The organism is Microbacterium sp. BH-3-3-3, from assembly GCF_001792815.1.
In the GTDB taxonomy this organism is placed as follows: domain Bacteria; phylum Actinomycetota; class Actinomycetes; order Actinomycetales; family Microbacteriaceae; genus Microbacterium.
Genome location: NZ_CP017674.1, coordinates 57672 through 113713, shown reverse-complemented (window position 1 = coordinate 113713; position 56042 = coordinate 57672). Strand labels below are relative to the sequence as shown.

Annotated in this window: 56 protein-coding genes and 4 tRNA genes (1 of these 60 only partly in view); 25 read left to right on the top strand and 35 right to left on the bottom strand. The window is 70.7% G+C overall.

Translation table 11 applies throughout. The features are described from left to right. Positions 1-713: 713 nt before the first annotated feature. The 5 genes from BJP65_RS00600 to BJP65_RS00580 form a co-directional block, all read right to left on the bottom strand. Positions 714-2357 carry an ABC transporter ATP-binding protein gene (locus BJP65_RS00600; RefSeq protein ID WP_258027508.1) on the bottom strand — a complete coding sequence of 548 codons (1644 nt, stop codon included), beginning with the start codon at positions 2355-2357 and terminating at the stop codon, positions 714-716. Between the two features lie 20 nt (positions 2358-2377). Continuing rightward, entirely contained in the window at positions 2378-3172 is a 795-nt protein-coding gene (locus BJP65_RS00595; protein WP_258027507.1) for an ABC transporter permease, read from the bottom strand. A gap of 11 nt (positions 3173-3183) precedes the next feature. After that, on the bottom strand, positions 3184-4161 hold the full coding sequence (locus BJP65_RS00590) for an ABC transporter permease (protein ID WP_070407902.1): 978 nt from the start codon (positions 4159-4161) through the stop codon (positions 3184-3186). A gap of 14 nt (positions 4162-4175) precedes the next feature. Next, positions 4176-5804, bottom strand: a complete 1629-nt coding sequence (locus tag BJP65_RS00585; RefSeq protein ID WP_070407901.1) for an ABC transporter substrate-binding protein — start codon at positions 5802-5804, stop codon at positions 4176-4178. A 372-nt stretch (positions 5805-6176) separates the two neighbouring features. After that, entirely contained in the window at positions 6177-7016 is an 840-nt protein-coding gene (locus tag BJP65_RS00580) for a type IV toxin-antitoxin system AbiEi family antitoxin domain-containing protein (protein ID WP_070409784.1), read from the bottom strand. 416 nt (positions 7017-7432) lie between these two features. Between BJP65_RS00580 and valS the strand changes: the two genes are divergently transcribed. Then, complete coding sequence (gene valS / locus BJP65_RS00575; protein ID WP_070407900.1) at positions 7433-10000, top strand: valine--tRNA ligase; 2568 nt, start codon at positions 7433-7435, stop codon at positions 9998-10000. Further along, entirely contained in the window at positions 10000-10248 is a 249-nt protein-coding gene (locus BJP65_RS00570) for a hypothetical protein (protein WP_055836886.1), read from the top strand. Before valS ends, BJP65_RS00570 begins: the two co-directional genes overlap by 1 nt. 1 nt (position 10249) lies before the next feature. Here the strand turns inward: BJP65_RS00570 and BJP65_RS00565 are convergent, their stop codons facing one another. Together BJP65_RS00565 and BJP65_RS00560 are read right to left on the bottom strand one after the other, a co-directional pair. Continuing rightward, positions 10250-10462 (bottom strand): hypothetical protein, encoded by a 213-nt coding sequence (locus tag BJP65_RS00565; RefSeq protein ID WP_070407899.1) that lies wholly within the window; start codon positions 10460-10462, stop codon positions 10250-10252. After that, positions 10459-11052 carry a helix-turn-helix domain-containing protein gene (locus tag BJP65_RS00560; RefSeq protein ID WP_070407898.1) on the bottom strand — a complete coding sequence of 198 codons (594 nt, stop codon included), beginning with the start codon at positions 11050-11052 and terminating at the stop codon, positions 10459-10461. The genes BJP65_RS00565 and BJP65_RS00560 overlap by 4 nt, the downstream gene beginning before the upstream one ends. A gap of 81 nt (positions 11053-11133) precedes the next feature. Here BJP65_RS00560 and BJP65_RS00555 point away from each other — a divergent pair, with 81 nt between their 5' ends. Beyond that, the gene (locus BJP65_RS00555) at positions 11134-13185 is read left to right on the top strand and encodes a M3 family metallopeptidase (protein ID WP_070407897.1); all 2052 of its coding nucleotides are present in this window, start codon (positions 11134-11136) and stop codon (positions 13183-13185) included. Between the two features lie 69 nt (positions 13186-13254). Here BJP65_RS00555 and BJP65_RS00550 read toward each other — a convergent pair whose 3' ends face one another. From BJP65_RS00550 to BJP65_RS00520, 7 genes are all read right to left on the bottom strand, one after another. Next, complete coding sequence (locus BJP65_RS00550; RefSeq protein WP_070407896.1) at positions 13255-14376, bottom strand: epoxide hydrolase family protein; 1122 nt, start codon at positions 14374-14376, stop codon at positions 13255-13257. Between the two features lie 160 nt (positions 14377-14536). Continuing rightward, positions 14537-15805: an ATP-dependent Clp protease ATP-binding subunit ClpX gene (clpX, locus tag BJP65_RS00545; RefSeq protein ID WP_055836872.1), complete on the bottom strand. Its 1269-nt coding sequence runs from the start codon at positions 15803-15805 to the stop codon at positions 14537-14539. Between the two features lie 269 nt (positions 15806-16074). Next, positions 16075-16737: an ATP-dependent Clp protease proteolytic subunit gene (locus tag BJP65_RS00540; RefSeq protein WP_055836869.1), complete on the bottom strand. Its 663-nt coding sequence runs from the start codon at positions 16735-16737 to the stop codon at positions 16075-16077. A 23-nt stretch (positions 16738-16760) separates the two neighbouring features. Then, positions 16761-17345 (bottom strand): ATP-dependent Clp protease proteolytic subunit, encoded by a 585-nt coding sequence (locus BJP65_RS00535; protein ID WP_055836866.1) that lies wholly within the window; start codon positions 17343-17345, stop codon positions 16761-16763. A gap of 78 nt (positions 17346-17423) precedes the next feature. After that, positions 17424-17912, bottom strand: a complete 489-nt coding sequence (locus BJP65_RS00530; protein ID WP_070407895.1) for a tetratricopeptide repeat protein — start codon at positions 17910-17912, stop codon at positions 17424-17426. A gap of 407 nt (positions 17913-18319) precedes the next feature. After that, positions 18320-19789: a trigger factor gene (tig, locus tag BJP65_RS00525; protein WP_070407894.1), complete on the bottom strand. Its 1470-nt coding sequence runs from the start codon at positions 19787-19789 to the stop codon at positions 18320-18322. Between the two features lie 73 nt (positions 19790-19862). Next, positions 19863-19936: transfer RNA gene (locus BJP65_RS00520), tRNA-Pro, on the bottom strand. 255 nt (positions 19937-20191) lie between these two features. On the opposite strand from BJP65_RS00520, the gene BJP65_RS00515 reads away from it, so the two are divergent. Continuing rightward, positions 20192-20265, top strand: a tRNA-Gly gene (locus tag BJP65_RS00515). Between the two features lie 12 nt (positions 20266-20277). Here the strand turns inward: BJP65_RS00515 and BJP65_RS00510 are convergent. Further along, complete coding sequence (locus BJP65_RS00510) at positions 20278-20664, bottom strand: hypothetical protein (protein ID WP_070407893.1); 387 nt, start codon at positions 20662-20664, stop codon at positions 20278-20280. A gap of 338 nt (positions 20665-21002) precedes the next feature. Next, positions 21003-21575: a gamma carbonic anhydrase family protein gene (locus BJP65_RS00505; RefSeq protein ID WP_070407892.1), complete on the bottom strand. Its 573-nt coding sequence runs from the start codon at positions 21573-21575 to the stop codon at positions 21003-21005. Between the two features lie 161 nt (positions 21576-21736). Between BJP65_RS00505 and BJP65_RS16160 the strand changes: the two genes are divergently transcribed. The 5 genes from BJP65_RS16160 (at position 21737) to BJP65_RS00480 (ending at position 25172) form a co-directional block, all read left to right on the top strand. Next, positions 21737-22333, top strand: coding sequence for an alternate-type signal peptide domain-containing protein (locus tag BJP65_RS16160; RefSeq protein ID WP_181015955.1), 597 nt, complete (start codon positions 21737-21739; stop codon positions 22331-22333). A 13-nt stretch (positions 22334-22346) separates the two neighbouring features. After that, positions 22347-22862: a hypothetical protein gene (locus BJP65_RS00495; protein ID WP_070407891.1), complete on the top strand. Its 516-nt coding sequence runs from the start codon at positions 22347-22349 to the stop codon at positions 22860-22862. Further along, complete coding sequence (locus tag BJP65_RS16730) at positions 22859-23359, top strand: hypothetical protein (RefSeq protein WP_070407890.1); 501 nt, start codon at positions 22859-22861, stop codon at positions 23357-23359. The genes BJP65_RS00495 and BJP65_RS16730 overlap by 4 nt, the downstream gene beginning before the upstream one ends. Before the next feature lie 53 nt (positions 23360-23412). Further along, positions 23413-24576: a signal peptidase I gene (locus BJP65_RS00485; protein ID WP_070407889.1), complete on the top strand. Its 1164-nt coding sequence runs from the start codon at positions 23413-23415 to the stop codon at positions 24574-24576. 110 nt (positions 24577-24686) lie between these two features. After that, positions 24687-25172 carry a Dps family protein gene (locus BJP65_RS00480; protein ID WP_070407888.1) on the top strand — a complete coding sequence of 162 codons (486 nt, stop codon included), beginning with the start codon at positions 24687-24689 and terminating at the stop codon, positions 25170-25172. 109 nt (positions 25173-25281) lie between these two features. Here the strand turns inward: BJP65_RS00480 and BJP65_RS00475 are convergent, their stop codons facing one another. From BJP65_RS00475 to BJP65_RS00455, 5 genes are all read right to left on the bottom strand, one after another. Further along, complete coding sequence (locus tag BJP65_RS00475; RefSeq protein ID WP_070407887.1) at positions 25282-26775, bottom strand: amidohydrolase; 1494 nt, start codon at positions 26773-26775, stop codon at positions 25282-25284. Continuing rightward, entirely contained in the window at positions 26772-27395 is a 624-nt protein-coding gene (locus tag BJP65_RS00470) for an FMN-binding negative transcriptional regulator (protein ID WP_181015954.1), read from the bottom strand. The genes BJP65_RS00475 and BJP65_RS00470 overlap by 4 nt, the downstream gene beginning before the upstream one ends. A 108-nt stretch (positions 27396-27503) precedes the next feature. Next, positions 27504-28496, bottom strand: a complete 993-nt coding sequence (locus BJP65_RS00465; protein ID WP_070407886.1) for an Fpg/Nei family DNA glycosylase — start codon at positions 28494-28496, stop codon at positions 27504-27506. After that, positions 28496-29038, bottom strand: coding sequence for a ribose-5-phosphate isomerase (locus BJP65_RS00460; protein ID WP_055836828.1), 543 nt, complete (start codon positions 29036-29038; stop codon positions 28496-28498). Before BJP65_RS00460 ends, BJP65_RS00465 begins: the two co-directional genes overlap by 1 nt. A 93-nt stretch (positions 29039-29131) precedes the next feature. Then, positions 29132-30319: a ferrochelatase gene (locus tag BJP65_RS00455; RefSeq protein WP_055836825.1), complete on the bottom strand. Its 1188-nt coding sequence runs from the start codon at positions 30317-30319 to the stop codon at positions 29132-29134. A 150-nt stretch (positions 30320-30469) separates the two neighbouring features. Between BJP65_RS00455 and pepN the strand changes: the two genes are divergently transcribed. The 5 genes from pepN (at position 30470) to BJP65_RS00430 (ending at position 36651) form a co-directional block, all read left to right on the top strand. Further along, positions 30470-33019 carry an aminopeptidase N gene (gene pepN / locus BJP65_RS00450; RefSeq protein WP_070407885.1) on the top strand — a complete coding sequence of 850 codons (2550 nt, stop codon included), beginning with the start codon at positions 30470-30472 and terminating at the stop codon, positions 33017-33019. 129 nt (positions 33020-33148) lie between these two features. After that, positions 33149-34060, top strand: a complete 912-nt coding sequence (locus BJP65_RS00445) for an ABC transporter ATP-binding protein (RefSeq protein ID WP_055939891.1) — start codon at positions 33149-33151, stop codon at positions 34058-34060. Beyond that, positions 34057-34866 (top strand): ABC transporter permease, encoded by an 810-nt coding sequence (locus tag BJP65_RS00440; protein WP_055836818.1) that lies wholly within the window; start codon positions 34057-34059, stop codon positions 34864-34866. The genes BJP65_RS00445 and BJP65_RS00440 overlap by 4 nt, the downstream gene beginning before the upstream one ends. A 70-nt stretch (positions 34867-34936) precedes the next feature. Then, entirely contained in the window at positions 34937-36205 is a 1269-nt protein-coding gene (locus BJP65_RS00435) for a mechanosensitive ion channel family protein (protein ID WP_070407884.1), read from the top strand. Next, positions 36202-36651, top strand: a complete 450-nt coding sequence (locus BJP65_RS00430; protein ID WP_083285637.1) for a globin — start codon at positions 36202-36204, stop codon at positions 36649-36651. Before BJP65_RS00435 ends, BJP65_RS00430 begins: the two co-directional genes overlap by 4 nt. Positions 36652-36851: 200 nt before the next feature. Here the strand turns inward: BJP65_RS00430 and BJP65_RS00425 are convergent, their stop codons facing one another. Together BJP65_RS00425 and BJP65_RS00420 are read right to left on the bottom strand one after the other, a co-directional pair. Then, complete coding sequence (locus BJP65_RS00425) at positions 36852-37724, bottom strand: cation-transporting ATPase (protein ID WP_070407883.1); 873 nt, start codon at positions 37722-37724, stop codon at positions 36852-36854. Between the two features lie 170 nt (positions 37725-37894). Beyond that, the gene (locus BJP65_RS00420; RefSeq protein WP_055836809.1) at positions 37895-38563 is read right to left on the bottom strand and encodes a hypothetical protein; all 669 of its coding nucleotides are present in this window, start codon (positions 38561-38563) and stop codon (positions 37895-37897) included. A 53-nt stretch (positions 38564-38616) separates the two neighbouring features. Here BJP65_RS00420 and BJP65_RS00415 point away from each other — a divergent pair, with 53 nt between their 5' ends. After that, positions 38617-39486 (top strand): acyl-CoA thioesterase II, encoded by an 870-nt coding sequence (locus BJP65_RS00415; protein ID WP_055836806.1) that lies wholly within the window; start codon positions 38617-38619, stop codon positions 39484-39486. 13 nt (positions 39487-39499) lie between these two features. Here the strand turns inward: BJP65_RS00415 and BJP65_RS00410 are convergent, their stop codons facing one another. From BJP65_RS00410 to BJP65_RS00395, 4 genes are all read right to left on the bottom strand, one after another. Next, the gene (locus tag BJP65_RS00410; RefSeq protein ID WP_055837884.1) at positions 39500-39982 is read right to left on the bottom strand and encodes a thioesterase family protein; all 483 of its coding nucleotides are present in this window, start codon (positions 39980-39982) and stop codon (positions 39500-39502) included. A gap of 67 nt (positions 39983-40049) precedes the next feature. Further along, positions 40050-41729 (bottom strand): energy-dependent translational throttle protein EttA, encoded by a 1680-nt coding sequence (gene ettA / locus BJP65_RS00405; RefSeq protein ID WP_055836803.1) that lies wholly within the window; start codon positions 41727-41729, stop codon positions 40050-40052. Positions 41730-41899: 170 nt separating this feature from the next. Beyond that, positions 41900-42412, bottom strand: a complete 513-nt coding sequence (locus BJP65_RS16725; protein ID WP_070407882.1) for a hypothetical protein — start codon at positions 42410-42412, stop codon at positions 41900-41902. A 67-nt stretch (positions 42413-42479) separates the two neighbouring features. Continuing rightward, on the bottom strand, positions 42480-43034 hold the full coding sequence (locus tag BJP65_RS00395; protein WP_070407881.1) for a single-stranded DNA-binding protein: 555 nt from the start codon (positions 43032-43034) through the stop codon (positions 42480-42482). A 205-nt stretch (positions 43035-43239) separates the two neighbouring features. Between BJP65_RS00395 and BJP65_RS00390 the strand changes: the two genes are divergently transcribed. Further along, positions 43240-43440 (top strand): hypothetical protein, encoded by a 201-nt coding sequence (locus tag BJP65_RS00390; protein WP_070407880.1) that lies wholly within the window; start codon positions 43240-43242, stop codon positions 43438-43440. 176 nt (positions 43441-43616) lie between these two features. Here the strand turns inward: BJP65_RS00390 and BJP65_RS00385 are convergent, their stop codons facing one another. Then, positions 43617-45035 (bottom strand): PLP-dependent aminotransferase family protein, encoded by a 1419-nt coding sequence (locus BJP65_RS00385; RefSeq protein WP_070407879.1) that lies wholly within the window; start codon positions 45033-45035, stop codon positions 43617-43619. 61 nt (positions 45036-45096) lie between these two features. Between BJP65_RS00385 and BJP65_RS00380 the strand changes: the two genes are divergently transcribed. After that, on the top strand, positions 45097-45705 hold the full coding sequence (locus BJP65_RS00380; RefSeq protein ID WP_070407878.1) for a YitT family protein: 609 nt from the start codon (positions 45097-45099) through the stop codon (positions 45703-45705). Positions 45706-45715: 10 nt separating this feature from the next. Here the strand turns inward: BJP65_RS00380 and BJP65_RS00375 are convergent, their stop codons facing one another. Continuing rightward, positions 45716-45928: a hypothetical protein gene (locus tag BJP65_RS00375; RefSeq protein WP_055836783.1), complete on the bottom strand. Its 213-nt coding sequence runs from the start codon at positions 45926-45928 to the stop codon at positions 45716-45718. A 101-nt stretch (positions 45929-46029) separates the two neighbouring features. On the opposite strand from BJP65_RS00375, the gene BJP65_RS00370 reads away from it, so the two are divergent. The 6 genes from BJP65_RS00370 (at position 46030) to BJP65_RS00345 (ending at position 48178) form a co-directional block, all read left to right on the top strand. Continuing rightward, positions 46030-46105, top strand: a tRNA-Arg gene (locus BJP65_RS00370). 35 nt (positions 46106-46140) lie between these two features. Continuing rightward, positions 46141-46767, top strand: a complete 627-nt coding sequence (orn, locus tag BJP65_RS00365; RefSeq protein ID WP_055836780.1) for an oligoribonuclease — start codon at positions 46141-46143, stop codon at positions 46765-46767. Positions 46768-46803: 36 nt separating this feature from the next. After that, positions 46804-46879, top strand: a tRNA-His gene (locus BJP65_RS00360). A gap of 239 nt (positions 46880-47118) precedes the next feature. After that, a complete protein-coding gene (locus BJP65_RS00355) occupies positions 47119-47400 on the top strand; it encodes a metallopeptidase family protein (protein WP_374754289.1) in 282 nt (93 codons plus the stop codon). Beyond that, positions 47391-47699: an ATP-dependent Clp protease adapter ClpS gene (gene clpS / locus BJP65_RS00350; RefSeq protein ID WP_055939876.1), complete on the top strand. Its 309-nt coding sequence runs from the start codon at positions 47391-47393 to the stop codon at positions 47697-47699. The genes BJP65_RS00355 and clpS overlap by 10 nt, the downstream gene beginning before the upstream one ends. Beyond that, positions 47696-48178, top strand: a complete 483-nt coding sequence (locus BJP65_RS00345) for a DUF2017 domain-containing protein (protein WP_258027506.1) — start codon at positions 47696-47698, stop codon at positions 48176-48178. The genes clpS and BJP65_RS00345 overlap by 4 nt, the downstream gene beginning before the upstream one ends. Positions 48179-48272: 94 nt before the next feature. On the opposite strand, the gene BJP65_RS00340 is transcribed toward BJP65_RS00345, so the two are convergent. The 6 genes from BJP65_RS00340 to gatC all read right to left on the bottom strand — a co-directional run bounded on the left by BJP65_RS00340 (position 48273) and on the right by gatC (position 53938). Then, positions 48273-48794, bottom strand: coding sequence for a hypothetical protein (locus tag BJP65_RS00340; protein WP_070407877.1), 522 nt, complete (start codon positions 48792-48794; stop codon positions 48273-48275). A gap of 46 nt (positions 48795-48840) precedes the next feature. After that, the gene (locus BJP65_RS00335) at positions 48841-49161 is read right to left on the bottom strand and encodes a hypothetical protein (RefSeq protein ID WP_055836765.1); all 321 of its coding nucleotides are present in this window, start codon (positions 49159-49161) and stop codon (positions 48841-48843) included. A gap of 63 nt (positions 49162-49224) precedes the next feature. Further along, entirely contained in the window at positions 49225-50481 is a 1257-nt protein-coding gene (locus BJP65_RS00330) for a DNA polymerase IV (protein ID WP_055836763.1), read from the bottom strand. A 123-nt stretch (positions 50482-50604) separates the two neighbouring features. Further along, positions 50605-52122, bottom strand: a complete 1518-nt coding sequence (gene gatB / locus BJP65_RS00325) for an Asp-tRNA(Asn)/Glu-tRNA(Gln) amidotransferase subunit GatB (RefSeq protein WP_055836760.1) — start codon at positions 52120-52122, stop codon at positions 50605-50607. After that, positions 52122-53642 (bottom strand): Asp-tRNA(Asn)/Glu-tRNA(Gln) amidotransferase subunit GatA, encoded by a 1521-nt coding sequence (gene gatA, locus BJP65_RS00320; RefSeq protein ID WP_070407876.1) that lies wholly within the window; start codon positions 53640-53642, stop codon positions 52122-52124. Before gatA ends, gatB begins: the two co-directional genes overlap by 1 nt. After that, positions 53639-53938 (bottom strand): Asp-tRNA(Asn)/Glu-tRNA(Gln) amidotransferase subunit GatC, encoded by a 300-nt coding sequence (gatC, locus tag BJP65_RS00315; RefSeq protein ID WP_055836752.1) that lies wholly within the window; start codon positions 53936-53938, stop codon positions 53639-53641. The genes gatA and gatC overlap by 4 nt, the downstream gene beginning before the upstream one ends. Positions 53939-54083: 145 nt before the next feature. Here gatC and BJP65_RS00310 point away from each other — a divergent pair, with 145 nt between their 5' ends. Both BJP65_RS00310 and BJP65_RS00305 read left to right on the top strand, forming a co-directional pair. Beyond that, complete coding sequence (locus tag BJP65_RS00310; protein WP_070407875.1) at positions 54084-55763, top strand: long-chain-fatty-acid--CoA ligase; 1680 nt, start codon at positions 54084-54086, stop codon at positions 55761-55763. Positions 55764-55883: 120 nt separating this feature from the next. Then, positions 55884-56042, top strand: partial view of a hypothetical protein gene (locus BJP65_RS00305; protein ID WP_070407874.1) — the 5' end (the start) only. Its footprint extends 255 nt past the window's final position; only the first 159 of its 414 coding nucleotides appear in the window; it begins with the start codon at positions 55884-55886; its stop codon lies off the right edge, out of view.

The window sequence follows — 56042 nt, the reverse complement described above, 5'->3', positions numbered from 1 at the left end:
GCTGATGCGCCCAGTCTACGCGCTCGGGCTGTCGTGCGGTGCGGCGGGGTGCGGCGGGGCTTGGGGTTGCGTCGCGGGGGGGGTGGTGCGGGCGTGGGGCGGCGAAGGCGTTGAGTGTCCAGGACACGCCGCGTCGCGCGGTGCGGGTGCGGCGTGTCCTGGACACTCAACGGGGCTGCGCCCGCGCGGTCGGCACCCGGTGCCGCGGGACGGGCGGGCGCGGGCCGGGCGGGCGCGCGACCGAGTCGGCAGAGGCGTTGAGTGTCCAAGACACGCCGCGTGTGGCGGTGCAGTTGCGGCGTGTCCTGGACACTCAACGGGGTTGCGTCGCGCGCGGGCTGACGGCCCGTGCCGCTGCCTGCAGTCGCGCGCGGGGTCCCGGCGACCGCACGCGGGGGCCGACAGAGGCGTTGAGTGTCCAAGACACGCCGCATGGAGCGGTGCGGGCACGGCGTGTCCTGGACACTCAACGGGGCTGCGCCCGCGCGGTCGGGCGCCCGATGCCGCGGGCCGGACGGTGGCGCGCGCGGGCCGGACGGTGGCGCGCGCGGGCCGGGCAGGCGCGTGCGGGCCGACAGAGGCGTTGAGTGTCCAGGACACGCCGCGTGAGGCTATGCAGGCACGGCGTGTCCTGGACACTCAACGAGGCTGCGCCCGCGCGCTCGACAGCCCGCTGCGGAGGGCCGGCCGTCGCGCGGGCGGGCGCGCGCAGCTCACCCGGCGGTGGACGGGCCGGGACCCACGCCCGCCGCGGCGAGCAACTCCCTCGTGAACGGATGCCGAGGATCGGCGAACACGCACGAGACGGTGCCCGAGTCCACAACGCGGCCGTCCTTCATCACGATGACGTCGTCGGCGATCGAGGCCACGACGTCGAGGTCGTGCGTGATGAACACCATCGCGAGGTCGCGCTCGCGCTGGAGGGCGAGCAACCGTTCGAGGATCCGCTCGCGCACCGTCGCGTCGAGCGCCGACACCGGCTCGTCGAGCACGAGCAGGTCGGGGTCGGCGGCGAGGGCGCGAGCGATCGCGACGCGCTGGCGCTGACCGCCCGACAGCTGGGCCGGAAGCCGTCGGCCGAACGCCGAGCCGAGCCCCACCTCGTCGAGCAGGTCGCCGACCGCGGCCCGACGGCCGGCCCGCGGCACACCCGCGGCGGCGACCGCCTCGCCGAGCGTGCGTCCGACGCTCCAGCGCGGGTCGAGGGCGCCCCAGGGGTTCTGCTGCACGAGCTGCACGCGACGGCGGGCGGCGCCCCTCGCCGCGCGGGGCGACCACGGGCGGCCGTCGAAGGTCAGGTTCCCGGCATCCGGTTCGGTGACGCCGACGATCATGCGCGCGAGCGTCGTCTTGCCGGAGCCCGACTCCCCGACGACGGCGAGCGTGCGGCCGCGCCGCACGGCGAACGAGACGTCGTCGACCGCCGCGCGGTCGCCGAACCGCTTCGTCAGAGAGGTGCCCGAGGCCAGCGGAGCGTCGGTGCGGGGTGCGCGATGCAACGGCGGGTGCCGGGTGGCATCGACCAGCGCCCGGGTGTGGGGGTCTCGGGGGGCGGCCATCACCTCGGCCGTGGTCCCCGTCTCGATCGCGCGTCCGTCGTGCAGCACGATGACCCGGTCGGCCACACGGCGGACGGCAGCGAGGTCGTGGCTGATGAACACCACGGCCACGCCGCTGTCGGCGATCGCGCGCACCTGATCGAGCACGCGCGCCTGCACGGTGGCATCCAGTGCCGTCGTGGGCTCGTCGGCGACCAGGATGCCGGGACCCGCCGCCAGCGCCGAGGCGAGCAGCGCGCGTTGGCGCAGGCCGCCCGACAGCTCGTGCGGGTACTGCCGCACGCGACGCTCGGGCTCGGGCAGGGCCACGCGTTCCAGCACCGCGCGCACCCGATCGCGCAGGGCGTCGCCGCGCACGGCGGGTTCGTGGATGCGCAGGGGCTCGGCAACCTCGGCGCCGATCCGGCGCAAGGGGTCGAGCGAGACCAGGGCGTCCTGCGACACGAGGGCGATGCGTCGCCCCCGGAGCCTGCGCCAGGCCCGCTCGCCGAGGGCGCGCGCGTCGACGCCGTCGATGCGCAGGGCGTCGGCGCTCCACGACAGCGTGCGCGGCAACAGTCCGAGCAGTGCGCGGGCGCTCAGCGACTTGCCCGTGCCCGATTCCCCCACGATCGCGACGCACTCCCCCGGCGCGACGTCGAGGTCGAGTCCGCGGACGAGCTCAGTGTCACCGTCGGCGATGCGGAGCCCGCGCACGTGCACGCCGCCCGCGGCGCCCCCGCCCGCGCTGCCCACGCTCGCCCCGCTCCCGCCGCCCGCGCCGCTCCCGCCCGCGCCGCCCCCGCCCGCCGCCCTCACGCCCCGCCCCTCTCGCCCGCTCATACGCCGCGCTCCTCGGCCCGCGCCCGCAGGATACGACCGACGACGCTCACGCTGACCACCGTCGCGGTGATCGCGAGGCCCGGGAACACGGCGACCCAGGGCGCCTGCAGCAGCAGGTTGCGCCCGGCCGAGAGCATGAGCCCCCACTCCGGTGTCGGTTCGGTCGGTCCGAGGCCCAGGAAGCTCAAGCCGGCGGCGGCGAGGATGCTCGTGCCGATGCCGATGGTGCCCAGCACGCTCACCGCGCCCAGCACTCCCGGCAGCACGTGCCGCACGTGCACGGTGACCGCCGGAACCCCCACGATGCGCGCCGCTTCGACGTGCTCGGCGGCGGCCGAGGTGCGCGTCTGCGCACGCGCCAGGCGCACGTACACGGGGACGGCGGCGATCGTGACGGCCACCGCGACGTTGACCGGGCCGGGACCGAGAACGGCGACGACCAGCAGCGCCACGAGGAACTCGGGGAACGCCAGCAGCACATCGACGACGCGCATCGCCGCGGCGTCGACCAGGCGTGGAGCCACCGCCGACAGCGACCCGACGATCACGCCCACGACCAGCGCGAGCCCCGTCGCGAGCAGTCCGATGCCCACCGAGCGGCCCGCGCCGAAGACCACGCGCGAGTAGACGTCGCGTCCGCTCTGGTCGGTGCCGAACCAGTGGGCGCTGCTCGGCGGCTGGAGCGCCGCCCGCACGTCGGTCAGCAGCGGGTCGTGAGTGGCCAGCAGCCCCGGCGCGAAGGCGGCGACGGCGACGACGGCGAGAACGGCGCCCGCCGTGCTCAGCGCCACGACGCGGCCCCTCACCCCGGAACCCCCACCCGGGCGCGCAGGGCGGCGTCGGCCCGCCGCATCCTCGGGTCGAGCACGGGCACGACGAGGTCGACCACCGTGTTCACGACGACGAAGACGAGGGCGCTCAGCAGGATGACTCCCGTGATGACGGGCAGGTCGCGATCGGTGATCGCGGTGAGGGTCACGCGGCCGATTCCGGGACGCGCGAACACCGTCTCGACCAGCACCGCACCCCCCAGCAGCGAGCCGACGAGGTAGGCCGCGAGCGTCACGCCGCCGACGCTCGCGTGGCGCAGGGTGTGGTGCACGCTCTCGCGCAGCGGCGTCGCCCCGCGGGCACGGACGGTCGTGAGGAACGGTTCCCGTTCGGCCGACTCCACGCCGTCACGCAGCACCTGCGACAGCAGCGCGGCGACCGGCAGCGCGAGGGTCACCGCGGGCAGCACGAGGGCCGCGGCATCCCTCGCCCCCGACACCGGGAACCACCCCAGCTGGAAGGAGAACACCGACAGCAGCACGAGTCCCGTCCAGAACACCGGCGAGGAGAGCACGACGAGTTCGATCCCGGATGCCAGTGCGCGGCCCGTCCGCCCGCGCACGAGCAGGGCGCTGGCCAGGGCCAGCAGCACCGCGATCACGAGTGCGAGGGCCGAGAGCTGCAGCGTGGGTCCGAGCTGACGCCCGATCACCTCGGTCACGGGCTGGCGCAACTGGTACGACTCCCCCAGGTCGCCGCGCAGCAGCCGGCCGAGGAAGGCGCCGTACTGCTCGAAGACCGGGCGGTCGAGGCCCAGCTCGCTGCGGATCCCGTCCTTCACCGCGTCGCTCACCTGCGCCTGCGGGCCGAGCATGACGTCGACCGGATCGCCGGGGATGATGCGGAACGCCACGAACGCCAGCGTCGCGGCCCCCCACAGCACCACGACGACGGATGCCACGATCCCGCCGATGCGCCTCACCAGGGCGCGCGAGCGAGATCGTGGCATTCCGGGTCCGAGTCTCAGCCGACGGCGGCCGTGGCGAACAGCGGCCGACCGTAGAGGTCGAACGTCAGGCCGGTCACGTCGGGACGGACGGCGCTGATGAGCGCGGGGCTGTACAGGGGCACGATCGCGGCGTGCTGGGCGTTCCACTGCTGCACCTGGGCGTAGATCTCGGCGCGCGCGGTGGGGTCGGTGGTCGACGCGCCCTCGGCGAGCAGCGCGTCGACGGTGGGGTCGCTCACCTGCGAGGCGTTCTGGAAGCCGTCGGTGGCGAGATGGCTGCGCAGCAGATCGGCGTCGACGCCCGAGAAGCCCCAGTCGGTGACGTCGTAGGTCTTCGGGCCGTACTGCTCGTTGTACGCACCGGGCTCCAGCACCTCGCGCTGCAGGTCGAATCCGACCGCCTTGAGGTCGCTCTGCACGGCGTTGGCGAGTGCGGCGCGGTCGTCGGGCACGGGGGTCCAGGCGATCCAGCGGGCCGTGAGGCGCTGGCCGTCCTTGGTGCGGATGCCGTCGGCATCCCGTCCGGTCCATCCGGCCTCGTCGAGCAGGGCGCCCGCGGCTGCCGCGTCGAAGGGCCACGAGTTCTCGAGGCTCGCGTCGTAGCCGGGGGTCGTGGAGCCGAGGATGCTCCAGGCGCGCGGGTACTGGCCGAAGAAGATCTCCTGCACGGCGGTGTCGACGTCGATGGCCCGCGTGAAGGCCTGGCGCACCTTCTCGTCGGCGAAGACGCCGTACTTCTCGTTGAGGAACAGCGAGTAGGGCAGGCCGGGGTACTCGATCGACTCCACGGTGTCGTCGGCCGGGACCTGGCTGACGAGGTTCGGGGGCAGGTTGGTCACGACGTCGGCCTGGCCGCTCGACAGCGCGCCGACGCGCACCGAGGCCTCGGGCAGGATGTCGACGCGCAGGGTCTCGAACGCGGCCTTGCCGCCCCCGTCGGGGCCCCACGTGTAGTCGTCGTTGCGGGTGTACACGATGTCCTGATCGGGCGTGTACTCGGTGAGCTCGAAGGGGCCGGTGCCGACCGTGACGCCGGGGCCGCCGGCCTTGAGCTGGTCGGCCTTCGTCTCGAGCACGGCCGGGGAGTAGAACCCGAGCAGCGCCGTGCTCGCGGCCTGCAGGAACGGGGCGTAGGGCTGCGAGAAACGCACGCGCACCGTGTGCTCGTCGACCACGTCGGTGCCGGCGTACAGGTCGCCGCCGAGCATGGATGCCGCCTGCGCCGACGCCGTGTCGGGATCGACGATGCGGTCGAAGTTCGCCTTCACGGCCGCCGCGTCGAAGGGCGTGCCGTCGTGGAAGGTGACGTCGGTGCGGAGGCGGAAGAGGTAGCTCGCGCCGCCATCTTCGACGTCCCACGACTCGGCGAGCCACGGCGAGAACGAACCGTCGGCCTCCTGGAACACGAGCGAATCGAGCACCGCGCGCTGCACCATGGCCGACACGTCGAGCTGGCTCGTCTGCGGGTCCATGTGCCCGGCCGAGAGGTTCGCGCCCTCGATCGCCCAGACGATCTCGCCGTCGCCCGAGGCGCCCGGGTCGGAGCCGGAGCACGCCGACAGGGAAAGGGCGGCGACCGCGGCGACGGCGACCGCCGACAGCACGCGACGGGAGAGCGGCCCGCGGGACGGCAGAGAAGACATGGAAGGACCTCGGAAGTTTCGTAGGAAGCCCCCAGCTTACCCGGCTTCCTGGACCGGGTTCGAAAACCCCGGCCGTCGCTCGCGCCATCACGAACGCGTGCCCGCGTGGGGCATCGATCGGCGCACAGGCGCATGCTCAGTGATCTGCGTATCGTCAGCGGCGCACGCCCGAGCGCGCTGACGTTGCGCAGATCGCTGACGTTGCGCAGCTCGCACCTGGACGCCAGCGGCATCCTCCGTGACCTACGCATCCTCAGCGGCATCCGCTCGAGCGCGCTGACCTCGGGTAGATCGCCGACCTTGCGCAGGTGCCGACGCCGCGGCGGCACCCGGCCGCGGGGACGAGCGACCTCGCCGACCGATGTCGGCGGATCACGCCCTGTGCAGCCCCTGCGCAACCGCCCGCATGATCTGTTCCTGCACCTCTTCCCAGCGGTGCATGACCTGGGCGTACCCGACCCGGATGACGTGATACCCCATCAACATGAGCTCAGCGTCGTGGCTGATGTCTGATGTCCGCTGAGGGCCGACATGGTGCGCGCCGTCGATCTGCACGACCAGCCGCTCGCCGATGAGCACGTCGACCCGATGGCCGGCGATCCATATCTGCGCGCGGATCGGCAGGTCCAGCCAACGAAGGCGCACGACGAAGATCGTCTCGAGCCCGGAGTCGGCCCATGGTGTCGCCTCCGCGGCGAAGCGCCGAGCAGCTCCCGTCCAGGGAAGGCGCCGCAGAGTCTGCGCATCGACGAGACGATTGTTCAGCGCCGAATCCCATACGGCTCGAGCGACTTCGTAGGGCTGGCACGCGGCGACCGTCATCAGCACGTTCTCGGTACCGTCTTCCAGCACGTCCGGATGCCGTGGCACCACCGGCCGCTGCCAGTGCACGACGGCCGTGGGCCCATGTACCCGACCCGATCCCGGGTAGGCCACGTGCGGAGTCCCGGGTCGCTCGGCGACCCACAGCTTCGCGCGTTCAGCCGCCGTGATGCACGACAGGACGACTCCTGTCCTGGCCGCTGCGACGAGGTGGGGATCGGCTCCGGGCAACGCCAACCAGTTTCGCCGCACCCGAACGAGCGCCCCTTCCTCGACCGCCCGAGCCAGCCGGTGTTTGCTGTACCCCTGTTCGAGAAGGCTCGTTGCGCGGACCACGCCGCCGAGTTGTGACGCACGATCGGTGATGGGCAGGGTGGGCGGAGGGCGCATCCCGCCGATGATGCCCGACCCCGGCGGCACCGGGGCGCGTGCCGAGCGACATGTGGAGGGGATGACGCTTGGGGAGGACAGGCAGCCCGACGGCAACGACCGCCACAGGCTCAACGATCGGCGCTACCTCAGCGGCATCCACCCGATCTGACGGACGTTGCGCCGGTCCCCGACAATGCGCACGAGCATCACACCGCACCCCGGCGCCGAAGACCACATCGCGCGCAACCTCAGCAATCTGCGCAACCTCAGCGGCATCCGCAGCACCGGCCTGAGGATGCGCGGATCGCTGACCTTGCGCCCCCGACATGCCCGCACGCCCCGCCACGCGCCCACCCCCGACCCCGGTATCCTGGAGGCCACCCCCTTCAGGCACGCTCACACAGTGCCGCCCATATCGCTCGAGGAGTACTCCCATGGCCACGATTCCCGACAAGCCCGCCCTGGAAGGCCTCGAGCAGAAGTGGGACGCCGCGTGGAAAGAACGCGGCACATACGTCTTCGACCGCCTGCGCGCCGCCGAGAGCGGCCGGCAGGGCGTCTACTCGGTCGACACCCCGCCGCCGACGGCATCCGGGAGCCTGCACATCGGCCACGTGTTCTCGTTCACGCACACCGACGTGAAGGTGCGCTTCGAGCGCATGCGCGGCAAGACCGTGTTCTACCCGATGGGCTGGGACGACAACGGCCTGCCCACCGAGCGCCGTGTGCAGAACTACTACGGCGTGCGCTGCGACCCCTCGCTCCCCTACGACGCCGACTTCACCCCGCCGTTCGCCGGCGGCGACAACAAGAGCAGCAAGGCCGCCGACCAGGTGCCGATCAGCCGCCGCAACTTCATCCAACTCTGCGAGCAGCTCACGATCGAGGATGAGAAGCAGTTCGAAGAGCTCTTCCGCGAGCTGGGACTCAGCGTCGACTGGACGCAGACCTACCGCACCATCTCCGACGACTCGATCCGCACGAGCCAGCTGGCGTTCCTGCGCAACATCGAGCGCGGCGAGGCGTATCAGTCGATGGCGCCGACCCTGTGGGACGTCGATTTCCGCTCGGCCATCGCCCAGGCCGAGCTCGAAGACCGCGACCAGCCCGCCGCCTACCACCGCGTGGGCTTCGCGAAGACCGACGGCTCCGGCGACGTGTTCATCGAGACCACCCGCCCCGAGCTGCTCGCCGCGTGCGTCGCTCTCGTGGCCAACCCCGACGACGAGCGCTACCAGCCCCTCTTCGGCACGACCGTGCGCACCCCGCTCTTCCACGTCGAGGTGCCGGTGCTCGCGCACCCGCTCGCGCAGAAGGACAAGGGCTCGGGCATCGCCATGATCTGCACCTTCGGCGACGTGACCGACATCATCTGGTGGCGAGAGCTCGACCTGCCGAACCGCACGATCATCGGTAAGGACGGACGCATCGTCGCCGACGCCCCCGACGTGATCGTGACGGATGCCGCGAAGGCGGCGTACGGCGAACTCGCCGGCAAGACGGTCTTCAGCGCCAAGAAGCGCATCGTCGAGCTGCTGCAGGAGGCAGGCGCCATGGAGGGCGCCCCGAAGCCCTTCACCCACCCCGTCAAGTTCTTCGAGAAGGGCGACCGCCCGCTCGAGATCGTCTCGACGCGCCAGTGGTACATCCGCAACGGAGCGCGGGATGCCGAGCTACGCGAGCGTCTCGTCTCGCTGGGGCGCGAGATGTCGTGGCATCCCGACTTCATGCGCGTGCGCTTCGAGAACTGGACCAACGGCCTCACCGGCGACTGGCTCGTCTCGCGCCAGCGCTTCTTCGGGGTGCCGATCCCCGTCTGGTACGCGCTGGATGAGAACGGGGAGCGCGACTACGCGCGCGTGCTGACCCCCGACCTCGCCGCCCTCCCGGTCGACCCGACGGTCGATGTGCCCCCGGGGTACACCGAGGACCAGCGTGGAGTGGCCGGCGGCTTCGACCCCGAGCTCGACATCCTCGACACGTGGGCGACGTCGTCGCTCACCCCGCAGCTGGCCGGTGGCTGGCAGCGCGACGAGGAGCTGTGGAACCTCGTCGCACCGTTCGACCTGCGACCGCAGGGTCAGGACATCATCCGCACCTGGCTCTTCTCGACGATGCTGCGCAGCGCCCTCGAAGACGACCGGAGCCCCTGGTCGGATGCCGCGATCTCGGGCTTCATCGTCGACCCCGACCGCAAGAAGATGTCGAAGTCGAAGGGCAACGTCGTCACTCCCGCCGACATCCTGAAGCAGCACGGCTCCGACGCCGTGCGCTACTGGTCGGCGTCGAGCCGCCTGGGCACCGATGCCGCCTTCGACCCGCAGAACCCGACGCAGGTGAAGATCGGTCGGCGCCTGGCGATCAAGCTGCTGAACGCGGCGAAGTTCGTGCTGTCCTTCCCCGTGCCCGAGGGCGCCGAGGTCACGCACGACCTCGACGCGTCGATGCTCGCGACCCTGGATGCCGTGATTCGAGACGCCACCGCCGCCTTCGAGGCGTACGACCACGCGCGGGCGCTGGAGATCACCGAGTCGTTCTTCTGGACGTTCTGCGACGACTACCTCGAGCTGGTCAAGGAACGCGCGTACGACCAGTCCGACGTGGGTCAGGCGTCGGCAGCGCTCGCGCTGCGCACGGCCCTGTCGGCGCTCGTGCGCCTGTTCGCCCCGGTGCTGTCGTTCGCGGCCGAAGAGACGTGGTCGTGGTTCGAAGAGGGTTCGGTGCACACCGCCGCGTGGCCGGAGCCGCTCGGCATCGACGGCGACCCCGCCGTGCTCACCGCCGTCAGCGCCGCGCTCATCGGCATCCGTCGTGCCAAGACCGAGGCCAAGGCTTCGCAGAAGACGCCGGTCACCTCGCTCACCGTCTCGGGTCCGAACGTCGAGGCCCTGCGTCTGGCCGAGGGCGATCTGCGCGCCGTGGGCCGCATCGAGACCATCTCTTTCGTCGGGGCCGAGACCACCACGGTCACCGACATCGTGTTCGCACCCCAGGAGGACTGATGCAGCTCGGAACCCGTTGGACCGCCCGCGAGCAGCCGCCGAAGGCCGTGCCCGAGGCGCTGCACGCGCAGATCGCCGCGGTCGAGGCCGCACTCACCCCCGACGGCCTGAGCGCCCCCGCCCCGCGGTGGACGCTCACGTTCCTCGAGGGGCGTGCGGTCGCCGAGCTCGACACCGGGGTCGTCGTGACCCAGGATGCCGCGGGCGAGGTCGTCGTGCGCTACGACGACGACGACGAGTTCGCCTGAGTCAGCGCACGCGCAGGTAGAACTCCGCCTCGGCATACGGCGACCGCCCGTCGGCTCGGGCGGCGTGCCGTGCCTCGCTGTGCACGGGCCTCACCGCCCGTGCCCGCATGCGGGACTCCGCGGCCCGGGCGAGCATGCGAGACAGGCCCAGCAGGGCGCGGTCGAGGGCGGTGGGGGCGAGGGTGCGCGGCGCCGTGGTCGTGAGAGCGGTCATGAGGCGACTCCGTCGGCGGGAAGAGGGAAGACGTCGGCGCGCATCGTCACCACGCGGACGTCGTCTCCGGTCTGATCGCGGTACCGCTCGGTCGTCTCGTCGATCACCGCCTGCAGGCGTGCGCTGAGGTCGGCCATCTGCGCCGACGTCAGTCGGGCGCTGGCGGTGGCGATGAGCGTGGCATCGCGCCAGTCGGGTGCTTCTTCCCAGCCGTCGCGCACGAAGCGCATGAGCTGCTGCTGCCGCAGGGTGAGGGTCTCGCTCGCGACGGCCTCCTGCACCGCACGACCGGCCGGGGTCTCGGCCAGCTCGGGGTTGGTGAGCGTGATCGCACCCACCGGGCGTTCCCACCAGCGCTCGCGAGCGGTGCCGCGCCCCTCGACCTCGCGGATGAGGTCGTGGCGCGCGAGCGCACGCAGGTGGTAGCTCGTCGCGCCCGTGGACTCCCCCGTGAGCGTCGCGAGGCCGCTCGCCGTCTGGGCACCGTACTGGCTGAGCAGGTCGAACAGGCGGACGCGAAGCGGGTGGGCGAGCGCGCGGAGGGCACCGGCGTCGAGGACGCGTTCCCGGGGTCGGTTCTGCTCGGTCATGATGCAAAGATACCTTTGCACGGGTTTCTTTGCAAGCACTTCTTTGCATCCGGTCGCTTAACGCGTGACTACGCTGGAACGATGACGGATGCCGTGACCAATCCCCTCCTCTCACCGCCCGCCCTCCCCTACGACCTGCCGCCCTACGGCAGCATCCGCGCCGAGCACTACCTCCCCGCGTTCCGCGCGGCGTTCGACGCGCACCGGGCCGAGGTCGACGCCATCACGGCGCAGACCGATGCTCCGACGTTCGAGAACACGCTTCTGGCGCTCGAGCGCAGCGGTGACCTGCTCGACCGCGTCGCGAGGGCGTTCTACACCGTGTCGTCGGCCGACGGAACGCCCGAGATCCAGGCCGCAGAGGAAGAACTCGCGCCGCTCCTGGCCGCGCACGGCGACGCCATTCAGCTCGACGCGGCCCTGTTCGCCCGCATCGCGGCGGTGCACTCCTCCCTCGACGACCTGGAGTTGGATGCCGAAAGCCGGTACCTCGTCGAACGCCACCACCGCGAGATGGCCCTCGCCGGCGCCGGTCTCGACGACGCGCAGAAGGCCCAGCTGACCGACCTCAACCAGCGGCTGTCGGTGCTCACCACCGCGTTCGAGAAGAACCTGCTCGCCGACACGAACGACCTCGCGGTCGTCTTCGACGACGTCGCCGAACTCGACGGTCTCGGCGCCGGCGAACTGTCGGCCGCAGCCCAGGCGGCGACCGCCCGCGGTCTCGAGGGCCGCTACGTCGTCACCCTCACCCTGTACACCGGTCACCCCTACCTGGCGTCGCTCACCAACCGTGAGAGTCGCCGACGCCTGCTCGAGGCCTCCCGCTCGCGCGGGACCCGCGGCAACGCGCACGACAACCGGGCGGTGCTGCGCGACATCGTGCGGCTGCGCGCCGAGCGTGCCGCCCTGCTGGGGTACCCGTCGCACGCCGCGGCCATCCTCGCCGACCAGACGGCCGGCTCCCCCACCGCCGTGCACGAGCTGCTGCGCCGCCTGGCTGCCCCCGCCGCGGCGAACGCCCGCGCCGAGCAGGCCGCGCTCCAGCGCATCGCCGACGCCGACGACATCGAGATCGAGGCGCACGACTGGGCGTTCTTCACCGAGAGGGTTCGGGCAGCCGAGTACGACCTCGATCGTGCGGCACTCCGGCCCTGGTTCGAGGCGGAGCGCGTGCTGCGCGACGGCGTGTTCTTCGCCGCGGAGCAGCTGTACGGCATCCGCGTGAGCGAGCGACACGACCTGCAGGGCTATCACCCCGACGTGCGCGTGTTCGAGGTGCACAACGCCGACGGCAGCGAGCTGGGCCTGTTCCTGCTCGACCTGTACACCCGCGACACCAAGCGGGGCGGCGCGTGGATGAACTCGATCGTCACGCAGTCGGCGCTGCGTGGCACCGCGCCCGTGGTGGTGAACAACCTCAACGTCAACAAGCCCGCGCCGGGTACGCCGACGCTGCTGACCCTCGACGAGGTCATCACGCTGTTCCATGAGTTCGGCCACGCTCTGCACGGGCTCTTCGCGACGGTCACGTACCCGCACTTCGCCGGTACCGCCGTGCACCGCGACTTCGTGGAGTTCCCCAGCCAGGTGAACGAGATGTGGATCCTCTGGCCCGAGATCCTGACGAACTACGCCCGCCACATCGACACCGACGAGGCCCTCCCCGCTGACGTTGTCGAGCGCCTGCACGCGTCGGAGGCGTTCAACCAGGGCTTCGCCACGAGCGAGTACCTGGCGGCTTCGTGGATCGACCAGGCCTGGCACGGCCTGTCCGTCGACGAGGCGGCGGCCGAGATCGACGTCGCCGAGTTCGAGGCCGCCGCCCTGGCGGACATGGGCCTGGACATCCCGGCGGTGCCGACCCGGTACTCGTCGACGTACTTCGCCCACGTGTTCTCGGGCGGGTACAGCGCGGGCTACTACTCGTACATCTGGAGCGAGGTGCTCGACGCCGACACGGTCGAGTGGTTCCGCGCCAACGGAGGCTTGCGCCGCGAGAACGGCGATCGGTTCCGGCAGCGCCTGCTCGGCGTCGGCGGCTCGGGCGATCCGCTGGCGGCCTACCGCGACTTCCGCGGGCGCGACGCCGACATCCAGCCGCTGCTGGAGCGCCGCGGTCTCACGGGCTAAGGCGTCCCGCCGTGGCCCTCGCCGCCGACGGGCGTGGGCGGGGCCACGGCGGGACGAAACCGAGCACGCTCAGATGGTGAGCGACTCGACGAAGTCGCCGACGCGCTGCGCCAACGCCTCCGGCACCTCGGCCGCGGTGAAATGACCGCCTTCGGACAGCCGCTCGAACACCCGCAGGTCGCGGTAGAACGCCCGAGCCATCACCTCGGGGTAGTCGGCCTCATGGCGCTGGATGAAGACCGCAGCCGGCACGGTCGTCGTCGCGGCGGGCTCGGCGTCGGCGGAGTGATGGTCGAAGTAGGGCCGGAACGACGTCGCGATCGTCTGCGTGACCCAGTACAGGGTCACCTCGGTGAGGATCCTCTCGCGGGAGATGCGCGTCTCGAGCGAGCGCGGATCATCGGTGTCGACGTCGGCCCACTCGACGAACTTCTCGACGATCCACGCCAGCAGCGCTGCGGGCGAGTCGTTCAGTCCGACCGCCAGGGTGTCGGGCCGTGTCGCCTGCGCGTGGCTGTACGCACCGCCCGATGCGCGCTCGCGCTCCAGGTGAGCGCGGAACGCCTGCACCTCGGGGACCGCGGACAGGGTCGCGTCACTCGGGGCGGCGAAGTGGGGGTGCGTCGCGATGATGCCGGTCACCTGATTCGGATACCGCACCGCCAGAAGGTCGTTGATCGACGCCGAGACGTCTTCGCCGTAGGTGACGTACGTCTCGTATCCGAGATGCTCGGTCATGAGTTCGTGCACGGACCGCACCAGCCGTTCATCGGTCATCGGCCCCTCCCGATAGGGCGTCGAGAAACCGAACCCGGGCAGGCTGACGACCACGACATGCATGCGAGACTGCAAGCGTTCCGCGAAATCGAGCTGCAGGGCGAAGGTGTGCGGCCACCCGTGCATGACGAGCAGGGCCGGCGCCTCGGGGTCGGGCGCGCGGAGGTGGACGGCGTGCAGCGTCGCCCCCTCGACGTCGACGAGCACCTGCGGGTGCGCGTTCAGCCACTCCTCGCGGGCGCGCCAGTCGAAGTCGGCCCAGGACTCCACCAGCTCGGCGAGGTAGTCGGCCGTCATGCCCGAGGCCGGTCGGCCCGGGGAATCCGGGAGCAGCCGGGAACGGCGCAGACGCTCTCGGAGGTCGACGAGGTCGTGCTCGGGAACGGAGATTCGAAAGGGTGTGACGCTGACCATGTAGCGAGGTTAGCGGCCACCTCCGACATCGCTCGCCGACGCCGCGGCCCGTCTGGTCACCGCCGGTGCAGGACCGCGTGTGCGAACGCTCGCGCTACGGCGCCGCCGTCGTTCGAAACGGTCCCGATCTTCTCAGGCGAGACCAGCCGGGCGTTCGCGCTCAGGCGCTCCGGCGCTTCTGCGCGAGCACGATCGTCGGCGGCACACGGTCTTCGACCGACGCCCGCGTGATGACCACCTTGGCGATGTCATCGGCCGAGGGCACATCGAACATGATCGGCCCGAGCACGTCTTCGAGGATCGCACGCAGACCGCGGGCACCCGTCTTGCGCAGCACCGCGAGGTCGGCGATCGCACGCAACGCGTCTTCGTCGAACTCCAGCTGCACACCGTCGAGCTCGAACATGCGCTGGTACTGCTTGACCAGGGCGTTGCGCGGGGCGGTGAGGATCTCCATCAGCGCGTCCTGGTCGAGGGGCGAGACCGACGCCACGACGGGAAGGCGACCGATGAACTCGGGGATGAGGCCGAACTTGTGCAGGTCTTCGGGAAGCGCCTCGCTGAAGAGGTCGGGCGCATCTTCTTTCCGCTGGAGCGGGGCACCGAAACCGACGCCGTGCTTGCCGACGCGAGCGGAGATGATCTCTTCCAGCCCCGCGAAGGCGCCAGCGACGATGAACAGCACGTTCGTCGTGTCGATCTGGATGAACTCCTGGTGCGGGTGCTTGCGCCCGCCCTGCGGGGGAACCGACGCGACGGTGCCCTCGAGGATCTTCAGCAGGGCCTGCTGCACGCCCTCGCCCGACACGTCGCGCGTGATCGAGGGGTTCTCGGCCTTGCGGGCGATCTTGTCGACCTCATCGATGTAGATGATGCCGGTCTCGGCGCGCTTGACGTCGAAGTCGGCGGCCTGCAGCAGCTTCAGCAGGATGTTCTCGACGTCTTCGCCGACGTATCCCGCCTCGGTGAGCGCCGTGGCATCCGCGACCGCGAACGGCACGTTGAGACGCTTGGCCAGGGTCTGCGCGAGGTAGGTCTTTCCGCAGCCGGTGGGACCGAGCAGCAGGATGTTGCTCTTGGCGATGTCGATCTCTTCGGCACGCGCCTCGGCGGGCTGCAGGGTGCCGTGCGAGCGCACGCGCTTGTAGTGGTTGTAGACGGCGACGGCGAGGGCACGCTTGGCGGCCTCCTGACCGACGACGTACTCCTCGAGGAACGAGAAGATCTCGCGGGGCTTGGGGAGGTCGAACTCGGCGACTTCTCCCGCCGAGGACTCGGCCATGCGCTCTTCGATGATCTCGTTGCACAACTCGACGCATTCGTCGCAGATGTACACGCCGGGACCGGCGATGAGCTGCTGCACCTGCTTCTGGCTCTTGCCGCAGAAGGAGCACTTGAACAGGTCGGCGCTTTCACCGATACGTGCCATGCCGGTTCCTCCTGTCACCCGGCCCCCGCCGGTGTGTACCCGAGCCTAACCCGTGCCCGTACGAACCAAGGGCATTTGGGCCCGCGGCGGTGTCGTGATCGCCCAGGGCGGACGCCGGCATCCGTTCTCTCCCCCGTTTCCCGCGCGCGAATCGCCGAGATATGTCCCTGCGGACCACCCTCGAGCGACGACTCTTGGCGAGTCGCGCGAGGAACGACGAAGCCCCGCAGACCGAAACGGGTCTGCGGGGCTTCGAGACGAGAAGCGCGTCAGGCGGTGAGAGCCGCGGGCATGCGCTTGCGCGTGGTCAGCACCTGGTCGACGAGGCCGTACTCGAGGGCCTCCTGCGCCGACAGGATCTTGTCGCGGTCGATGTCCTTGTTGATCTTCGCGACGTCCTGGCCCGTGTGGTGAGCCATCGTGTGCTCGAGCCAGGTGCGCATGCGCAGGATCTCCTGCGCCTGGATCTCGATGTCGGACGCCTGCCCGTGACCCGCTTCGCCCATGGCGGGCTGGTGGATCAGGATGCGGGCGTTCGGCAGCGCCAGGCGCTTGCCCGGGGCACCGGCGGCCAGCAGCACCGAGGCTGCCGATGCGGCCTGACCGAGCACGACGGTCTGGATCTGCGGCGAGACGTACTGCATCGTGTCGTAGATCGCCGTCATGGCCGTGAACGAGCCACCGGGCGAGTTGATGTACATGATGATGTCGCGGTCGGGGTCCTGCGACTCGAGAACGAGAAGCTGGGCCATCACGTCGTCGGCCGACGCGTCGTCGACCTGCACGCCGAGGAAGATCACGCGGTCTTCGAACAGCTTGTTGTACGGGTCCTGGCGCTTGTAGCCGTAGGCCGTGCGCTCCTCGAACTGAGGAAGAACGTAGCGGCTGCTGGGCATGTGTGACGCTGCGCCGCCGAAAGTGGGGATGTTCATGTCGGTGTCCTTTCCTCTCGGCCTCAGGCCGCGGTCCCGCCGCCGCCGGTGACGTCGGTGGCGTGCTCGCGCATGTGGTCGACGAAGCCGTACTCGAGAGCCTCGGCGGCGCTGAACCAGCGGTCGCGGTCGCCGTCGGCGTTGATCTGCTCGACGCTCTTGCCCGTCTGCGCGGCGGTGATCTCTGCCAGACGACGCTTCATGTCGAGGATGAGCTGCGCCTGCGTCTGGATGTCGCTCGACGTTCCGCCGAAGCCGCCGTGCGGCTGGTGCAGCAGAACGCGCGCGTTGGGCGTGATGTAGCGCTTGCCCTTGGTGCCGCTGGTCAGCAGCAGCTGACCCATCGACGCCGCCATGCCGATACCGACGGTCACGATGTCGTTCGGGACGAACTGCATCGTGTCGTAGATGGCCATGCCGGCGGTGATGGAGCCGCCGGGCGAGTTGATGTAGAGGTAGATGTCCTTCTGCGAGTCCTCTGCGGCCAGCAGCAGGATCTTGGCGCAGATCTCGTTGGCGTTATCGTCGCGCACCTCGGAACCGAGCCAGATGATGCGGTCCTTCAGCAGCCTGTCGAAGACGCTCGTTGCCATAAGGGGTTCGGGCATGTGTGCTCCTCTTCCGGTGATCTGCAACGAATCTACCGGCGGGCCGCGGGCCGGGATGCCGTGTTCGCCGCGGGCGGATCAGCGGGATTCGTCGGCGATTTCTTGCGCATACCCGGTCACCGAGCGGGTATAGCGCGGCAGGTGCGGCGCGAGGGCCCGGAGGGCGATGGATGCCGCCTGCTCGGGCGCACCGGTCGACACCAGCGCGAGGGCGTAGAACGCCGCAGCGGCATCGTGCAGCGGTCCGCGCGGTTCGCGCCCGTACTCGGCGCGGAGCAGTGCCAGGGCCTCCTCGGTCTTGCCGAGGTTGCGGATCGTGCTCGCCAGCTGGATGGTGGCGCGGGTGCGTCGCTCGTCGTCGAGGCCGAGGGCGAGCGCGCGGCGGTAGAGCACCTCCGCCTCGTTCTCGACGCCCGCGGAGTCCCGTGCGCCGGCCCGCTCGAACAGCGCGACGGCGTCGTCGTCGGGCCGCTCCGCGGCCAGCTCGTCGATGCGTGCGATCACCGCCGTGGGTTCGAGCGTCTCGTCTGCCCACACGGCATCCACGCGGTTCTGCCAGTCGTCCATGTCGTCGCTCCGCCCTCTCGGCGTCGTCCTTCTCACTCGAGTGTCCACAACACGCCGCATCACCGAAGCTGGCGCGGCACGTCCTGGACACTCAACAGCATTCGGGGTCGGCGCCGGGCGCGCCGCCACGCGCGCACGCGCACTCCCGGGGGTTCGCGCCCGGGTGCGCACCCCCGGGGGTTCGCGCCGGGGTGCGAACCCTCGGGTTCGTGGCCGAGTGCGCACTCTCGGGTTCCGGCCCTCGCGCCGCGCGCCGCGCCGCCCGTACGCCCCGGGGCCCAAGACCCTGTTGAATGTCCAAGACTCGCCGCTCAGAGCGCGCGGCGCGCGGCGTGTCCTGGACACTCAACAGGGTCCGGGAACGGGAGAGGGGGCGGATGCCGTAGCACCCGCCCCCTCGTCACGACTTACTCGCTCTCGGCGGCCTTGTCGTCTGCCTTCTTCTTGGCGGGCGCGCGCTTCTTGGCGGGAGCCTTCTTCGGAGCCTCCTCGACGGGAGCCTCCTCGGCCTCGACGATGGCGTCGGCGTCGGCGGCGGCGTCGGCGATCTCCTGAGCCTCTTCGACGACCTCGTCGTCACCCTCGGTGGGCTCTTCGCCCTCGACGGCGACGAAGCCGGTCAGGTCGACGGCCTTGCCGTTGGTGTCGACGACGGACACCTTGCCGAGCGCGATCGCGAGGGCCTTGTTGCGGGCGACCTCACCGACGAGCGCGGGCAGCTGGTTGCCCTGCTGGAGCGCGTTGACGAAGTCCTGCGGCGCCATGTTGTACTGCGCGGCCGACTGGATCAGGTACTGCGTGAGCTCGTCCTGCGACACCTGCACGTTGGCGTCTTCGGCGATCTTGTCGAGCACCATCTGCGTGCGGAACTGCTTCTCGCTCGCCTCGGTGACCTCGGCGCGGTGCTCGTCGTCTTCGAGGCGGTTCTCGCCCTCGAGGTGCGTGTGCACCTCGTCTTCGATGAGCGCCGGCGGAACCGGGATGTCGACGGCCTCGAGCAGGGCCTCGATGAACTTGTCACGCGCGGCGGAGCCCTGCGTGAACACGGCCTGCTGCGACACGCGCTCGCTCAGCGACTCGCGGAGCTCCGCGAGCGTGTCGAACTCCGACGCCATCTGCGCGAAATCGTCGTCGGCGTCGGGGAGCTCGCGCTCCTTGACGGCGGTGATGGTCACCGCGACCTCGGCCTCTTCGCCCGCGTGGTCTCCGCCGACCAGCTTCGAGCGGAACGTGGTCTGCTCGTCGGCGGTGAGCGATTCGATGGCCTCGTCGATGCCCTCAAGCAGCTCGCCCGAGCCGACCTCGTACGAGACGCCCTCGGCGCGGTCGATCTCGGCGCCGTCGATGGTGGCGACCAGGTCGAGCTCGACGAAGTCACCGGTGGTCGCGGGGCGGTCGACGGTGACGAGCGTGCCGAAGCGCGCACGCAGGCGGTCGAGCTCGGCGTCGATGCCGGCCTCATCGGCCTCGACCGCGTCGACGGTCACCGTGAGGGTGTCGTAGGCGGGGAGGTCGAACTCGGGGCGCACGTCGACCTCGACGTCGATGACCAGGTCACCGGAGAAATCCTTGAGCTCGGGGAGCTCGATGATCTCGGCGTTGGGGCGACCGATGACGCGCAGTTCCTGGTCGTCGACGGCCGCGCGGTAGAAACCGTCGAGGCCCTCGTTGACGGCGTGCTCGATGACCGCGCCGCGGCCCATGCGCTGATCGATGATCGGGGCGGGGACCTTGCCCTTGCGGAAGCCGGGGATCTGCACGTCGCGCGCGATGTGCTCGTAGGCGTGAGCGATGCTCGGCTTGAGCTCGTCGGGCGAGACCGTGATGTGGAGCTTGACCCGGGTGGGGCTGAGCTTCTCGACGGTGCTGTTGACCATGCGGTTCGTTCTCCTCGTGTGGCCCGCGCGCACGCGGGGGCCGATTGGGCCTGTGGTCTGTGGGGCCGTGACGTCGGGGCGACAGGATTTGAACCTGCGGCCTCCCGCTCCCAAAGCGGGCGCTCTACCAAGCTGAGCTACGCCCCGGGGCGACGCGCGGCACGCGCCGACGAAACGACCGAGGAAAGTCTAGTCGATCGGCCTGGGCACGCCGGTTTCTCTGCGGCGGGGTTGTCCGATCCGCTCAGGATGCGTCCGCGGGCGGCACCTCCTGCCGGTCCTCCGGATGCCGAGGAGCCACCCGCCCGCACACGTGTGTCCCCGCATGGTGTCGGAGGCACTCCCACGGGTGTCGTAGAGTAGAGAAGTCCGATTCCGCGACTCCTCGAGTCGCCGGATTTCGGGGCTGTAGCTTAGTGGTAAAGCCTCTGTCTTCCAAACAGATGATGCGAGTTCGATTCTCGTCAGCCCCTCCATCCGTCCCGCGCCTAGGGATTCTCCGCATCGGCATCCGATCGCCGACGACCGTCTCCGCGGAACGATTCCGGCAGCACGACGTTCTGCCCGGCTCCCGCGAAGAACCCCGCCACCTGCGCGGGTCGATATCCCGCGATCCCGCACCCGACCTCGGTGACCAGGAACCGCAGGTGGGGGTGATCCGCCGCGAACGCGACGAATCGCCGTGCCTGCTCCTCGAACACCGCGAGTCCCGACATCGTGTCGATGCCGTAGGCCTGCCCCTGCGGCCCCTCGCTCTGGCCCCAGACCGCTCCGAAACGGTCCAGGGCGAACCGCGCGGCTCCCCCGCCGTGCGCCCCGGACGCGTTCGATCCGAACACGAAGACCTCGTCGGGGCCGAGCGTCGTGATGTGCATCTCGCGAGACTACGCGTCGCGCTGCTGCTCGGGGCCGGCCCACCCGCCCAGCGACAGATCGAGCTCGAGGCCCGCCTGCGCCTCCGTGGGTACGTCGAATCCGCAGGCGGCGTAGAGCGCTGTTCGCCGCCACGACCCGCGCGGCCACGATCCGCGCGCCGCTGCGGGACGGACCCACTGACGGCGGGTGGACGAGGCGGTTGCGCAGATGGCGGCTCCCGGGCGGCGACGGCATCGCCGACAGCGACACCGCTCGCCACGACACCACAGTCCCGGCGCGGACCCCCGTCAGAGCCGCGGAACTTCACCCGTCGGACGCGTCGATTCGCTCCCCCGGGTCAGTCCGTCCACATGTCCGGGTCTCGATCGAGGTCCGTGACCGGCGACGCGGCGCGATGCCGAGCCGTGTGCGCCACGTACGTCTGGGCGTTCCGCAGAATCTTCGCGCGCTCCTCGTCGGTCAGCACGCGACGCACCCGGGCCGGAACGCCTGCGACGAGCGATCCCGCCGGCACGACGGTGCCCTCGAGCACGACCGCTCCCCCGGCGATGAGGCAGCCGGGACCGATATCGGCACCCGAGAGGATCACGCTCCCCATCCCGATCAGCGAACCGTCGCCGATGGTGCACCCGTGCACGACGGCGTTGTGTCCGACCGAGACGTCGGCGCCGATGACGACGGGGCGTCCGGCGTCGACGTGGACCGAGACGTTGTCCTGCACGTTGCTCCGGGCGCCGACGGTGATCGACGCGCTGTCGCCCCGCAGGACCGCGTTGTACCAGACGCTCGCGTCCGTCGACAGTCGCACGTCCCCCACGACTCGGGCTCCGGATGCCACGAACGCGGTGTCATCGATCTCGGGAGCGGCATCGGGAAGGGCGAGCACGACGGCGTCGCGAGCGATGGTCATGGCCCGACCCTAACGACCCGCGACTACTGGCCGCACGCACGGCCCGACTACCGGCGAGCGCCGCTTCGCCTACCGGGAAGGCGAAACCGGTAGCGCCGCGGACGGGCGGCGCTCATAGGTTCGGTCCCGCACCGCAGCCGCATCCCGCCCTGGAGAACATCATGTCCCGCACCGTTGAAACATCCCCCGCCACCCGCACCCGTTCGGTTCGGCGCCACCCTCGAGGCGTCGCGATCCTCGCCATCGCCGCCGGCACCGCCCTCCTGCTCGGTGGCGCCGGCACGTACGCGTACTGGTCGACCGAGACCGCGTTGAGCGCCGGCACCGTGGAGTCGGGAGACCTCGACCTGACGTTGGGGGCGGGCTCGTGGACCCTGGCGGGCGCACTGCAGCCGGCCACGGCCGTCGACGAGGCAGACCTGGGCGATGTGCGACTGGTTCCGGGCGACGTGCTGACGCTGTCGCAACCGCTGACCGTGACGCTGGAGGGTGACACCATCGCCGCGGACCTCACGGCGGCCCTCGGCGACGACTTCACCACGGGTGCGCTCGCGGCCTATCTCGACGTGGACCTGACGGTGCCGGGCCTCGGCACCGAGACCACTCCGAACACCTACCGCATCACGGGCGACACCGAAGAGACGGTGACCGCCACCCTCACCATCACGTTCCGCTCCACCACCGACCAGCGAAACGGCGTCAACAGCACCGTCGACCTCAACGGTGTGGCGTTCGCGCTGTCGCAGGCGACCTCCTGACACGGGCCTCGGCATGTCGCAGCGTGACGACGGCGTCCCGCGACGGCTGCGCTGGGGAGCGATGCTGGCGACGGTCCTCGTGCTCGGCGGGGGGACCACCGCGGCGCAGGCGTTCTGGCAGAGCCGTGTGCCCCTCGCCGCGGGGGTCGTGGCATCCGGTGACCTGGCCCTCGCGACGCAGTGGGTGGGTTCCTGGTCGGCGTGGAAGCCGCTGTACCCGAGCGGCGTGAGCGACACCGCGACGCTGCGAGTCACCGCGACGGGGAGCGGGACGACGCTCCGCTGGAGGCTCAGCGCCGCGCCGGCGACGCAATCCCCCTGGGTCACGACGCAGGTGTTCGTCGGCGCGTGCGGCAGTGGCACCGTGATCCCGCCGGGGGGTTCGTACACCCCGGCGGGGGGATTGAGGGCGGGACAGTCGGTCGATCTGTGTCTACGCGTGACGCTGCGGGCAGACGCGCCGTCCACCGCGCAGAACACCGCCATCTCGCCGTCGATGACGGTGACGGCCGATCAGGTGCTCTCGTGACGGGGCTGTCGCCGGGGGGCCGGTCGGTGATCGCCGGCGCCGTCGCCCTGTCGTTCCTCTGGGGTCTGACCGCTCCGCCCGCAGAGGCCGCCTGGCAGTCGACCGCCGCGGCGCCCGCGTTCTCGCTGTCGACGGGCTCGCTCGCCGCACCCGTGACCCAGTGCAAGAACGTGACATCGAACCCCCGAGCAGCGCGAATCGAATGGGCGAGTGTCGCGGGCGCGACCGGTTACGACGTCAGGGTCGGGAACACCGTCAACAGCAGCACCACCTTGCTCAGCCAGCAGCAGACGAACCTGTTCTTCGAGGTGCGGGGCTCCCTGCTCGAGAACCTCGGTCTCACCCTCGGTTCGCTCCTCACCGGAGGGTCGGTCCTCGTGACCGTCAAAGCCCGCGTCGGGGCGTGGGAATCCGCGGCCAGCAACGCACAGCCCGTGGTGCTGTCGAGCCTCGTCGGTGGTCTGCTGACCGGAGGGCTGAAGTGTCAGGGAACCTGACCCGACGCTCCACGCGCGAGGCCCACCCCCGCCCGCGCTCCCGCTGGCCGCGTGTGCGTTCCCTCGTCGGCACCGTCGTCATCCTGGCCCTCTCGCTGTTCGCGCTGCTGACCATCGTCATGCCGAACCTGCTCGGGGCTCAGACCTACACCGTGCTCACCGGGAGCATGCAGCCCGGGATGCCGCCCGGCACCATGATCGCGGTGCGCGCCGCGTCGATCGACGACGTGCGGGTCGGCGACGTCGTGACGTACCAGATCCGCTCGGGCGACCCCGCGGTCGTCACGCACCGGGTCGTCGGGACGACGAGCAGCACGGGCGGAGAGCGCCTGCTCGTGACCCGGGGCGACGCCAACGACGTCGACGACCCACCCGTACAGCGTGAGCAACTTCGTGGGACGGTGATCATGGCGGTGCCGTACCTCGGGTATCCGGGTGTGCTGCTGGGCGGGCACGACCGAGGCGCGATCGTCGCGGTGGTGGGCATCGTCATCGTCGGGTACGGCATCTCGCTGCTGGTCGTCGACCTGGTGCGGACCCGGCGTCGGCGCGCTGCGGCGGCGACGCTCGCCGTGCTCGTCGCCGTCGCGGCTCTCACTCCCTTTCTCACTCCGGCGCCCGCGAGAGCCGGCGAGCCGGGGACTCTGTCCTCGGCGGCTGCCTCCCGCGACGCGGCGGAGGGCAACCTGCAGCTCAGCGCCGATGGCATCCGATTCGTCTCCGACGGCTCGCTCGATCCGATCGACGACCTCGGCCGTCTCGCACCGGGAATCACGCTCACCACGCCCGTGTGGATCCGCAACGTCAGCAGCGATCCCGCTCGCGCTGCGGTTCGCCTCGACCTCCCGGGCGCCGACGGGACGCGCCCCACCTTGGCGGGGGCCCTGCGACTCGCCGTCGACGATCAGACGGTCGCGCCGGGCGCCGAATGGCGCAGCGCCGTCATCCCCGTCGGCGGAACGGTGCGCATCGCGATCGGCGTGCGGATGGATGCCGCGGCGGGCAACGACATGCGACGGGCGGCGACGAGCGCCACGCCCGTCGTGCGGCTCAGCGAGTACGTCGAGGGCGCCGACCCGGACTCGCCCCGATCGCCCGGCGATGCGCTGCCCCGGACGGGGCGTGGCACGGACCCGCTCGCCGCCGTCGCGCTCGTGGCGGCCGGAACCGTGGGAGCGGGGCTCGCGCTCGCGACGAGGAGGCGGGAGCATAGGTGAGGATTGCCTATTCATCAGGTATTTAGCCGAGCCTCATCTTGCTTGCGGAATGTCCGCGAGTGAGTAGCGTTGCATCCATCGAGACTTCGAACGTCGCCTAAGGAGCAAACATGAGCACCGTTCACACCCCCGCCGCCACCACCGTCGACTCCACCATGGCGTCCGGCACCGCGCAGTTCCTGTCCCCCGTCGTGATCGGCCTCGAGGCGCTCGTCGTCAACGGCAAGCAGGCGCACTGGCACGTCCGCGGCTCCAACTTCATCGGCGTGCACGAGCTGCTCGACACGGTCGTGGCTCACGCGCAGGATTGGGCCGACCTGGCCGCCGAGCGCATCGTCGCCCTGGGCCTGCCCGTCGACGCGCGCCTGTCGACGGTCGCGGCCAAGGCGAAGGCCACCGAGGTCCCCGCCGGCTTCGCGCAGTCCGACGTCGTCATCCGCGCCGTCATCGCCGACATCGACGCCGTCCTGCTCGACATCGAAGCCGCCATCGAGGGCCTCGACGAGCTCGACATGACCAGCCAGGACGTCGCCATCGAGATCAAGCGCGGTCTCGACAAGGACCGCTGGTTCCTGTTCGCGCACCTCGCGGCGTAATTCCTCCACGAAGGGGGCGGTGCTTCGGCGCCGCCCCCTTCGTCGTCCCCGCGCACAAGACGCCGGGGGTGTCGTCGCGCGCGAATCCGAAGCGGCGAGGACGTGTGCGTCACGCGCCGTGCGTCACGCGCCCCGCGAGCAGCGTCGTGCGCACCGGCATGGCGCGCAGGCCCCGCTCGTCGGCGGCGTGCGGATCGTCGCCCACGATGACGAGATCCGCCAGGGCCCCGGGGCTGATCTGCGCCGGCGTCGTCGATCCTCCGGCGGTGGATGCCGCGATGGCGGTGTCGATGTCGATCCGCTGGTGCGGGTGCCAGGCGTCGCGCCCGTCGCGCGTGCGGAACACGGCCGACGCCATCGCCGCCCAGGGATCCAGCGACGCCACGGGCGCGTCGGAGCCGAACCGCACGTTCGCCCCGCTGTCGACCAGGGCGCGCAGGGGGTAGGGCTGCGCGGATTGCTCGGCCCAGATGGCATCCGTCATGTCGCGATCGTCGAGCGCGTGCTCGGGTTGCACGCTCGCCGCGACTCCCAGCCGGGCGAAACGCGGAATGTCGGCGTGCGCGACGAGCTGCGCGTGCTCGATGGTGCCCACCGCGCCGGTGCGCGCGTAGGCGTCGAGAGCGTGAGCGTTCGCGACGTCGCCGATGGCGTGGATCGCGCACTCGAGCCCCGCGGCGGTCGCCCGCGTCATCATGTCGACGAGGGCGTCGGGGGGCACGGTGAGCAGTCCGTGGTTGCCGATCTCACCCGGGTAGTGGTGGGCGCACGCCGCCGTGCGGGTTCCGAGCGACCCGTCGGTGATGGCCTTCAGCGGTCCGACGCGCACGAGGTCGTGCGCCGCCCCGCGCACCCGGTCGCCGGTGCGCAGGCCCTCGGCGATCGCGCGGTCGAGGTGCTGCGGGTAGGTGCCGTACGAGACGCGGAGCGTGTCGAAGCCCCGCGCGACCCTCCGTTGCCAGGGCTCGTCGTTCCAGGTCATGTCGAGGTCGACGAGTCCGACGATCCCGCGCGCCGCGGCGGCGCGAGCCATGCGCTCGACGGCGTCGTCGGCACGGTCCGGCTCCATGGCGTTGAGTCGGCGCGAGATCTCGAAGGCGTCCTCTTCGCGCAGCATCCCGGACGCCACGGGCTCGAAGCCCTCGCGACGGAACGCGGCGCTGTTCATCCAGACGCTGTGCACGTCGGCGTTGACCAGGTACGTCGCCCCGTCTCCGGTCGCGGCGTCGAGCAGGGCGAGGCTCGGCTCGTCGGGCCACAGCCCGTCGCGGAAGCCGACGCCGACGCGGCGTCCGTCGCTCTCGGGGGCGAACGCCATGATCGATGCGGCATCGCGCGCCGAGGCGACCTCGCCGAGCGGCACGCGCTCGGCGACCAGGGCCCACTGCAGCACGTGCACGTGGTGGTCCCAGAGGCCGGGCAGCAGCCAGCCGCCCTCCCCGTCCACCACCACGCCGGTGGGCCGGAGATTCCCCGTGGGGGCGATGTCGGCGATCACCCCGTCGGCGATGACGAGGTCGACGGGCTCCGAGGTGGGGAGGAACTCACGACCCGGCCCCGCCACCCGCACGGCGCGGACGAATCCGACGTGCTCGCCGATCACGCGCGTCCCCGGGCGTCTTCGGCGCGGCGCATCTCGCCGGCGAGCTCGGGGTGCTGCGCGGACAGCCCCGCGACGATGGTCTCGACCACTTCGGCGCTCTTGTTCTGGCTCAGCTTGCGTTTGGCCGTGACCCGCGTGGGTGTCAGGCGGAAGCCGACGGTGCCGCGCTCGAGGCGTTCGACGAACGTCGCGTCGTTCGGCAGGGCGTACAGGGTCCGCGCGTCGTCGGCGCCGCCCTCGAACCGCTCGACGAGACTTTCGAGTACGCGGAGGTTCTCGTCGGGCGTCAGGATCTCCGGGATGCCGGAGAGGTGCGCCGACACGAAGTTCCAGGTGGGGACGGCGGGCACGTCGCCGTACCACCGGGGAGTGACGCATCCGTGCGGGCCCTGCACCACCACGAGCAGCTCGCGGTTGCCGAGACCGAGGATCGCGTCGTCGGGCTTGCCGACGTGCCCGACGATGGTCAGGTCGTCGCGCTGGTCGTCGAGCATGACCGCATAGTGCGAGGCGACGAGACCGTCGTCGCCCTGACCGACGAGGGTGACCCACGGGTGGCGGTCGATGAGACGCCGGATCTCACCGACGTCGGTCATCGCGAAGCTGGGGTTCTGGCGCACCGGATCAGCCTAGAACGCGGCGGGCTTCACCAGGCTCATCCGCCGACGCGGCGCGCGAGGCACCGGGCTCGTCGACGGGACCGTCCCCGGCAGATCAGGCCTGGCAGATCAGGCCTGGCAGCGTGGGCACCAGTACAGCTTGCGCCCCGCCGCCTCTTCCATCACGATGTCGGTGCCGCATACGCGGCACGGCAGACCCGCGCGGTGGTAGACCCAGTGCCGGTCGTCGCGATGGGCCATGGCACGGCGATACGCCCCGGGGTCGAGGTCGTCCATCGTCATCATCTGGCCGGTCTCGACGCCGATCGACAGCAGTCGCACCCAGTCGCGCCACATGCCGCGGACGACCTCTTCGGGCACGTCGCGGCCAGGCGTGTGCGGGTTCTGCCGGGCGCGGAAGAGGATCTCGGCGCGGTAGACGTTGCCGATTCCGCTGACCACGGCCTGATCCATCAGGAGCAGGCCGATGGCGGTGGGCTTCTTCTTGACGGTCGCGGTGAAGCGTTCCTCGCCCTCGGCGACGTCGTCGACGAGAGGGTCGGGGCCGAGCTTCGCGATCGCCGCCGCCACCTCGTCGGGCGTCTGCAGCACGCAGGCCGTGGGGCCGCGCAGATCGGCGCACGTCGTCTCGGTGAGAAGACGCAGCCGCACGGCGCCGACCACCGGCGGCGGCCACTCGACCTGTTCGTCGAGGCCGGTCGTCTGCTCCGACATGCGCACGCGCGCGCGCCGCGGGGCGCCGATCGAGCTCAGGGAGTTCTCGCCCGCGGCGTCGAGGATCGGCGCGTCGTCGAACGTGGTGCCGCGCTGGTTGGTGTGCCCCATGCGGCCGTTCGCCGAGGCGATCGTCGCGTCGAGCGCCACCTCGCCCGAGAAGTCCCACGCGCCGTACATGCCCAGGTGCACGCGAAGCCACACGTCACCGTCGAACCGCAGGAACATCTGCTTGGCGACGGCCCGCACCTCGACCGCTTCGCGCCCGTCGAGCACCGACGCGCCCTCGACGAAACGACCCTGGGGGCTGGATGCCGCCACGACGCGCCCCACGATGTTGCGGTCGAACTGCCGCGCGATGCGGTGGACGGAATGCCCTTCGGGCATCAGCCTGCCTCGGGGTCGAACGAGTCGCTGGCGTCGGTCAGGGTGTTCTCGCCGCGAGCCGCCCGCGGGTCGGGCAGCAGCACGCCGTCTTGCTCGTACGCCGCGAGCTGGCCGATCCGGCGCGCGTGGCGCTCTTCGCCCGAGAACGGTGTCGCGATGAAGCGGTCGATGAACGATGCGGCCTCGTCGAACGTGTGCTGACGCGCGCCGATCGAGATGACGTTGGCGTCGTTGTGCTCGCGCGCGAGCTCGGCGGTCGACACGTTCCACACCAGCGCGGCGCGCACGCCCAGCACCTTGTTCGCGGCGATCTGCTCGCCGTTGCCTGAGCCGCCGAAGACGACGCCGAGCGCGTCGACGCCGTCGGCCTGATCACGCACGACCGCTTGAGCGGCGCGGATGCAGAAGGCCGGGTAGTCGTCGAGCGGGTCGTACTCGAGGGGGCCGTGGTCGACGACCTCGTGCCCCTGGGCGGCGAGGTGGTGCTGGATCTGGGTCGAGAACTCGAGACCGGCGTGATCGGTGCCGATGTGGATGCGCATGCGCTCATCTTATTGACGGCCGCCGACATCAGGGGGCGGACGCGACGACGCCGCCCGCTCCCCGGAAGAGAGAGCGGGCGGCGTCGGATCGGGTCAGGGGCGAACGCCCGCGGCGACGGGCTTGAACCCGGCGCGGATGTTCTCGCAGCAGCCGGGGCGGCACACGTCGTACCACGGCCCCAGGTCGGTCAGGTGCGGGCGTTCCGATTTCGGAGTGCCGTTCAGTCGCTCCTCGACGAGGTCGACGAGGCCCGAGACGTAGGCCGGGTCGACGCCGGGCGTGGGCGTGCGGACGGCCCGGATGCCGGCTTCCTCGGCGGCCTCCATGGCCTCGGTGTCGAGGTCCCAGAGCACCTCCATGTGGTCGCTGACGAAGCCGAGCGGCACGATCGCGACGGCCTCGACCCCGCGGCCGGGGAGTTCGGCGATCACGTCGTTGACGTCGGGCTCGAGCCAGGGCTGCGTGGGCGGGCCGGAGCGCGACTGGTAGACGAGCTCCCACTCGACCTCGGCGACGGCGTCGGCGACAGCGGCCATGACGACCTCGGCCACGGCCTTGTGCTGCGCCTCGTACGCGCCCCCCTCGCCGAACTCGACGTCACGGGGGCCCGAGCGCTGGGCGTCGGCCATCGGAATGGAGTGGGTCGAGAACAGGACACGGATCTTCTCGGGCGCGATCCCGTCGGCGACGAAGCCGGCCACGGCATCCGTCACTCCGCGCAGGAACGTGTCGACGAAGCCGGGGTGGTCGAAGAACTGGCGCACCTTGTCGATCGTCACGGTCTCGCCGAGCCCCGTCGACTCGAGCACGCGGGCGTAGTCCTCGCGGTACTGCCGGCAGCTCGAGAACGAGCTGTACGCGCTCGTGGCGATCGCCAGAAGAGTGGTGTGGCCGGCCTCGGCGGCCTCGGTCACGGCCTCTTCGAGGTAGGGCGCCCAGTTGCGGTTGCCCCAGTAGACGGGCAGGCCCAGCCCGCGCGCAGCGATCTCCGCCTCCAGAGCCGCCTTCAACTCGCGGTTGTGCTCGTTGATGGGGCTGACCCCGCCGAAGTGGCGGTAGTGATGGGCGACCTCTTCGAGTCGCTCGTCGGGGATGCCGCGTCCGCGCGTGACGTTGCGGAGGAAGGGGATGACGTCATCCTGCCCCTCCGGGCCGCCGAATCCGGCGAGGAGGATGCCGTCGTACGCGACGGGCGTCTCGACCCACTTGGGCCCCGACGCCGCGGCGGGCGAGGCATAGAGGACGGGTTCAGGGGTGGTGTCCGTGTCGGTCGTGCTCACGCAGACATCCTCGCACCTGCATGGCGAGCCCGGGCGCGGGTTATCTCGTGACTAGGCTTATCTGGTTGTCATCGTCGCCGACGGCGTCCGTCGTCACCCGCGAGAGCGCTCGATCTGCGACGATCCACCCTCATCCCAGGGAGTACGCCAGTGCCAGGAGAGAACCTCACCCGCATCGAAGCGCAGGAACGCCGCGCCGTCGTCGACACGCACGCCTACGACGTGCAGCTCGATCTCACCCGCGGCGACGAGGTCTTCTCCTCGCGCACCGTCGTCACCTTCGCCGCCACCGAGGGCGCATCGACGTTCATCGATCTCATCGCGCGCACCGTGCACTCCGTCACGCTGAACGGCCGCTCCCTCGACCCGGCCGCCGTGTTCGTCGACTCGCGCATCGCGCTCGACGAGCTGGCATCCGAGAACGAGCTTGTCGTCGAGGCCGACTGCGAGTACACGAACACCGGCGAGGGCCTGCACCGCTTCGTCGACCCCGTCGACGGCGAGGTCTACCTCTACTCGCAGTTCGAGGTTCCCGACTCCCGCCGCATGTACACGGTGTTCGAGCAGCCCGATCTCAAGGCCGCCTTCACGTTCTCGGTGACCGCCCCCGCGCGCTGGAAGGTCGTCTCCAACTCCCCCACGCCCGAGCCCGTCGCCGTCGGCGACGACACCGCCCGCTGGGACTTCCCCCCGACGCCCCGCATCTCGTCGTACATCACCGCGCTCGTGGCGGGTCCGTACGAGGCGACCTTCTCGGAGCTGACCAGCGCCGACGGCCGCGTCATCCCCCTCGGCGTCTTCGCCCGCAAGAGCCTCTGGCAGCACCTCGACGCCGACTACGTCTTCGACAAGACGCGCCAGGGCTTCGCGTACTTCGAGGAGAAGTTCGGGTTCCCGTACCCGTTCGCCAAGTACGACCAGCTCTTCGTGCCCGAGTTCAATGCCGGCGCGATGGAGAACGCCGGCGCGGTGACCTTCACCGAGACCTACGTCTTCCGCAGCAAGGTCACCGACGCGGTCAAGGAACGCCGCGTCGTGACGATCCTGCACGAGCTCGCCCACATGTGGTTCGGCGACCTCGTCACCATGAAGTGGTGGAACGACCTCTGGCTCAACGAGTCGTTCGCCGAATGGGCGTCGACGATCGCCACCGCCGAGGCCACCGAGTGGAAAGCCGCCTGGACGACCTTCAACGCGATGGAGAAGACCTGGGCCTACCGTCAGGACCAGCTCCCCTCGACCCACCCGGTCGTCGCCGAGATCACCGACCTCGAAGACGTGCAGGTCAACTTCGACGGCATCACCTACGCCAAGGGCGGGTCGGTGCTCAAGCAGCTCGCCGCCTGGGTCGGGATCGAGCAGTTCTTCGCCGGGGTCGGCGCGTACTTCCAGAAGCACCAGTGGTCGAACACCGAGGTCGGCGACCTGCTCGTCGAGCTCGAGGCCACCAGCGGCCGCGACCTGGGCGACTGGTCGAAGAAGTGGCTCGAGACGGCGGGCGTCAACACGCTCTCGCCGCTCATCGAAGAAGGCTCCGACGGCACCATCTCGCGCTTCGCGATCGTGCAGACGGCGCCCGCCGACTACCCCACCATCCGTCCGCACCGCCTCGGCGTCGGCTTCTACTCGCTGAACGACACCGGAGCGCTCGAGCGCGTGCATCGCGTCGAGATCGACGTCGACGGTGACCGCACCGAGGTCGCCGAGCTCCGCGGCATCCGTCGTCCGGATCTCGTGCTGCTCAACGACGACGACCTGGCCTACGCGAAGATCCGCCTCGACGAGCGCTCGCTCGCCACGGCGATCGCCCACCTCAAGGACATCTCCGACCCGCTGGCCCGCTCGCTCGTCTGGGGTGCGGCCTGGGATCAGACCCGGGATGCCGAGTCCTCGGCCACCGACTACCTGGATCTCGTGCTGCGCAACATCGGTTCCGAGACCGAGTCCACGACGGTGCGCACGACGCTCGGTCAGCTGCAGCTCGCCGCCAACTCGTACGTGACGCCCGCGTCGCGCGAGGCGGCTCGCGCACGCGTCGCCGACGGCCTCTGGGCGCTCGCCCAGGCCGCCGAGGCCGGCAGCGACAGCCAGCTGCAGTTCGTCACCGCGTTCGCCTCGGCGGCCTCGACTCCGGCGCACGCCGAGACGGTGCGGGCCCTGCGCTCGGGCGAGACGGTGCTCGACGGCCTCGAGATCGACACCGACCTGTCGTGGCAGTTGCTCATCTCGCTGGCCACGGCCGGCGTGGTGTCGGCCGCCGACATCGACGCGGCCCGCGCTGCCGACAACACCTCGAAGGGTGGGGAGCTCGCCGCCCAGGCGAAGGCCTCGCTGCCCACGCACGAGGCAAAGCAGCAGGCGTGGAACTCGCTCATCGACAATGCCGACGCGCCGAACACGATCGTGCGTTCGACCGCCCTCGGCTTCACGCACCCGGCGACGGTCGACGTGCTGGCCGACTTCGTCGAGCCGTACTTCGCGATGCTGCTGCCGATCTGGGAGTCGCGCAGCTACCAGATCGCGCAGTACCTGATCGTGGGTCTGTACCCCGCCGCCCTCGCGAACACCGCCCTGCGCGATGCGACCCGCGCCTGGCTGACGCAGAACGCCGACGCCGCCCCGGCGCTGCGCCGCCTCGTCGGCGAGAACCTCGCCGGCGTGGAGCGTGCGCTGTCGGTCCAGGAGCGCGACTCGCAGTAATCAAGCCCCTCAGAATGCCCCCTCCCTCACCGGGAGGGGGCATTCGTCGTTCGCGGGTCATCCCCGGGTGGACCCGGATCATCCCCTGGGAGGATGCCCCCGCCCGGTGCGCCTCCGTAGCGTGAAGGCATGATCGTTGCAGAGCACCTCACCAAGCGTTACGGCGACAAGACCGCCGTCGACGACGTCTCGTTCACCGTGGCCCCCGGCCGCGTCACCGGCTTCCTCGGCCCCAACGGCGCGGGCAAGTCGACCACCATGCGCATGATCGTCGGTCTCGACCGTCCCTCGACGGGTTCGGTCACCGTCGGCGGGCAGGACTACCGCCGCCTGCGCTCCCCCCTCACCGAGGTCGGCGTGCTGCTCGACGCCAAGGCGATCCACACCGGGCGCTCGGCGCGCAACCACCTGCGCGCCATGGCCGCGACGCACGGCATCGGGCGCAGCCGCGTCGACGAGGTGATCGAGCTCACCGGCATCGGCTCGGTCGCCGGCAAGCGGGCGGGCAAGTTCTCGCTCGGCATGGGCCAGCGTCTCGGCATCGCCGCCGCTCTCCTCGGCGACCCACACACCCTCATCCTCGACGAGCCGGTCAACGGCCTCGATCCCGAGGGCGTGCGGTGGGTGCGCCAGTTCGTCCGCCATCTGGCGAGCGAGGGTCGCACCGTGCTGCTGTCGAGCCACCTGATGAGCGAGATGGCGCAGACCGCCGACCACGTCATCGTGCTCGGCCGCGGACGTGTCCTGGCCGATGCGCCGCTCGCCGACCTCGTCGGCACCTGGACCACCACGACCCTGCTCGTGCGCTCCCCGCGCCTGGCCGACCTCGTCTCGGCCCTGCAGATCCCGGATGCCACGGTGACGGCCACCGAGCCCGGTGCCGCCCAGATCACCGGCGTCACGGCGCAGACGGTCGGCGACCTCGCCGCCGCTCGCGGCATCCCCCTGTATGAACTGACCCCGCGAGCGGGCTCGCTCGAAGACGCCTACCTCGCGCTCACCGACGACTCGGTCGAGTACAAGACCAAGGAGATCGCATGACCGCCGTCGCTTCCGCGCCGACCACGCGGGCCCACGCCCACGCCTCGACCGCGCACCGCCTCAGCTTCATCCACCTGATGAAGAGCGAGAGCATCAAGATGCTCACCCTGCGCTCCACCTGGTGGTCGCTCGGCGTCACCGCCGCCCTGTCGGTCGGGATCTCATTGCTGATCGCCGCGGCCTCGAGCGACATCGGCGGCGGCTTCCCCGCGGCGAACGTGATCCTGGCGCCGACGCAGTTCACGATGTTGGTCGCCGGCATCCTCGGTGCGATCGTCATCACGGGTGAGTACTCGACCGGCATGATCCGTTCGACGCTCACCGCCGAACCCCGTCGGGGGGCGGTGCTGGTGGCCAAGGCACTCGTCGTGGCACTCGTCATGGCGGTGACCACCGTCGTCATCTACGCGGTGGCGATCGCCGTGACCGCGCCGCTGGTCAGCACGGGCCTCGACTGGTCGACGCCCTCGGAGTCCCTGGTCCCTCTCGCGTTGGGGGTCGTGTCGATGGCGGCCTTCACGCTGATCGGTCTCGGCTTCGGCTTCGTCATCCGCAGCGGCGCCGGTGCCATCGCCGCCACGGTCGGGGTGCTCTTCGTGCTGCCCATCGTGTTCAGCCTGTTCTCGTTCGCGGGACCGAGCTGGCAGTGGATCCTCGACGCGGCCGACTACCTCCCGGTCAACGCCGCGGTGCAGCTCACCACGCCCGGCGGCACGGAACTCGGCCAAGGCGCCCTCACCCTGGCCGCGTGGGCCCTCGCGCCGCTCGTGCTGGGCTGGATCTCCCTGCGGTCGCGCGACGTCTGACCCCTCCTCCCCACCACGGATGCCTCGACGCTCAGCCAGCGCCGAGGCATCCGTCGTTACGCTGTGACGGATGTCTGTTCTCGCCGAAGTCCCCGAACCGAGCCCGTCTTCCACCGCGCCCCCGGCCGACATCGGCAGCCTCGATTTCTGGACCTGGGTCGGCGGCCAACTGCTCGGCTTTGGTGGCGTGCTGCTGCAGATTCTCGGCATCGTCGTCGGGATCGCCATAGCGGCGTGGATCTTGCGCGTCATCATTCGGCACGTGGTCGATCGCATCGTCAACGGTGCGAAGAGCAAGGCGCGCGTCGACGACACCCAGGCCCTCGACCGGTCCCCGCTCAGCGCGGTGCGACTCGTGCAGCGCACGCGCACCCTCGGCACGATCCTGCAGAACATCGTCAACGTCATCCTGGTGATCGTGGCGCTCGTGTGGGTCGCCGGGATCGTCGCGCCGAACGCGCTGGCCTCGCTCACCCTGCTCACGGCTGCCGTCGGCGCCGGTCTCGGTTTCGGCGCGCAGAACATCGTCAAAGACGTGCTCAACGGCATCTTCATCGTCGCCGAAGACCAGATCGGCATCGGCGACGTCGTCGACCTGGGCCTGGCGACCGGCATCGTCGAGTTCGTCAGCGTGCGCATCACCCACGTCCGCGACGTCAACGGAACGCTCTGGTACGTCCGCAACGGCGAGATCACCCGCATCGGCAACATGTCGCAGGGCTGGTCGCGCGTCATCATCGACCTCGCCGTTCCCACCGACGCCGACATCGACGACGTCGAGACGGCGATGCTCGCCGCGGCGAAGACGATGTCGAAAGAGTCCAAGTGGCGCTCGCGCATCATCGAGCAGCCCGAGATCTGGGGCCTCGAATCCATCAGCGGTGACGCTCTCGTCATCCGCCTGGTCATGAAGACGCGCTCGAGTGCCAAGGACGACGTCGCCCGCGAGCTGCGCGCGCGCCTCAAGCGCGCGATCGACGCGATGGGCATCGCCCTGCCCCAGCTGAACTCCATCATGCTCAGCGGGCCCGAGGGCGCGCAGAGCGTGCGCGGTGCGCACCCGCCGAAGACCAAAGAGACGCCGGTGGCGCCGGGCGCCGACCGGCCGCGCTGGAAGCCCCGCGGCCGCCGCGTCGAGGCGTCCGACACCGCCGACGACCACACCGCCGACGACCACACCGCCGACGACCACGACGACGCCGTCCCCGCGAAGACGAAGAAGAAGACCCTGCGCGACGAGACCCCGACGGCGACCCTGGATCTCCCAGGCACCGAGGGGGCCGAGGTCGTCAAGCCGACGCCTCCGGCCGTCCGTGCCGACCACGAGGAGCAGTCGTGACCGAGCCCATAAGCTTCTACGAGCAGGTCGGCGGCATGGACACCTTCCGTCGCCTGGTCGATGCGTTCTACCGCGGCGTGGCCGGCGACGAGGTGCTCAAGCCCATGTATCCCGAGGAAGACCTCGGCCCGGCGGCCGAACGTCTGACGCTCTTCCTCGCGCAGTACTGGGGCGGGCCGGCGACCTACGGCGAGACCCGAGGTCACCCGCGCCTGCGCATGCGTCACATGCCGTTCCACGTCGACCCCGACGCCCGCGACCGGTGGCTTCGGCACATGCGCGCCGCCGTCGACGAGATCGCGCTGCCGCCCGCGTTCGAGGCACCCCTTTGGGACTACCTCGAGCGCGCCGCGTACGCGATGGTCAACACGTTCGAGCCCCGTGGCATCGGGCCGCAGCAGAACGGGCGCCCCGACACGGGTCTCCCGGTACGCGCCGCCGACTGAGCGACGTCACGGGGCGGCGGGTGCCGATCACTGCCGCTCCGGCGCCGTGGTCATACCGGCCCGCGCGCCGTCGGGTCGGCCGCGCCGTCCGGCTTGCCGCGTCGACCGGCACCACGTCGACCGGCCCGAGTCTGACCGCCCGGAGCCGGCCGCCCGCGCACCGTCGCGCATTCACGCGGTGACGGGGTCGTCGGGTCGCCTCAGCGCCCGAGGAAGTCGCCGAAGCCCGGGATGTCGAAATTCGACAGACGTTCGCCGAGCCCGCCGACCTGATCGCCGAGACCCGACACCGCGTCCTGCGCGCCGCCGGCCCAGTCGCCCGCGGCCCCCAGATCGACGCCGCCCGCGAGTGTCTCGAGGTCGACACCGGATGCCAGAGCGTCGAGGTCGACGCCCTCGGCGAGCCCGGCGAAGTCGACGCCCAGCTGACCCGCCTGGGCGAGCAGGGGCCCCGCGACCGCACTGACGATCGCTCCGCCGGCCACGGCGGCGAGCAGACCGCCCGCACCCACCACTCCCGCACCGATCAGTCCGCCGCGGCCCGCGCGGGACAGCATCTGCGACATGCGACCCGGACGCGTGGCCTCAGCGCGTGCGGCCGTGCGCGCGAGGTCGTCGGGGGCGTCCGAGCGCGGGCGCTCGTGCGGGTGCAGGTCGGCGTCCATGCGCTCGCGCACGTGCGCGCGCTGCTCGGGCGTCAGTCGCGCGAAGGCCTCGCGATGCATCTGCTCCACGCGATCGGGGTCGGCCGTGCGCAGCAGGTAGTCGTACCGCGCGATCGCCGCGCGGTCGTCGGCCGAGAGCGCCGGGGCCGAGCCCGACGTGGGCGGCGGCGCGTATCGGCCCGTCACGCCGGCGTCTCGGCGCGAATCGGCGACGGGCGCGGGCGCGGGCGCGGAGTCTGCGCGGCGATCACCGGTGACGGCATCGGCGGCGGAGCGCACCATGGTGCGCCAGTCGCGGGAGGCACCCGACGAGGGGTGGGGAGCGGAGCCGTCCCGCGAAGACGAGGACGACGACGCCTTGTCGACGGCCTTCGAAGCGAGATCGAACAGACGGGAGAACGAGACCATGGGGTACCTCTCGACGGGCAGCGGAAACTGCGACGTCAAGGTCTCCTCCGCCCCGGACGGGACCGACGCACCCGGAGCCCAACGGTGGGCTCGTGATGACGGATGCATCGCGACGGGAGTACTCCCCTTGCTTCCCTCAGCGTAAAGCGGCCACCTATGCGCGGGCTGGATCAGCTCCCGGTCGCGCGCACGGCGGTCAGCCCCGAGCGCACGGGGCCTCGAACGAGCACGTGACCGCGAGCGAGGCTCACGCGAGTCCACGCGCCGCTCGTGCGGACGGGCGCCATCTCGCTACCGGCGATGAAGCCCAGCGCGAAGGCCGCGAAGGCGGTGCCGAGCGGCAGACCCCCGAGGGCGTCGTCGGGCTGACCCCACACCTGCGCGCGGATCACCCGCACGATGTCCTCACCGGCATCGGCGGGGAGCGCGTCGGCGACGGCGGCGACCCCGTACTGGGCTCGGGATGCCAGAACGGCGGCGTCGATGGCATCCTTCTGCTCCCATCCGCTGCGCGGGGGCGAGATCCCCGCCCACGCGGGCGAGGTGGCGGTCTCGGGAAGGACGACCGCTGAGGCGTCGTCGGGGGCCGGGAGCAGCGCGGAGGCGTCGACCACGAGGTCGCACTCGAGTTCGGGATCGATCGCCGAGACGCGCAGGCCGAGCACCGTCGGGGTGGCGTCGAGCAACCCGCGGGGAGCGAGGGGGGCGGCGGTGGCGACGAGCACTCCCCCGTCGGCACGCAAGCGCACGGTGCCGTCACCCAGACGGATCGTGCGGGAGGCGAAGGTCAGCAGGTCGGCTGCCGCCTGGGGGTCGGGGAACAACAGGCGCGCGGACACCCGCCCTAAACTATCAAGCGGCGCGGGCTCGCTGCGCCGGAAAGCGAGTCGCCATGACCGATGCCCTCGATCCCGTGGCGTCGCTCCTCGCGGTGCTCGACCTGCGCGACGCCGGCGCCCGCACCACCGAGGACATCTTCACCGGTGTCTCGCAGCCCATGCCGTTCGGGCGGGTGTACGGCGGCCAGGTGCTGGCCCAGTCGGTCGTGGCCGCGTCGCGCACGCTCCCGCCCGAACGCGCGGTGCACTCGATGCACGGGTACTTCCTCCGTCCGGGCGACCCGGCCGACGGCATCACCTTCTCGGTCGACCGCATCCACGACGGACGCTCGTTCTCGACCCGGCGCACGCAGGCCTACCAGGCCGGCGTCCCGATCTTCTCGATGATCGCCTCGTTCCAGGACGAGCACCCGGGCCTGGAGCACGCCGAACCGATGCCCGACGGCATCCCTCAGCCCGAAGACCTCGCGCCCTTCGACGCCGAGGGACTCCACCCGCTCAGCCGCCGGATGTTCTCGGAGCGACCGGTCGACGTGCTGCACGTCCCGTCGCCCATCTACACCTCGGTCGAGGGCCCGCGGGTGCCGCGACAGGCCGTGTGGATGCGCACACGCCGCGCACTGCCCGACGACCCGGCGGTGCACCGCGCGGCGCTGGCGTATCTCAGCGACCTCACGATCCAGGAGTCCATCATGCGCGCGCACGGCGTCGCGTGGAACGTCCCGAACCTGAAGGTCGCGAGCCTCGACCACGCCATGTGGTGGCACCGTCCGGGTCGCGTCGACGACTGGCTGCTGTACGTGCAGGAGTCCCCCAACGCCCGCGGCGGCCGAGGCCTGTCGACCGGGCGCATCTACTCACGCGACGGCGTGCTGGTCGCGAGCGTGGCCCAGGAGGTCATGGTGCGGGTGCCGAACGACTGACGGCGCCGAAGGCTCAGGCGCGGGCGGCTCGCCGCCGGTATTCGATCGGATCGCCCGTGTAGGGCGCCCATGCCGCGCGCTCCGCATCGGTCCATCGGATCGGGCGACCGGTCGAGGTGTCGACGAGCACGACGACGGCCGTGGCGCGCGCGTAGAGCACGCGCTCGGGATCGCCGACCGGACTGTAGACCTCGAAGCAGATGTCGGCGCTCGAGCCGCCCATCGCGCCGATCCACATCCGCACGTCCAAGGGGCGCTGGGTGTACGGCGTCGGTCGGAAGTACTCGATCTCCTGCCGCGCGATGAGGGTCGCGCGTTCCCCGCCGCTGGCGAGGACGTCCATGTCGAACACCGCGGTCGGCAGGGGCTCTTCGTCGCCGTCGCTGTACCAGAAGGCCCGCAGGCGCGCCTCTTCGAGCAGTTTCAGCATCGCGGTGTTGTTCACGTGCCCGAGCGCGTCGAGGTCGCCCCACCGCAGGTGGATGGGGACGTGCACCCGCGAGGGTCCGGCGGCGACCGGACCCTCGTCGGGGGATGCCGCGCTCGCAGACGCGGCGGCCGCGTCAGTCACGCGTGAGCTTGCGGTACGACGACCGCGACGGGTTGGCGGCGTCGGCACCGAAGCGCTCGATCTTGTTCTGCTCGTAGGCCTCGAAGTTGCCCTCGAACCAGTGCCACTGGTCGGGGTGCTCTTCGGTGCCCTCGTAGGCGAGGATGTGCGTCGCGATGCGGTCGAGGAACCACCGGTCGTGAGTGATGACCACGGCGCAGCCGGGGAACTCCAACAGCGCGTTCTCGAGCGAGCTCAGTGTCTCGACGTCGAGGTCGTTGGTGGGCTCATCGAGCAGCAGCAGGTTGCCGCCCTCTTTGAGCGTCATCGCCAGGTTGAGGCGGTTTCGCTCACCACCGGAGAGCACACCGGCCTTCTTCTGCTGGTCGGGTCCCTTGAAGCCGAACTTCGACACGTACGCGCGGGAGGGGATCTCGGTCTTGCCGACCGTGATGATGTCGAGTCCGTCGGACACGACCTCCCACAGGGTCTTCTCGGGGTCGATGTTCGCGCGGGACTGGTCGACGTAGCTGATCTTGACGGTCTCGCCGATCTTCAGCGTGCCGCCGTCGAGCGGCTCGAGACCGACGATCGTCTTGAACAGCGTGGTCTTACCCACACCATTGGGCCCGATGACACCGACGATGCCGTTGGGGGGAAGGTTGAAGCTGAGGTTGCTGATCAGCGAGCGGTCGCCGAAGCTCTTCTCGAGCTTCTTCGCATCGATGACGATGCCGCCCAGACGCGGACCCGCGGGGATCTGGATCTCGTCGAAGTCCAACTTGCGCGTGCGCTCGGCCTCGGCTGCCATCTCTTCGTAGCGGGCGAGTCGAGCCTTGGACTTGACCTGGCGACCCTTGGCGTTGGAGCGCACCCACTCCAGCTCCTCTTTGAGGCGCTTGGCGAGCTTGGCGTCCTTCTTGCCCTGGACTTCGAGGCGCTGGCCCTTCTTCTCGAGGTAGGTCGAGTAGTTGCCCTCGTAGGGGTACAGGTGACCGCGGTCGACCTCGGCGATCCACTCCGCGACGTTGTCGAGGAAGTACCGGTCGTGAGTGATCGCGATGACGGCGCCCTTGTAGGCCTTCAGGTGCTGCTCGAGCCAGAGCACGCTCTCGGCGTCGAGGTGGTTCGTGGGCTCGTCGAGCAGGAGCAGGTCGGGCTTCTGCAGCAGAAGCTTCGCGAGCGCGACGCGGCGGCGCTCACCACCGGACAGCGGCACCACCGACGCATCGGCGGGCGGGGTGCGCAGGGCGTCCATCGCCTGGGCCAGCTGGGAGTCGAGGTCCCACCCGTCGGCGGCGTCGATCTCTTCCTGCAGCGTGCCCATCTCGGAGAGAAGGGCGTCGAAGTCGGCGTCGGGATCGGCCATGAGGGCGGAGATCTCGTTGAACCGATCGAGCTTGGGCTTGATCGCCACGCCGTCCTGGATGTTCTCGAGGACGGTCTTGCTGTCGTCGAGCTCCGGCTCCTGCATGAGGATGCCGACGGTGAAGCCCGGGCTCAGCCGCGCCTCGCCGTTGGACGGGACGTCGAGACCGGCCATGATCTTCAGGATCGTCGACTTTCCCGCACCGTTCGGCCCGACCATGCCGATCTTGGCACCCGGGAGGAACGACATCGTGACGTCGTCGAGAATCAGTTTGTCGCCCACAGACTTACGGGCGCGGACCATGGAGTAGATGTATTCCGCCATAACCTCTCCAGTCTAGGGGCGCAGAGCCTCCGCGCCGACGCCCGGGGTCCGCTGCTGCCGATCGGTGGACGCCCGTCGCTCGAGGTCCGCGTCGCGCGGGGAGCTCGGACCGCCGGCGCCGAGGGAGGGCACGCGCAGCCAAGGGCCGCGCCCGGATCGGGCGCGAAGGCTCACCAGTCGATCGTGCGCGTCTGTCCGATCAGACAGCCCCCGGCCGACAACCCGGGAAGCACCGTCGACACGGGGTTGCCGATCGAGGGACCGACCTGACCGACCAGGCAGTCGCCACCGAGGCGCACCGAGAACTCGATGCTCTCGGCGGGGTTGCCGATCGTGGTCTGGTCGGCCGTGACCTGCATCGACCCCTTGTCGAACCCGGCTGCGGCGAGGGCGTCGATGTAGGCACGACCGGCGACCTGATCGGGTCCGGACCAGACCGCACCGACGACCTGCGTGAAGAACGGGAGGTTCTCGGCGGCGGTTCCGTTCGGCACGAGTGCGACCGGCGCCGGAGCGCTGGTGGCGGCACCTGCGTCGGAGGGCGTCGTCCCCTCGGTGGCGATGGCCGCAGGCGTCGCGGATCCCTCGGGCGTCGTCGGCGACTGGCCGCCCGTACAGCCGGCCAGCGACAGCACGGCCAGAAGAGTCAGAGCGGCGAGGGGACGACCGTGGGAGCGGGACACGCGGTCAATCCTACGGACGCGGCCCGCGACCGCAGCCTCGACGGCCTCCGCCCCCGCGCCGACCGTCTCAGAAGGGCACGTCGACGGGCTCGGCGGACGAGTCGGCGGCAGCGCCGGACTCGGTCTCGTCGCGTGTCGCCGCCTCGGGCGACTCCCCTCCCGGAAGTGCCCATCCGTCCGCGTCGCTGTCGGCCGCCGCCGCCGTTCGTCCGGCCGATGCCGCCGCCACGACCGCGGGGCCCGCGGGAGCATTCGACGACTCCGGCCGCGGTGTGCGTTCGAAGCGCGAGATCCCCCACCGCAGATCGTGGCCGATCGCCTCGGCGGTGACGTCGGCGCTGACGCCGCGTTTGCTCTCGGTCTCCCATTCCCGCAGCCGCAGGCGACCGTTGAGGATGATGCGCTCCCCCTTTTGGAACGACCGCAGCGCGTGCGCCCCCAACTCGCCGAAGACGGACACGGCATAGAAGCTGGTGTGCCCGTCGACCCATTCGCCGCGTTCCCGATCGAGACGTCGCTCGCCGACGGCGAGACGGAAGGCCGCGACGGTCCCGCCTCCGCGCGTCGAGCGCTGCTCGAGATCGCCGACGATGTTGCCCACCAGGGTGATGTGGTCGCTCATGATGAAGTCCTCTCGGTGTGTGTGGTGCGCTCCGGCATCCGTGTGCCCGACGGATGCCGGAGCCCCGCCAGAATGACCGCACCCGCCTGGTCCGCGCGGGCGCGAACCGCACATCCGGGGAGGGATCGAGCAATCCCTGTCGTGGGGAGGACGGGTGAGATTCCCCGTCCGCGGCGATGTCGGAGGTTGGTTCTACCGTGTCCGCATGAGCACCGCACTCTGGAACGACCTCGCCCCGGCTCCGCGTCCGGCCGGGTGGGGCGCGGCGACCCATGTCGCCGCGGGTCTGTGGCGCGTCGCCGACCCACGCGGCCTCGTGGTGGGTCACATCCGCGCGATCGCGGCCGAGGGGGGGCTGGCGGTACACCGCCGAGCGCTTCCATGCCGCGTCGGGACGCTTCCGTGAGCTCGGCGCATTCTGGTCGTCGTCCGAGGCCTTCGAGTGCCTGCGGTACAGCCGCTGACCCGGTGCCCCGCGGGCTCAGTCGCCGGCACCGCGCTCCGCGCGCTCAGACGCCGACACCGCCCTCCCCGGCTCAGCCGCGTGACCGCGTTCCACGCGCCAAGGCAGCTCGACCGACGTCAGACCACCGTCGAGAGCTCGTCGCGCGTTGCGACCGAGCCGCCGCCGCGCACGTCGTCCCAGGCGGTCCGCAGAATGTCGACCGCGCGCTCGAGGGTCGGGGGCGCCGCGGTGAAGGGCAGCCGCAGCCGGCGATCGTGGCCCCCTTCGACCGCGAAGCGCGAACCCGCCGACAAAGCAAGCCCGCGCGCCCGCGCGTTCATCACCAGCGGGGTGCTGAGCGGGTGCCCGATGCCCACCCACAGCGAGACGCCACCGGAAGGTTCGGGCACCTCCCACTCGGGGAAGGTTCGGCGAAGCGCCGCGACCAGGCTGTCCCGTCCGGCGCGCAACAGGTCGCCGCGCTGCACCGAGATCTCGTCCAGCCGGGGAACGAGACGCGCCGCGATGGCCTGCTCGAACTCGGGTGTGCCCAGGTCGTGCACCGGGCGACCGGCGGCGAGCCGTCGGATGATGTCGGGCGCGGCGCGGATCCATCCGACGCGGAGCCCGCCCCACACGGTCTTGCCGAGCGACGCCACACGAATGATCCGGTCGTCGTCCGGGAACGGCGCGGCCGTCTCGCGCCGATCGATGTCGAGTTCCGCCGTCGTCTCATCGAGCACCAGCACGCTCCCCACCCGACGGGCGCCCTCGACGAAGGTCGCCGCCTCGAGCGAGGTCATGGTGCGGCCGGTGGGGTTGTGGAAGTCGGGCATGAGGTACGCCAGGGTCGGCAGGGCACGCGCGAAGGTCTGTGCCGCCCGCTCCAGGTCCCAGCCGCGCTCGGGGTCGACGGGAACGCCGACCAGGCGCGCGCCGACACGGCGGAAGGCGTCCGCGGCGTGCGGATAGGTCGGCGTCTCGATCATCACTCGGTCGGCGCGCGTCAGCAGGATCGACGCGATCAGGTGGATCGCGCTCTGCGCACCGGTCGTGACGAGGATTTGATCGGGGTCCGTCGGCAGACCGCGCCGCACATAGCGTTCGGCGATCGCCGAGCGCAGCGTCGGATCGCCGACCACGTCGTAGCCGATCCGGGCGACCAGCGCGGGGGCGTCTTGGGCCACTTCCGAGACGACGGCCGGAAGCCCCGGCCACGCCGCCGGGCTGGCCTGCTGCAGGTCGATGATCGTGTCGTCGGCCTCGTAGCGTCCGGGATCGTTGCGCCCCACGGGAAGGGTGACGCTCCCGCTGCCGCGAAGACTCTCGATGTGGCCGGTGTCCCGCAGGCTGCGATACGCGGCGGCGACCGTCGTGCGGCTCAGCGACAGCGCCGTCGCGAGTTCGCGTTCGGCGGGCAACGCGGTCGCGGGCGCGAGGCGGTTGTCGAGGCAGAGCAGTCTGACGCCGTCGGCCAGCGCCTCGTACGCCGGGCCGGTCCCCCGCCACCCCCCGAGTGCTTCAGCCAGAGCGCGGGCGGAGATGCGGGAATCCATGGGGCCACGGTATCCGTATTGGCCTTATTCGACCAAGCCAATCACGTGATTGGATTCCTTCATGTTCTCCCGCATCACCCGTCTCATCGTCGGACTCGCGCTCTATGGCGTGGGCTGCGCGTTCACCGTCGCCGCGGGCCTCGGCGTCGACCCGTGGACGGTCTTCGCGCAGGGCATCTCGCGGGTGTCCGGGATCGGCATCGGATGGATCACCAACATCGTGGGCCTGGGGGTCCTGCTGCTCTGGATCCCCCTCCGCCAGAAGCCGGGCGTGGGTACCATCGCGAACATCCTTCTCGTGGGGACGAGCATGCAGGTGGCGCTCGGTGTCCTCCCCCACCCCGACGTGTTCTGGGTCCAGGCGGCGATGCTCGTGGCGGGCGTCGTCCTGGTGGCCGTGGCATCCGGTCTGTACATCGGCGCGCGCTTCGGCCCCGGTCCGCGCGACGGCCTCATGACGGGCATGCACGCGCGCTTCGGATGGCCCATCTGGGCCTGCCGCCTCGGGGTCGAGGGCAGCGTGCTCGTTCTGGGGTGGATGCTGGGCGGAACGGTGGGGATCGGCACCGTCGTGTTCGCCCTCGGTATCGGACCCCTGGTCCACGTCGCGCTTCCGCTCCTGGCCACGCCCGAACCGTCGCGACGCGCGCGCCGCCCGGTCCGGGTGTGACCTCGAACGCTCAGTGCTCCCGGAACTCGGGGCGATCGCTACCGGGCTTCAGGTGCGAATGCAGCGCGTTCTTGGCGATCTCCATCGACGGATAGACCCCCAGCCGCTCGTCCTTGCCCGCCATGTGGACGGCGTAGCCCTCGGCATCCTTCTGGATCTTGCCGACGACCCCGGAGGGGCCGTACGCGACCCAGAGACGGCGGTGCGTGATGGTCTCAGACATGAGTGCTCCTTCGCTCTCGATGGCGGCAGATTACGCTCGCGTGCCGGGCCGCACCAGGGGCTGGTGTCGACGGAACGGCCCGACGGATATCCTGGAGCGGACCCCCAGTAGCTCAGTGGATAGAGCAGCGGCCTTCTAATCCGCCGGTCACACGTTCGAATCGTGTCTGGGGGACCAGATGCCGTGTCGGAGCCCCTCACTAGACTGAGGGGATGGTGAATGCCTCCGAGAACGACCGTCTCGTCTGGATCGACTGCGAGATGACGGGACTCGACCTCGCGGTCGACGAGCTCGTCGAGATCGCCGTCGTCGTGACCGATTTCGAGCTCAACGTGCTCGACCCCGGCTTCCAGATCGTGATCAAGCCCGATGACTCCGCGTTGGACAACATGGGCGAGTTCGTCACCGACATGCACCGCTCGTCGGGACTGCTCGACGAGATCCCCCACGGAGTCAGCCTCGCCGACGCCGAGTTCCAGGCGCTCGAGTACATCCAGCGGTTCGCGCCCGTCGAGGGCAAGGCCCCGCTGGCGGGCAACACCATCGGCACCGACCGCATGTTCCTCGCCAAGTACATGCCGCGCGTCGACCGCTGGCTGCACTATCGCAACGTCGACGTGTCGAGCATCAAAGAGCTGTCGCGCCGCTGGTACCCGCGCGCGTATTTCCAGGCGCCCGCGAAGCACGGCGGGCACCGCGCCCTCGCCGACATCCGTGAATCGATCCGCGAACTCGCCTACTACCGCGCCGCGGTCTTCGTGCCGCAGCCGGGTCCCACCAGCGACGAGGCGAAGGTCGTCTCGGCCTCGGCCGTGTCGTCGTTCGCGCTGGACCTATGACATAATCGTTCAGTTGTCTGCTGCGGCGGACACATGGTGGCTATAGCTCAGTCGGTAGAGCACCGCGTTGTGGTCGCGGGGGTCGCGGGTTCAAGTCCCGTTAGCCACCCCACACCCACGAAAGCCCGGTCGAGTCCTCTCGCCGGGCTTTCGTCGTCCCGGACTCCCGGGCGCAGCGCCCGTAGAATCGTCTGTGTCCGCCGGCGTCGCCGGCTCGGCATCCATCGATCGGCTTGCGACCCCGGGAGGCCCGCCGTGAACGACGACGCCGACACGCGCGCGGCCCTCGATCTCGACGCCGAAGCGTTCGAACGCCTGGTGGTCGATGAACTCGACCGCCTGCCCGACGACATGGTCGACGGGCTCGACAACGTGGTGTTCGTCGTCGAAGACCGCCCCGAAGACGGCTCCCTCGATCTGCTGGGCCTGTACGACGGGTGGGCACTGACCGAGCGCGAGCGCTACGGCGTCGGCGAACTGCCCGACAGGATCATCCTGTACCGCGAACCCCACCTCGCCGCGTGCGACGACGAGGGCGAGTTGCGCGACGAGATCCACACCACGCTCGTGCACGAGATCGCGCACTTCTACGGCATCGACGACGAGCGTCTGCACGAGCTGGGATGGGCATGATGGCCGGGCTCGCGACACCCGACCTCGACGTCGTGGACGAGACCGACCTACGCGCGCAGCCGCCGTCGTCGTGGCAGACGGTCGTGTGGAACGACCCCGTCAACCTGATGAGCTACGTGCGCCACGTCTTTCGCACCTACTTCGGCTTCGACACCGCCACGGCTGAGCGACTGATGCTCGCCGTACACCACGACGGGCACGCCGTCGTGGCGCGCGGTCCTCGCGAAGTCATGGAAGCCCACACGCACGCGATGCACGACTTCGGACTCTGGGCCACCGTGCGGAAGGAGCCCGCGTGAGCGAGCAGATCGTGGTGCTCGAGATCAGTGGTCTCGAAGCCCTCCACCTGGCCGGCATCGTGGGTCAGTTCCGCGACATGATCGCCGACAGTCGACGCGCCGACGACCCCGCCGTGGCACGACTGCTGCCCGACGCCTATCCCGACGACGACGACGCCACGCGCGAGTTCCACCGCCTCACGGGCGACGACCTGCTCGGACGGCGGGCCGACGACGCCGCGATCGTGCTGCGGACATTGGGCATGGACGGCGGCGACCTCGACGCCGACGACGATCCGGATGCCACGATCTCGGTCGCACTCGGTGAGACCGAGGCTCTCGCGTGGATGCGCACCCTCTCGGCCGTGCGGCTCGTACTGGCCACGCGTCTCGGCATCCAGAGCGAAGACGACCACCAGCCCGACGATCCGCGCTTCGGCATCTACGACTGGATCGGCTACCGTCTCGACGGCCTCGTCACCGCTCTCGATCGGCGCTGAACGCGGAGAGTTCCGGATGCCGTGCCCCTGGCGCGCGGGCGGTCACGGGGCGTTCTGCATGTCGTCCCGATCAGGCGCCGGACTCGCCGGCGCGTTACGGCACCCGCACGACCACCGAGGCCAACGACACCGGATCGTGCGCGACGAGGTGCTGCTCCTCTTGCGCCGCCCAGCCGTCCCAGTGCGGTCGGTAGGTGTCGCCGTCTCGGTCCAGCGCGCGGTGCTTGCGGGAAGACGATGGCGCGTCGACCCACACCGTGACATCGGCCAGGCGCGCCGACTCCGGAGTGAGCACCCCGGCGCCCTCGACGACGAGAGGAAGAGACGGGTCGACGGCGTGCGCCTCGGCGCGCGCATCGCTCTGCCAATCCCACCGCTGCCAGACGCCCACCATGCCCCGCGCGTGCGGTGTCAACACTGTCTCGCGGGCGTACTCCGCCCCCGCGGCGAGCCCGCCCCAGCCGGGATAGAGGTCGTCGAGGGCCACGAGCTGCACCCGACCGAGACCCGGCCACGCGGCGACGAGCCGACGCGCGAGAGAACTCTTGCCCGCGCCGCTGCGGCCGTCGACGACGACCACCGGATTCGCCACGCCGAGGACGCTGACGCGCGCCACGACGGAGACCGTCGCTGCGGCGAGGGCGTCGTCGACCGGGTCTGCGCTACTTCTTGAGGGCGCGGATGACACGGCTGAGCGCGCGACCGGCGACCCACACGAACGGGATGCCGACGGCGAGCAGCGACACGAGGTTCGGGTCGAACCGCAGGTCGTCGCCGCGGCGGATGTAGGCACCGAGCGGCAGGGTGTAGCCGCCGCCGCCGCCTCCCCCGTTGCCCTGCTCGTCGGAGCCGCCGCCGTACCCGGCCCACACCAGGGCGACGGGAACGATGCGTACGCCGTCGACGTCCTGCTGCTCGCCGTAGGCGGACGTGACGCCGAAGTGGGTGGACTGCTGGCCGAGTTCCAGAGCGATGTTGGGCATGTGCCCACCGTACCGGCCCGGGGATCAGCGGCCCAAGGGCGTTGCGTCGACGCCGATGGCGTGTCAGTGGTCGTACGACGGCCGGGGGTTGGTGGGCAGAGCGCCCCCGCCGCGCGTGGGGCCGAGGAGCGACCCCCGGGTCACCGCACCGCGCCCGAAGCGCGCCGTGGCCCCGTCGAGCGCTCCCTCGATGCGACGCCACTCGGCATCGTCGTCCCAGAGCGTCGCCGCCATGGCCGCGGGCTTGAGCTTCTCGCCCCGCACGCCCACCAGACGCACCGCCTGACGGCGGTCGATGGAATCGAACAGCTCGATCGCCGCGTCGCCGATGCGCTGCCCGACGGAGGTGGGCTCGGCGAGCGTGCGCGAACGGCTGAGCGTGGTGAAGTCCGAGAAACGCACCTTGATCGCAATTGTCGACGCCTCGTACTGCTGCGCGCGCAAGCGGGCCCCGACGCGGTCGGCGAGTCGACGGAACTCGACGTGCAGGGTGCGCGTGTCGGAGATGTCGGTGTGGAACGTCTCTTCGTGCCCCACGCTCTTCTCGGCGCGACCCGTGTGCACCTCGCGCGCGTCGACCCCGCGCGACAGGTGCCAGATGCGCTCGCCCATGGCGGCGCCCAGCACCTGGTCGAGCGCGTGCCGCGGGGTGTCGAGGATGTCGGACACCAGGCGGATCCCCCGAGACTCCAACGCCTCGGCCGCCTTCGGGCCCACGCCCCACAGGGCGCGCACCGAGCGCGGCCGAAGGAACGCCTCGGTGTCGGCGGCCGAGACGACGAGCAGTCCATCGGGTTTCGAGATGGTGGACGCCATCTTGGCGACGTGCTTGGTGGCCGCGACACCGATGCTGCACGTCAGCCCGGTCTCGGCCTTGACCCGGGCTCGCAGATCGCGGGCGATGGTGGCGGGACTCCCCCACAGCCGGCGCGCTCCGCGAACGTCGAGAAAGGCTTCGTCGATCGACAGGGGTTCGACGAGCGGAGTCACGTCGTGGAAGATCGCCATGACCTGCCGCGACATCTCGGTGTAGCGCTGGTACGGCGGGTTGACGACGATCGCCGTCGGGCAGAGCCGCAGAGCGATCGCCACGGGCATGGCCGACTTGACCCCGTACCGACGCGCCTCGTACGACGCGCTCGACACGACGCCGCGGCCCTCGGAGCCGCCGATGATCAGGGGCTTGCCCGCGAGCGAGGGATCGTCGAGCACGGCGACCGACGCGAAGAAGGCGTCCATATCGACGTGCAGGATGCCCGCGCCGGTGTCGTCGGCGTCGGGACGCGAGACGAGCCTCCCGGTGCCGTCGCCTCGTCCCATGGCATCCATTCTCCCCCCGACCTCCGACATCGGGCGGAGTGGAGGCGTCGACACCAACGGGAAACGACGGATGCCACGGCACCGGCCCCTCGCGGGCGGCGGTGCCGTGGCATCCGGCGCGTTCTACTGGGCGGCGGCGCGCTCCAGCACGAGCTCGCGCACGCGCGCGGCGTCGGCCTGGCCCTTCATCGCCTTCATGACCGCGCCGATGACGGCGCCGGCGGCCTGCACCTTGCCGTCGCGGATCTTCGCCAGCACGTCGGGCTGAGCCGCGAGGGCGTCGTCGATCGCCGCGATGAGCGCTCCGTCGTCGGAGACGACGGCCAGCCCGCGAGCGTCGACGACCTCTTGCGGGGTGCCCTCGCCGGCGATGACGCCCTCGAGCACCTGGCGGGCGAGCTTGTCGGTGAGGGTGCCCGCCTCGACCAGCTGCTGCAGGGCGGCGACGTGCGCGGCCGAGACGAGGTCGGCGGCGTCGCGCTCCTGCGCATTGGCGACGCGGGTGATCTCACCCGTCCACCACTTGCGCGCGGTCGCGGGGGTGGCACCGGCGGCGATCGTCTCGGCGACGGCGTCGAGCAGGCCGCCGTTGGCGACGTCCTGGAACTCGAGGTCGGTGAAGCCCCACTCGGCCTTCAGACGACGGCGACGGGCCGCCGGCGGCTCGGGAAGGGCCGCGCGCAGCTCCTCGATCAGCTCGGGCGCCGGCACGACGGGCAGCAGGTCGGGCTCGGGGAAGTAGCGGTAGTCGTCGGCATCGGACTTCGGGCGCCCGGGAGAGGTGCGACCGGTGTCCTCGTGCCAGTGGCGCGTCTCTTGCGTGATCGTGCCGCCCTGGGCCAGGATCGCGGCCTGGCGCTGGATCTCGTACCGCACGGCACGCTCGACCGAACGCATCGAGTTGACGTTCTTCGTCTCGGTGCGCGTGCCCAGCTTCTCTTGCCCGCGGGGACGCAGCGACACGTTCGCATCGCACCGCAGGTTGCCGCGCTCGAGCTTGGCCTCGGAGATGCCGAGACCGCGCACGATGTCACGGATCGTGGCCACGTACGCTTTCGCCAGGTCGGGAGCCGAGTGCTCGGCGCCGATGATCGGCTTGGTGACGATCTCGACCAGCGGGACACCTGCGCGGTTGTAGTCGACCAGCGAGTACTCCGCGCCCTGGATACGACCGGTCGCGCCACCCATGTGGGTGAGCTTGCCGGCGTCTTCTTCCATGTGGGCGCGTTCGATCGGAATCGTGACGAGCGTTCCGTCGGCCAGCTCGACCTCGACCGAGCCCTCGAAGGCGATCGGCTCGTCGTACTGCGAGATCTGGTAGTTCTTGCCGAGGTCGGGGTAGAAGTAGTTCTTCCGCGCGAAGCGGCTCGACGGCGCGATCGAGCAGCCGAGGGCGAGCCCCAGGCTGATCGAGGAGCGGATCGCCTCGGCGTTCACCACCGGGAGCGCACCCGGCAGTCCCATGTCGACGGGCGCGACCAGGGTGTTCGGCGCGGCACCGTGGTGAGCCTCGTTCGCCGGGTTCGGCGCGGACGAGAACATCTTGGTCGCGGTGTTCAGCTCGACGTGCACCTCGAAACCGAGGACGGGCTCGAATCGCTCGAGCGCCTCGTCGAAGTCCATCAGCGCATCTTTCGCCATCAGCTCGACGCTCCGTTCGTGAGAGAGGGGGCCTTGTCCAGCAGCGGTCCGCCCCACTGGTCGACCAGCAGCGCCTCGAGCGCCGAGCCGACGCGGTACAGACGCGCGTCTTCGCGGGCGGGAGCGAGGAACTGGATGCCGACGGGCAGGCCGTCTTCGGCGGCGAGGCCGCTCGGCACCGAGATGCCGGGGACACCGGCCAGGTTGGCGGGGATCGTGGTGATGTCGTTGAGGTACATCTGCAGCGGGTCGTCGATCTTCTCGCCGAGGCGGAATGCCGTGGTCGGCGCCGACGGCGTCGCGATGACGTCGACCTCGGCGAAGGCGGCGTCGAAGTCCTGCTGGATGAGCGTGCGCACCTTCTGGGCGCTGCCGTAGTAGGCGTCGTAGTAGCCCGCCGACAGCGCGTAGGTGCCGAGGATGATGCGGCGCTTGACCTCGGGACCGAAACCGGCGTCGCGCGTGGCGGCCATGACGTTCTCGACCGTGGCGGGGCCCTGGGGGTTCACCCGCATGCCGAAACGCACCGAGTCGAACTTGGCGAGGTTGCTCGACGCCTCGGCGGGGAGGATCAGGTAGTACGCGGCGACACCGTACTCGAAGTGCGGGGCGCTGATCTCGACGATCTCGGCACCCTGCTCCTGCATCGCGGTGAGCGAGGCGCGGAACGAGTCGGAGACACCCTTCTGGAAACCCTGGTCGTCGAGTTCGCGGATGACGCCGATCTTGAGTCCCTTGAGCACCTGACCGGTGGCGCCCTCTCGGGCGGCCGCGGCGAACGAGGGCCACGCGTCGGAGAGCGACGTCGAGTCGTTCGCGTCGTGTCCGCCGATGACGTCGTGCAGCAGCCCGGCGTCGAGGACGGTGCGGGTCACCGGCCCCACCTGATCGAGGCTGGATGCCAGGGCGATGGCGCCGTATCGGCTGACTCCGCCGTACGTGGGCTTGACGCCCACCGTGCCGGTCACGTGGGCGGGCTGACGGATCGACCCCCCGGTGTCGGAGCCGAGGGCCAGCGGCGCTTCGAACGCCGCCACGGCGGCGGCGGAGCCACCGCCGGAGCCGCCCGGGATGCGGTCGAGGTCCCAGGGGTTGCGCGTGGGACCGTAGGCCGAGAACTCGGTGGACGAACCCATGGCGAACTCGTCCATGTTCGTCTTGCCCAGGGGCACGAGGCCCGCGGCGCGCGAGCGCGCGACGACGGTGGCGTCGTAGGGCGACATGTAGCCCTCGAGGATCTTCGATCCGCTGGTCGAGGGCATGTCGGTCGTGACGAGCACGTCCTTCACCGCGAGGGGCACACCGGCGAGCTCGTGGAGCTGCTCACCCGCGGCGCGGCGGCGATCGATGTCGGCCGCCACCTCGAGGGCGTGGTCGCTGACGTGCAGGAACGCGTGCACATCGCCGTCGACGGCGGCGATGCGGTCGAGGTGCGCTCGCGTCGCCTCGACGCTGGAAACCTCTTTGCGGGCGAGAGCGGCGGCCAGGTCGGCGGCGCTCAGGCGGGTCAGGTCGGTCACTGTTCCTCCCCCAGGATGGCGGTCACGCGGAATCGGCCGTCGGCCTGGTCGGGTGCGTTCTGCAGCACCTGCTCGCGCGTGAGCGGTTGCTGAACGACATCCGGGCGGAACACGTTCTCGAGCGGGATCGGGTGGCTCGTGGCGACGACGTCGGGCGTTGCGACCTCGGACACCTTCGCGATGTTGTCGACGATGGCATCCAGCTGGCCGGTGAGGCTGTGGACCTCTTCGTCGCTCAACTGGATCCGAGCGAGCACACCGAGATGGCGCACGAGATCAGGAGTGATTTCAGACACCCGTCGAGTCTAGTTCGCGCGGCGCCGCGCGCCGGGCCGCGATGGACGAGCAGAGACCGGTGACATGCCGCGCGTATCCCCGCTGTGCGGAACGCCGGGCCGGTTCCGACGGCGGGGCGCTCGCCCCTCGCCGTAGGCTGGCCGCGTGACGCGCTTCGACCCGCCCCGTCCCTGGACCCGCAGCTACGCCGACGGCGTCCCCGAGAACGTCGGAGCCCAGACCGGCTCGCTCGTCGACATCGTCGACGCCTCGACGCGCGACTACCCCGACGCCCCGGCCCTGCAGTTCTTCGGACGCGAGACGACCTACGCCGACATGTCGGCGCAGATCTCGCGGGCGGCAGCCGCTCTGGCGGCCCACGGCGTACGCGCCGGAGACCCCGTCGCGATCGTGCTGCCGAACTGCCCTCAGCACATCGTGGCGTTCTACGCCGTGCTCCGGCTCGGAGCGGTGGTCGTCGAACACAACCCGCTCTACACCCCGCGCGAGCTGCGCAAGCAGTTCGAAGACCACGGCGCGAAGCACGCCATCGTCTGGAGCAAGGTCGTGCGCACGGTGCAGGAGTTCCCCGCCGACCTGCGGGTGAGCACACTGGTGTCGGTCGACGTCACCCTGGCGATGCCTCGGCTCACGCGTCTCGCGCTCCGACTGCCGATCGCGAAGGCCCGCGAGTCCCGCGCCGCGCTCACCGAGAAGACGCGGGATGCCACCCCCTGGGCCGAGCTCGTCCGTCACGCGCCGCTGCCCGAGTCGCACCCGCGACCGACGGCCGACGATCTCGCGATCATCCAGTACACCAGCGGAACCACGGGCACCCCCAAGGGCGCCATGCTCACGCACGCCAACCTGCTCGCCAACGCCGCCCAGGCCCGCGCCTGGGTGCCGCAGATCGTGCGTGGCGAGGGGTGCGTCGTCTACGCGGTGCTGCCGATGTTCCACGCCTACGGGCTGACCCTGTGCCTGACCTTCGCGATGTCGATGGGCGCGCGGCTCGTGCTCTTCCCGAAGTTCGACCCCGACCTCGTGCTCGCCGTGACGAAGAAGCACCCCGCGACGTTCCTGCCCCTCGTTCCGCCGATCGCCGAACGACTGCTCGCCGCCGCCGAGGCCCGGGGAATCTCGCTGGCCGGAACGGACGTCGCGATCTCGGGGGCGATGGCACTGCCCCACGACCTCGTCGTGCCGTTCGAGAAGGCCACCGGCGGCTACCTCGTCGAGGGATACGGGCTCAGCGAGTGCTCCCCCGTGCTCATGGCGAACCCCGTGGCCGACAACCGGGTCGCCGGGACCGTGGGGCTCCCCCTGCCGGGCACCGAGTGCCGCGTCGTCGACCCCGACGACCCCCGCACCGACGTCGAACGCGGCGAGCTGCTCGTGCGCGGTCCCCAGGTGTTCTCGGGCTACTACGGCAAACCCGAAGAGACCGAGTCGGTGTTCGTCGACGGCTGGTTCCGCACGGGCGACATCGTGACGATCGACGACGACGGGTTCGTGCGCATCGTGGACCGCATCAAGGAACTCATCATCACCGGCGGCTTCAACGTCGCACCGACCGAGGTCGAGAACGTGCTGCGTCAGCACCCGTCCGTCGCCGATGTGGCCGTGGTCGGGGTGCCGAGCGAGCATTCCGGTGAAGACGTCGTCGCCGCCGTCGTGCCGACCACCCCGGGTGACTTCGACGCCGAGGCGGTGCGGGCGTTCGCGCGCGGCATCCTGACCCCGTACAAGGTGCCCAAGCGTCTCGTGGTCGTCGACGAGCTGCCCCGCTCGCTGATCGGCAAGGTGTTGCGCCGGCAGGTGCGCGATCAGCTGCTCGGCGGCTGAACGAGAGGCCCCGCGCGGCTCCGAAGCAAGTCCCGGGCACAAGATGGCGCCCCTCGTCGTGCCCTCGATATCGTGAGCCCCACCCGGAGCGATCCGCTCGGGGAGACAGAGGGGGATCACATGATCATCAAGCGCACTCCGCTCGCCGCGCTGGCGGCGTCGGCTTTGCTGCTGCTGGCCGGCTGTTCGGGAGGCGGCGCTCCGGCGTCCGATCAGTCCAAGGCCGACGCGTGCGACATCGTCAAGACGCAGTTCGAAGAGGTCAGCAAGGCGGGCTCG

Bases quoted from the DNA above. Each gene is read 5' to 3' on its own strand.
- gatB (WP_055836760.1), bottom strand. From the start codon at position 52,122: ATGGCGAAAGATGCGCTGATGGACTTCGACGAGGCGCTCGAGCGATTC.
- BJP65_RS00355 (WP_374754289.1), top strand. From the start codon at position 47,119: ATGGTCGACGGGCTCGACAACGTGGTGTTCGTCGTCGAAGACCGCCCC.
- BJP65_RS00495 (WP_070407891.1), top strand. From the start codon at position 22,347: ATGTCGCAGCGTGACGACGGCGTCCCGCGACGGCTGCGCTGGGGAGCG.
- BJP65_RS00335 (WP_055836765.1), bottom strand. From the start codon at position 49,161: ATGCCCAACATCGCTCTGGAACTCGGCCAGCAGTCCACCCACTTCGGC.
- BJP65_RS00555 (WP_070407897.1), top strand. From the start codon at position 11,134: ATGACGGATGCCGTGACCAATCCCCTCCTCTCACCGCCCGCCCTCCCC.
- BJP65_RS00385 (WP_070407879.1), bottom strand. From the start codon at position 45,035: ATGGATTCCCGCATCTCCGCCCGCGCTCTGGCTGAAGCACTCGGGGGG.
- BJP65_RS00375 (WP_055836783.1), bottom strand. From the start codon at position 45,928: ATGTCTGAGACCATCACGCACCGCCGTCTCTGGGTCGCGTACGGCCCC.
- valS (WP_070407900.1), top strand. From the start codon at position 7,433: ATGGCCACGATTCCCGACAAGCCCGCCCTGGAAGGCCTCGAGCAGAAG.
- BJP65_RS00565 (WP_070407899.1), bottom strand. From the start codon at position 10,462: ATGACCGCTCTCACGACCACGGCGCCGCGCACCCTCGCCCCCACCGCC.
- tig (WP_070407894.1), bottom strand. From the start codon at position 19,789: ATGGTCAACAGCACCGTCGAGAAGCTCAGCCCCACCCGGGTCAAGCTC.
- BJP65_RS00540 (WP_055836869.1), bottom strand. From the start codon at position 16,737: ATGAACATCCCCACTTTCGGCGGCGCAGCGTCACACATGCCCAGCAGC.
- ettA (WP_055836803.1), bottom strand. From the start codon at position 41,729: ATGGCGGAATACATCTACTCCATGGTCCGCGCCCGTAAGTCTGTGGGC.
- BJP65_RS00510 (WP_070407893.1), bottom strand. From the start codon at position 20,664: ATGCACATCACGACGCTCGGCCCCGACGAGGTCTTCGTGTTCGGATCG.
- BJP65_RS00330 (WP_055836763.1), bottom strand. From the start codon at position 50,481: ATGGGACGAGGCGACGGCACCGGGAGGCTCGTCTCGCGTCCCGACGCC.
- BJP65_RS00480 (WP_070407888.1), top strand. From the start codon at position 24,687: ATGAGCACCGTTCACACCCCCGCCGCCACCACCGTCGACTCCACCATG.
- BJP65_RS00390 (WP_070407880.1), top strand. From the start codon at position 43,240: ATGAGCACCGCACTCTGGAACGACCTCGCCCCGGCTCCGCGTCCGGCC.
- BJP65_RS00585 (WP_070407901.1), bottom strand. From the start codon at position 5,804: ATGTCTTCTCTGCCGTCCCGCGGGCCGCTCTCCCGTCGCGTGCTGTCG.
- clpX (WP_055836872.1), bottom strand. From the start codon at position 15,805: ATGGCACGTATCGGTGAAAGCGCCGACCTGTTCAAGTGCTCCTTCTGC.
- BJP65_RS00425 (WP_070407883.1), bottom strand. From the start codon at position 37,724: ATGGTCTCGTTCTCCCGTCTGTTCGATCTCGCTTCGAAGGCCGTCGAC.
- BJP65_RS00415 (WP_055836806.1), top strand. From the start codon at position 38,617: ATGACCGATGCCCTCGATCCCGTGGCGTCGCTCCTCGCGGTGCTCGAC.
- BJP65_RS00380 (WP_070407878.1), top strand. From the start codon at position 45,097: ATGTTCTCCCGCATCACCCGTCTCATCGTCGGACTCGCGCTCTATGGC.
- BJP65_RS00580 (WP_070409784.1), bottom strand. From the start codon at position 7,016: ATGCGCCCTCCGCCCACCCTGCCCATCACCGATCGTGCGTCACAACTC.
- clpS (WP_055939876.1), top strand. From the start codon at position 47,391: ATGGGCATGATGGCCGGGCTCGCGACACCCGACCTCGACGTCGTGGAC.
- BJP65_RS00535 (WP_055836866.1), bottom strand. From the start codon at position 17,345: ATGCCCGAACCCCTTATGGCAACGAGCGTCTTCGACAGGCTGCTGAAG.
- BJP65_RS00505 (WP_070407892.1), bottom strand. From the start codon at position 21,575: ATGACCATCGCTCGCGACGCCGTCGTGCTCGCCCTTCCCGATGCCGCT.
- orn (WP_055836780.1), top strand. From the start codon at position 46,141: ATGGTGAATGCCTCCGAGAACGACCGTCTCGTCTGGATCGACTGCGAG.
- BJP65_RS00465 (WP_070407886.1), bottom strand. From the start codon at position 28,496: ATGCCCGAAGGGCATTCCGTCCACCGCATCGCGCGGCAGTTCGACCGC.
- BJP65_RS00530 (WP_070407895.1), bottom strand. From the start codon at position 17,912: ATGGACGACTGGCAGAACCGCGTGGATGCCGTGTGGGCAGACGAGACG.
- BJP65_RS00570 (WP_055836886.1), top strand. From the start codon at position 10,000: ATGCAGCTCGGAACCCGTTGGACCGCCCGCGAGCAGCCGCCGAAGGCC.
- BJP65_RS00550 (WP_070407896.1), bottom strand. From the start codon at position 14,376: ATGGTCAGCGTCACACCCTTTCGAATCTCCGTTCCCGAGCACGACCTC.
- BJP65_RS16160 (WP_181015955.1), top strand. From the start codon at position 21,737: ATGTCCCGCACCGTTGAAACATCCCCCGCCACCCGCACCCGTTCGGTT.
- BJP65_RS00460 (WP_055836828.1), bottom strand. From the start codon at position 29,038: ATGCGCATCCACATCGGCACCGATCACGCCGGTCTCGAGTTCTCGACC.
- BJP65_RS00435 (WP_070407884.1), top strand. From the start codon at position 34,937: ATGTCTGTTCTCGCCGAAGTCCCCGAACCGAGCCCGTCTTCCACCGCG.
- BJP65_RS00440 (WP_055836818.1), top strand. From the start codon at position 34,057: ATGACCGCCGTCGCTTCCGCGCCGACCACGCGGGCCCACGCCCACGCC.
- BJP65_RS00560 (WP_070407898.1), bottom strand. From the start codon at position 11,052: ATGACCGAGCAGAACCGACCCCGGGAACGCGTCCTCGACGCCGGTGCC.
- BJP65_RS00445 (WP_055939891.1), top strand. From the start codon at position 33,149: ATGATCGTTGCAGAGCACCTCACCAAGCGTTACGGCGACAAGACCGCC.
- BJP65_RS00590 (WP_070407902.1), bottom strand. From the start codon at position 4,161: ATGCCACGATCTCGCTCGCGCGCCCTGGTGAGGCGCATCGGCGGGATC.
- BJP65_RS00395 (WP_070407881.1), bottom strand. From the start codon at position 43,034: ATGAGCGACCACATCACCCTGGTGGGCAACATCGTCGGCGATCTCGAG.